The following is a 57671-nucleotide window of genomic DNA, read 5'->3' as shown; positions in this document are numbered from 1 at the left end:
TTGGGCGGGTATGACGCATGCCAGGGTGACAGTGGGGGGCCGCTGGTGGCCGATGGGCGGCTCATCGGGCTGGTGTCCTGGGGGAACGGCTGCGCCCAGGCCGGGAGCCCCGGGGTGTACACGCGGATCTCCGCTGCGATCGACTGGATGCCGGGCGGTAGCTGAACGGAATCAACGCGTAGGCGCGAGAACGGGCGGCTCCCCATTCGGGGAGCCGCCCGTCGTCAGGTGCGGGACCTGACCCTGGCTCGTCGTGGATGCGAGGTGTCAGTGTTGTTCCTCTTCGGCGGCTTGGGCCTGCGCGGCCGTCAGCCGGTCCGTCTCATCCTGTATTTCCGCGGCGATCTTCTTGAGTTCCGGCTCGAACTTGCGCCCATGGTGGGCGCAGAAGAGCAGTTCACCGCCGCTGATCAGGACGACGCGCAGATATGCCTGGGCGCCGCAACGGTCGCAGCGGTCTGCTGCGGTCAGCGGGCTCGCGGGGGTCAGAACAGTAGTCACGTCGCCTCTTCTCTAGCTCGACGAGCTGTCGTACCAGGGTCAACATCCAACCAGGCCGAAAACGTTCCCGCTCGTGGCTTTTCTTCGAAACTTCTTCTCAAGATGGCTGTCTGTTGCCGGTTGGCGGCGAATGTGCCGTATTGCGTAGCGCTACGGTTTCGCGTTGCTTGTCTTGGTGGATCCTCCCGGCCGGCTTGCCGGTTTGTTCATGAGGACGTGCCCGGAGCCTAAATGGTTCATGCCTGGAAGGGAACGTGATGTGTACGTCACTCCTACGAGGGATCGAACGTGTATGCGAGATTGGACTAGTGTGAGGGTTCTCGGAGGGTGGCGTGACAACCGCTCTACCAGGCCTCGGTACCCTCTCAGCGGCGACCGAAGCCGAGCCCGTTACCCACTGGGCCCCAAATGAAATTCAGCGAGGAGCGAACCGCGTGACCGCCGATACGTCCGTGCCGTCCACTGCGCTGCTGACCGGAGCAGACCGAGACGGTTCCAACTACACCGCGCGGCACCTGCTCGTACTCGAGGGGCTCGAAGCGGTTCGCAAGCGCCCCGGGATGTACATCGGGTCCACCGACAGCCGCGGTCTCATGCACTGCCTCTGGGAGATCATCGACAACTCCGTCGACGAGGCTCTCGGTGGTTACTGCGACCGCATCGAGGTCATCCTCCACGACGACAATTCCGTGGAGGTCCGGGACAACGGGCGCGGCATCCCGGTCGACGTCGAACCCAAGACGGGCCTGTCCGGCGTAGAAGTCGTGATGACCAAGCTGCATGCCGGCGGAAAGTTCGGCGGCGGTTCGTACGCCGCGTCGGGCGGCCTGCACGGCGTGGGCGCCTCCGTGGTCAACGCGCTCTCCGCCCGGCTCGACGTCGAGGTCGACCGCGGCAGCGCGACCCACTCGATCAGCTTCCGGCGCGGTGTTCCGGGGATCTTCACTGAGCAGGGACCGGACAGCCCGTTCGATCCGGCCAACGGCCTGCGCAAAGGCAAGCGGGTACCGAAGGCGCGCACCGGCACCAGGGTGCGGTACTGGGCGGACCGGCAGATCTTCCTCAAGGACGCCAAGCTCAACCTGGAAACGCTCCACCAGCGCGCGCGGCAGACGGCCTTCCTCGTCCCCGGTCTCACGATCGTCGTCCGCGACGAACGCGGTCTCGACGGCGAAGGCAAGACCGAGGAGATCTTCCGCTTCGACGGCGGGATCAGTGAATTCTGCGAGTATCTCGCCCAGGACAAGGCGGTCTGCGACGTCCTGCGCCTGACCGGTCAGGGCACTTTCAAGGAGACCGTGCCGGTCCTGGATGACCGCGGTCACATGACGGCGACCGAGGTCACCCGTGAACTCGCCGTCGACATCGCCCTGCGCTGGGGCACCGGATACGACACCAACCTCAAGTCCTTCGTCAACATCATCGCCACCCCCAAGGGCGGCACGCATGTGACCGGATTCGAACGCTCTGTGACCAAGACGGTCAACGAGGCGCTGCGCTCCGCCAAGCTGCTCCGCGTGGCCGAGGACGACATCGTCAAGGACGACGCACTGGAAGGCCTCACCGCCGTCGTCACCGTGCGGCTGGCAGAGCCGCAGTTCGAGGGCCAGACCAAGGAGGTGCTCGGCACCTCGGCGGCCAACCGGATCGTTGCCAACGTCGTGGCCAAGGAACTCAAGGCGTTCCTGACCTCGACGAAGCGCGATGCCAAGGCCCAGGCCAGGGCGGTCCTGGACAAGGCCGTGGCGGCCGCGCGCACCCGCATCGCGGCCCGCCAGCACAAGGACGCACAGCGCCGCAAGACAGCGCTGGAGTCCTCCTCGCTACCGGCGAAGCTCGCAGACTGCCGCAGCGACGACGTGGACCGCAGCGAGCTCTTCATCGTCGAGGGCGACTCCGCGCTCGGCACGGCCAAGCTCGCCCGGAACAGCGAGTTCCAGGCACTGCTGCCGATCCGAGGCAAGATCCTCAACGTCCAGAAGGCGTCCGTCTCGGACATGCTGAAGAACGCTGAGTGCGGTGCGATCATCCAGGTCATAGGAGCCGGGTCGGGGCGGACCTTCGACATTGACGCCGCTCGCTACGGGAAGATCGTCCTGCTGGTGGACGCCGATGTCGACGGCGCGCACATCCGCATTCTGCTGCTGACGCTGTTCCAGCGCTACATGCGACCCATGGTCGAGGCAGGCCGGGTCTTCGCCGCCGTGCCCCCGCTGCACCGGATCGAGCTTGTCCAGCCCAAGAAGGGCCAGGACAAGTACATCTACACGTACTCCGACAGCGAGCTGCGCCAGCGGCTGATGGAGCTGCAGCGGAAGAACGTCCGGTACAAGGACTCCATCCAGCGCTACAAGGGTCTGGGCGAGATGGACGCCGACCAGCTGGCGGAGACCACCATGGACCCCCGTCACCGCACTCTGCGCCGGATCAACATCGGCGACCTGGAATCGTCCGAGCAGGTCTTCGATCTGCTGATGGGCAATGAGGTGGCACCGCGCAAGGAGTTCATCACCAACTCGGCCGCCACCCTGGACCGCTCGCGCATCGACGCCTGAGCGACGCCGTCTCCGCCCGTGGGTGGAGACGGCGACTCCACCCACGATCAATTCCTGAGCCGATCCCTGATTGGGTCGTTTCTGTGGCGTCGAAGGCGTTCAACCTTCCCGCGTCTCGGTGGCAGTCAGGTCCGGGCTCGTCAATGTCCTGGTGAACATCGCCGTCATCGCTGTTGTCGTGGTCCGCGCTTGACACAGCGGATCTCCGACGACAAGCGCCGGTGGATCCTGCCGGGCATTCTCCTCGTCACGTCGCTGCGCCAGTCCGGGCTGGTGGATCCGCGTCACGAGGCGCTGTCCTGGCGGTCCTCGGCGCAGAGGTGGCAGTGGCGCCGGCTGGGGCTGGACTACCCGGCTGTGTGCGAGGCCGACAATTCGCTGTGGAGCAAGGGCACCCAGGCCACCGTCTTCGTCTGGACGGGGGGACTGGCGCTGCGGGCGGTGCTCTACGGGGCTGCCGCCCTGATGGGCATACATCAGGGCAGTGCAGCCCTGTGCGTACGTTCGGGGGCCTCGCACAGCCGCCCGGGTCAACCTTCACCTGAAGAGGTGAAGACGGGCGAATGAAGTGCCCGGGATCTTCCCGATCTGCCCATTCTTGGGTACGCGGCCGAAGTGGTCCGTGGACAAGGGGAGTTGTTCGGTGGAGAAGGAAGCAGGGCGTGAGACCGCAACGATGCGACTCGACGACCCGTGGTACGACGCGCTGGCCTCCGGATGGGGCGAGCTGGACGGTACGGGGAGCTTCGCTCCCGCCGGACCACCCGGGCCTGCGGGCCCGCAGTGCGCCCACAGCGCGGCCGACATCTATCTGGAGGTGCAGCGCAGTGACGCCTTCCAGGAAGTGCGCCGCCGGTACCGGCGGTTCGTCATCCCCGCCACCCTCGCCTTCCTCGTCTGGTACCTCGCCTACGTCGTCACCGCGATCACCGCGCCTGGGCTGATGGCCCGTCCGGTGGCCGGAGCGGTCAATTTCGCGATGGTCGCCGGTCTCGGGCAGTTCCTCACGACCTTCCTGCTCACCGGGGCGTACGCGCGTCACGCACGGCTCCGCAGGGATCGGGCCGCGCTCGATCTGCGCTGGGAGACTCAGGAGATGACGCGGGGGATCGGGCGTTGAACAGCAACCATCAGACTCTTGCCCTCCTGCTGTTCAGCGCCTTCGTCGCACTGACGCTCGCCATCACCACCTGGGTGAGCCGCAACCGGCACGGCTCGACGGAGGAGTTCTATGCGGGCGGCCGGCTGTTCTCCCCCATGGAGAACGGTTTCGCCATCGCCGGCGACTACATGTCGGCCGCGTCCTTCCTCGGCATCTCCGGCCTGATCGCCCTCTTCGGCTACGACGGCATGCTCTACTCAGTAGGTTTCCTCGTCGCCTGGCTCGTCGTCCTGCTGCTGGTCGCCGAACTGGTACGCAATTGCGGCCGGTTCACACTGGCCGACGTGGTGGCGGCGCGGATGGCGGAGCGGCCGGTCCGGATCGCCGCGGGCACCTCGTCCGTCACCGTCTCCGTGCTCTATCTGGTGGCACAGATGGTGGGCGCGGGCAGCCTGGTGGCTCTCCTTCTCGGCGGCACCAGCGGTGCCGCCCGCTCCTGGACCGTCATCGGTGTCGGGGCGCTCATGGTGATCTATGTGTCGCTCGGCGGGATGCGCGCCACCACCTGGATCCAGATCGTCAAGGCCGTTCTGCTGATGGCGGGAGCGGTCGTGCTCACCGTGCTCGTCCTGGTCCACTTCCACGGCAACTTCAACGCCCTGCTCAACTCTGCCGCCGACCGGAGCGGGCACGGCAGCCGGTTCCTCTCGCCCGGTCTTCGGTACGGCGGAACCTGGACGGCACGTGTCGACTTCATCAGCCTGGGACTGGCTCTGGTCCTCGGTACGGCGGGGCTGCCGCACATCCTGTCCCGCTTCTACACCGTGCCCACCGCCCGTGCGGCCCGCCGTTCAGTCGTCTGGTCCATCGGGCTCATCGGCAGCTTCTACCTGATGACCATCGTGCTCGGATTCGGGGCGGCGGCTCTGGTCGGCTCCGCCGAGGTACGGGAGTCGAATCCCGCGGGAAACACAGCGGTTCCGCTGCTGGCCCTGGTGCTCGGCGGTGGCGAAGGATCCACCGGGGGAACGATTCTGTTCGCCGTCGTAGCTGCCGTCGCCTTCGCGACCATTCTTGCCGTCGTCGCGGGGATCACCCTCGCCTCGTCCGCCTCCGTGGCCCATGACCTCTATGCCTCGCTCAGACGTCCGGACTCCAAGCAGTACAGCGAGGTCGCCGTGGCCCGGGTCGCCGCGGCCGGGATCGGGGTGGCCGCCATCGGGCTCGGCCTGGTCGCCCAGGGCCTGAATGTGGCGTTCCTGGTGGGGCTCGCCTTCGCCGTCGCCGCTTCGGCCAACCTCCCGGTGCTGCTGTACTCCCTGTTCTGGCGGAACTTCACCACCCGGGGAGCAGTCTGGTCGGTCTATGGCGGGCTGATTCCCGCCGTGCTGCTCGTGCTGGTCTCTCCGGTCGTCTCCGGCAGCCCGACCGCGCTCTTCCCCGGCGCCGACTTCCAGCTCTTTCCCCTCGAGAACCCCGGCCTGGTCTCCATCCCGCTGGGCTTCCTGGCCGGCTGGGTCGGAACGGTCACCTCCACTGAGCCGCCCGATGCCGCCAAGCACGCGGAGACCGAGGTCCGTGCGCTGACCGGGGCAGGGGCGGTGTAGCCGCGCGTTTGCACCGTATGGACGGGACCTCTCAGGCCTGCCCGCCGGTGGACCAGGTGTAGCGGTGTTCCGGGCAGCCCGTCTCGCCGTACCGCAGCGTCAGCCGCGCCCGGCTGGAGCGCCAATATCCTGGAGCAGGCGGACGACGCGAAGATCATCCGCCCGGCGGCCCGTTACGTCGGTACGCCCCCGCCGCAGCCGGTCCCGGCGCCCTGACGTCCCCGAGGAAGGTCTCCGTTGAACCCGTCGTCCCCGCTCCGCAAGCAGCAGATCCCGGTTGTCGTCCTTGCGGGGTTCCTGGGATCCGGCAAGACGACACTGCTCAACCACCTCCTCCGCAATCGTGCGGGAAACCGGATCGGCGTGATCGTCAACGATTTCGGCTCCATCGAGATCGACGCCATGACGGTCTCGGGGCAGGTCGGCTCGACGGTCTCGTTGGGCAATGGATGTCTGTGCTGCGCGGTCGACGCGAGCGAACTCGACACCTTCCTGGAGACGCTGACCCGGCCTGCCGCCCGCCTCGACGTGATCGTCATCGAGGCCAGCGGACTGGCGGAGCCGCAGGAGCTCGTGCGCATGCTCCTGGCCAGCGACAATCCGTACATCGTGTACGGGGGACTGGTGGAGGTCGTCGATGCCGCCGAGTTCGACGCCACCCGTCGGCGCCACCCGGAGATCGACCGCCATCTCGCCGTCGCCGATCTTGTCGTGCTGAACAAGACCGACCGGGTCGGGAGCGAGGAGCAGGCACGTATTCGCGATGTCATCGCCGCGACGGGTGTCCCGGCCCCCGACGGAGGACCCGGTAGCAGCACGGCCGCCGTCATCTGTGCCACGTACGGACGCATCGACCCCGAACTGCTCTTCGACCCGGCGCTGCGGCCGGACGGTGAGGAGAAGGCGCGCCAGCTCACCTTCGAGGATCTGCTCCTGGCGGAGCGGGCCGAGGACGAGGCCGACGCCGGGCACGAGCGCCATCTGCATGCCGCGTACGAGAGCGTGTCCTTCACCGCGGACGTACCCATGAACCCCCGCCGACTGATGGAGTTTCTCGACTCCAGGCCGCAAGGGCTCTACCGGATCAAGGGGTTCGTCGACTTCGGCGTGGGCGACCGCGGCAACAAGTACGTCCTGCACGCGGTCGGCAGGTTCCTGCGGTTCGACCCGCAGCCGTGGACGCGCGACGAACCGCGCCTCACCCAACTGGTGCTGATCGGCTCAGGCATCGACCCTGAGGCCCTGCACAAGGAGCTGGACGGCTGCCGGGAGAGCGCCGCGTCGGCAGGTGGCACGACGCAGGACGCCGCACATGAGCGAAGCATGTGGGGCGTCCTGCGGTACGTGCAGCGGGCGACGACGACTCGTAGCGGTACGCCACCCGTCGCCCGGCCGAGTGCCTCAGAGCCTGTCGGGTGACCTCCGACCGGGCGGCCACGCCCTGGCACGCATGCTTCCCGCGTTGTCGTCAGTCACCAACTTCCCCGTAGGCCTTGAAGGCATGGGGGGACCCCTTCGCGTTGACTCCCTCCTCCGCCTTGGAATCGCACGCACCGGACCGCGTCCGCTATCCGATCGGAGGTCACCCGACAGGCTCTAAACCGGTCCCGCGATCACCGCGACCGGCTTGACCAGCGGCGTCCCCGAACCGTCGCGCCGCGGGTCGGGCTCCGGCAGCTCGGTCGGCATGCCGTTCCTCTGCGCGGCCCGGGCAGGCGTCGCACCCGCCCAGCCGAACACCAGAACGTCCTCGCCCTTGAGGAACCGCTGACAGCGCACCCCACCGGTGGCCCGGCCCTTGCGCGGATACTGGTCGAACGGGGTGAGCTTGCATGTCAGCACCGAGTCGTCCAGCGTGCCGTGCGAACCCGCCACCGTGAACACCACCGCGTCCGCCGCCGGATCCACCGCGGTGAATGAGATCACCGCGGTGTCCGCCGCGAGCTTGATCCCCGCCATACCTCCCGCGGGTCGGCCTTGCGGCCGCACCTGCGCCGCCGGGTAGCGCAGCAGCTGGGCGTCGGACGTGATGAAGACCAGGTCCTCCTCGCCCGTACGCAGTTCGGCGGCGCCGACGATCCGGTCACCCTCCTTGAGGGCGATGACCTCCAACTCGTCCTTGTTGGCCGGGTAGTCCGGCACCACCCGCTTGACGACCCCCTGAAGGGTACCGATCGCCAGGCCGGGGGAGGCCTCGTCGAGCGTGGTGAGGCAGATGACCTCCTCGTCGCTCTCCAGCGCGAGGAACTCCGCAACCATCGCACCGCCCGACAGGTTGGGCGCCGCATGGGTGTCCGGCAGCTGAGGCAGATCGATCACCGCGAGTCGCAGCAGCCGCCCCGTGGACGTCACCACGCCCACATCGCCACGGGCCGTCGCCGGCACGGCCGAAACGATCGCATCGTGCTTGGCGCGCTTGGCGTCCTCGACGAAGACGATCGGATCGTCATTGGCGGTACGGGCCAGCAGGCCGGTCGATGACAGCAGCACCCGGCACGGGTCGTCCGCGACCTCCAGCGGCACCGAGGCGACCTGCGAACCGGCCGACTCCAGCAGCACCGTACGCCGGTCGGTGCCGAACTTCTTGGCGACCGCGGCCAGTTCGGAGGAGACGAGCTTGCGCAGCTCGGTGTCCGATTCGAGGATGGTGGTCAGCTCGTCGATTTCGGCGTTGAGCCGGTCCCGCTCGCTCTCCAGCTCGATCCGGTCGAACCGGGTCAGCCGGCGCAGTGGGGTGTCCAGGATGTACTGCGTCTGGACCTCGCTCAGCGAGAAGCGCTCGATGAGTCGCTCCTTCGCCTGCACCGAGTTGTCACTGGACCGGATGAGCCGGATGACCTCGTCGATGTCGATCAGCGCGACGAGCAGGCCCTCGACCAGATGCAGTCGGTCGCGGCGCTTGCCCCGGCGGAACTCGCTGCGCCGTCGCACCACGTCGAAGCGGTGGTCGAGATAGACCTCAAGGAGCTCCTTGAGGCCCAGAGTGAGCGGCTGTCCGTCGACCAACGCCACATTGTTGATGCCGAAGGACTCCTCCATCGGCGTCAGCTTGTAGAGCTGCTCCAGCACGGCCTCCGGCACGAAGCCGTTCTTCACCTCGATGACCAGGCGCAGGCCGTGCTCGCGGTCGGTGAGGTCCTTCACGTCCGCGATGCCCTGGAGCTTCTTCGCCGAGACCAGATCCTTGATCTTGGAGATCACCTTCTCCGGGCCGACGGCGAAGGGCAGCTCGGTGACGACCAGACCCTTGCGGCGCGCCGTCACATTCTCCACGGCGACCATCGCACGGATCTTGAACGTGCCGCGCCCGCGGTCGTAAGCGTCCTTGATACCGCCCAGCCCCACGATCCGGCCACCCGTCGGCAGATCGGGACCGGGGACGAACCGCATCAGGGTCTCCAGGTCGGCACCCGGATGCTTGATCAGATGACGCGCGGCGGCGATGACCTCGCCCAGGTTGTGCGGCGGCATATTGGTCGCCATGCCGACAGCGATCCCGGACGCCCCGTTGACCAGGAGGTTCGGGTACGCGGCCGGGAGAACGGTCGGCTCCTGCTCCTGGCCGTCGTAATTCGACTGGAAATCGACGGTGTCCTCGTCGATCGACTCCGTCATCAGTGACGTCGCGTCGGCCATCCGGCACTCGGTGTACCGCATGGCGGCCGGCGGGTCGTCGTTTCCGAGCGAGCCGAAGTTGCCGTGGCCGTCCACCAGGGGGAGCCGCATGGAGAACGGCTGCGCCAGACGGACCAGCGCGTCGTAGATGGACGCATCGCCGTGCGGGTGCAACTTGCCCATGACCTCGCCGACGACACGGGCGCACTTCACATAGCCGCGGTCGGGGCGCAGGCCCATCTCGTTCATCTGGTACACGATGCGGCGGTGCACCGGCTTCATGCCGTCACGGGCGTCCGGCAGGGCCCGGGAGTAGATCACCGAGTATGCGTACTCAAGGAAGGAGCCCTGCATTTCGTCGACGACGTCGATGTCGAGGATCTTCTCCTCGAAGTCGTCCGGCGGCGGGGTCTTCGTGCTGCGGCGGGCCATCGCTGCTGCGACTCCTTCACGGATTCTGTTCGGGCAACCTCAGGTTCTGACGCCGACCATTGTGGACCGCCGCGCTGACATCGCCGACCTCGACCCGTCCCAAGAGCTGATCCCGACCGCTGCCGAGGTGGTTTCACGGCCCCTCCCGCGGGGGATGCGCCCCTCTTTCACGCGAACTTCCGCGGTATGGGAACTTCGGCAGGTGTCTGTGCGCTTGCTTAAAGTGGCAGGTCTCGCAGGAAATCCAGTATCGCGATCGAAGGGACGTACATGCCCATGGGTCACACGGCCACAGCCCAGGCCGGCTCCGGCGGCTTGACAGCGACCGAGTACCGTCTGGCCAATGGCCTGCGCGTGGTGCTCTCCGAGGACCATCTGACCCCGGTCGCCGCGGTCTGCCTCTGGTACGACGTCGGCTCGCGCCATGAGGTCAAGGGACGCACCGGTCTGGCTCACCTCTTCGAGCACCTGATGTTCCAGGGCTCCGGCCAGGTCAAGGGGAACGGACACTTCGAGCTGGTGCAGGGGGCCGGTGGTTCGCTCAACGGGACCACCAGCTTCGAGCGCACCAACTACTTCGAGACCATGCCCACGCACCAGCTGGAGCTGGCCCTCTGGCTCGAGGCGGACCGGATGGGCTCGCTGCTCGCCGCGCTCGACGAGGAGTCCATGGAGAATCAGCGCGACGTCGTCAAGAACGAGCGTCGCCAGCGCTACGACAACGTCCCCTACGGCACGGCGTTCGAGAAACTGACGGCACTGGCCTACCCCGAGGGCCACCCGTACCACCACACACCGATCGGTTCGATGGCCGACCTGGACGCCGCGACCCTCGAGGACGCGCGCAGCTTCTTCCGTACGTACTACGCTCCCAACAACGCGGTGCTCTCGGTCGTCGGTGACATCGACCCCGAGCAGACGCTCGCCTGGATCGAGAAGTACTTCGGCTCCATCCCGTCCCACGACGGCAAGCAGCCGCCGCGCGACGGCACGCTCCCCGAGATCATCGGCGAGCAGCTGCGCGAAGAGGTGCACGAGGAGGTCCCGGCGCGGGCGCTGATGGCCGCCTACCGGCTGCCGCACGACGGCACCCGTGAGTGCGACGCGGCAGACCTCGCGCTGACCGTGCTCGGCGGCGGCGAGTCGTCGCGGCTGCACAACCGGCTGGTCCGCCGTGACCGGACGGCTGTGGCGGCCGGGTTCGGGCTGCTGCGGCTGGCCGGTGCGCCCTCGCTCGGCTGGCTGGACGTCAAGACGTCCGGCGGCGTCGAGGTGCCGCAGATCGAGGCCGCGGTCGATGAGGAGCTCGCCCGGTTCGCCGCCGAGGGCCCCACGCCCGAGGAAATGGAGCGTGCGCAGGCCCAGTTGGAGCGCGAATGGCTGGACCGGCTCGGTACGGTCGCGGGCCGCGCCGACGAACTCTGCCGGTTCACCGTGCTGTTCGGCGACCCGCAGCTCGCCCTGACCGCCGTGCAGCGGGTGCTCGATGTCACCGCGGAAGAGGTCCAGGCGGTCGCCAAGGCCCAGCTGCGCCCCGACAACCGGGCGGTGCTGGTCTACGAGCCGGTCGAATCGGCCGAGCCCGCGGACGCAGCGGACACCGATGAGACCGACGCCGAAGAGACCGACGCGCACGAAGGAGCGGACAAGTGACCGACGCTGCCGCGACTGGAGTTTCCATGCAGTACCACCCGCAGCCGGCCCCCGGCGTCGCCCGCCCCTGGGCCTTTCCCGCGCCGGAGCGTGGCGCCCTGCCCAACGGCCTCACGGTGCTGCGCTGTCACCGCCCCGGCCAGCAGGTGGTGGCGGTCGAGATCTTCCTCGACGCCCCGCTGGACGCAGAGCCCGAGGGGCTCGACGGTGTGGCCACGATCATGTCGCGGGCGCTGTCCGAGGGCACCGACAAGCACACCGCCGAGGAGTTTGCCGCCGAGCTGGAGCGCTGCGGCGCCACCCTCGACGCGCACGCCGACCACCCCGGCGTCCGGGTCTCCCTGGAGGTCCCGGCCTCCCGGCTGGCGAAGGCACTCGCACTGGTCGCCGAGGCCCTGCGGGCGCCCGCCTTCGCCGACAGCGAGATCGAACGGCTGGTACGCAACCGGCTCGACGAGATTCCGCACGAGCAGGCCAACCCGGCCCGGCGCGCCGCCAAGCAGCTCTCCAAGGAGCTCTTCCCGGCCACGGCGCGGATGTCGCGCCCACGCCAGGGCACCGAGGAGACGGTGGAGCGGATCGACTCGGCAGCCGTGCGCGCCTTCTTCGATGCCCACATCCGGCCGTCCACGGCGACCGCCGTGGTCGTCGGTGACCTCACCGGCATCGACCTGGACGCCCTGCTCGCCGACACCATCGGCGACTGGTCCGGGGACACCACCGAGCCCCGCCCCGCCCCGCCGATCACCGCGGACGACACCGGCCGCGTGGTGATCGTCGATCGTCAGGGCGCGGTGCAGACGCAGTTGCTGATCGGCCGGATCGGCGCCGACCGTCACGACAGCGTGTGGCCGGCCCAGGTGCTCGGCACCTACTGCCTGGGCGGCACGCTCACCTCCCGGCTGGACCGTGTGCTGCGCGAGGAGAAGGGCTACACCTACGGCGTACGGGCCTTCGCCCAGGTGCTGCGGTCGTCGGCCCCGGATTCCGCCTCGGGGGCGACCGGTGCCGCAATGCTCGCCATCAGCGGATCGGTGGACACGGAGTCCACCGGACCGGCGCTGAAGGACCTGTGGACTGTCCTTCGGACCCTCGCGGCCGAGGGGCTGACCGATGAAGAGCGCGAGACGGCCGTGCAGAACCTCGTGGGTGTCGCACCGCTGAAGTTCGAGACGGCGGCCTCCGTCGCGGGCACCCTCGCCGACCAGGTCGAGCAGCACCTCCCGGACGACTACCAGGCACAGCTGTACGCCCGGCTCGCGGAGACCGGCACGGTCGAGGCGACCGCAGCGGTGGTCAACGCCTTCCCGGACGACCGGCTGGTCACGGTCCTCGTCGGTGACGCGGCACAGATCGAGGAGCCGGTCCGGGCGCTGGGCATCGGAGAGGTGTCGGTGGTCGCCGGCTGACGGGCGCACCCGTCGTGGACGACGGACGACCGTCCGGCCCGACGCGGGCGACGGCGGACCGACCGACTCGACGCGGGCGACGGCGGACCTGTCCCGTGTGACAGTGCACAGGTCGACTGGCACGGTCGACCGAGCGCCCCCGCCGACCGGTCCATTGGCCCGTCATATGCCCGCATAACGGGACAAAAGGGAAAACCCTTGTGAGCTAGATCTCGCAGGGGTCTTCCCTTTTGTCCGTTTTAGAGGGGAGGTTGCCTGTCTGCCCTGTGGGATGCGCTACAAAACGGCCTGTCCGTTTGGTGAATGAATGTGCTCCCGCTTAGCGTCGGCTCGGCTGCCTGTCACTCGTATGCCGCAACCGCGACGTACCGGGCAGCCATCGCCGAGTCCCCGTCAGGCGCGAGCCTGGGGAGCCGGGGACCCACGCAGTCCCTGGGGTGAATCGGATGTCTGAGCCTCGATGAGGCCGGGGTGTCCGTAGGAGACCTTCCTGCTCCGAACCCGTCAGCTAACCCGGTAGGCGAGAAGGAAGGAAAGGACCAGCCACTTCATGGCGTTCACCCGTGCCACCGGGAAGCATCGTGCCGCGAGCCGACTGACGCGCAGGAGCGCGAAGATCGCCGGCGTCGCGGCTCTGGCCACCACCGGCGTCATCGGCGGCATGGCCTCACCGGCCCTCGCCGCGGGCGCCGAGGCCCCCTCTGTCGTCGAGACCGGTCTGAGTCAGGTCATGGCTATCGACGGTGCGCTCGCCGACCAGATCGCCGCCCAGGCCGACGACCAGAAGCACCAGGCCGATGTCGCGGCGAAGGCGAAGGCGAAGGCGGAGGCCAAGAAGAAGGCCGAAGCCAAGAAGAAGGCAGAGGCCAAGGCCGAAGCGGAGCGCGCGGCCGAAGCGCGCGCCGAGGAGGCACGTGCGGAGAAGGCGCGTGCCGCCCGGTCCGCCGAGCGCGCCCGCCTGAACTCCTTCCAGCTCCCGGTCGCCGGTTCGTACGTCACCACCGGCTACAAGTCCGGCGGCTCGCTCTGGTCCTCCGGCAGCCACTCGGGCGTCGACTTCCAGGCCGCGTCCGGCAGCTCCGTCGTCGCCGTCGGCGCCGGTACGGTCGTGGAGGCCGGCTGGGGCGGCGCGTACGGCAACAACATCGTGCTCCGGATGGCGGACGGCACGTACACGCAGTACGGCCACCTCTCCTCGATCGGCGTCTCCGTCGGGCAGAGCGTCGGTGCGGGCCAGCAGATCGGCCTCTCCGGCTCCACCGGCAACTCCACCGGGCCGCACCTCCACTTCGAGGCCCGGACCACGCCGTCGTACGGCTCCGACATGGACCCCGTCGCGTACCTGCGCGCCCACGGCGTCAGTGTCTGATCGACGCTCCACCCGCAGTACCGCTTCGAAGGCCCCGGCACACGCCGGGGCCTTCGCCGTGTCCGGCCTCCGTGTCCGCCCGGCGTCCCACCCGCAGTACCTGCCCGCCGAACCGCCTTGCGGCCAAAAGATATTCATGAATTTCCACCCGTCCCGGATGGGGAAAGCGAAAGAGCCGCGGCCCCGAATCAGGGTGCCGCGGCTCTTTCGCAGAAAATGGTTCAGACGGTCTCCGGAAGCTCGTCGAGCCCTTCGGCGACCAGCTTTGCCAGACGGTCCAGGGCGGCTTCGGAGTCGTCGGCCTCGGATGCGAGGACAATCTCCTCGCCACCGTGCGCGCCGAGACCGAGCACCGCGAGCATGGAGGCGGCGTTCACCGGGTTGCCATCGGCCTTGGAGATCGTCACGGGGACGCCGGAAGCCGTGGCGGCACGGACGAAGATGGAAGCGGGGCGGGCGTGCAGGCCCTCGGCCCAACCGACCTTGACGCGGCGCTCAGCCATGGTTCTGCCCTTCACGAATCAATGGTTGTCTAGACCAGTCTCTCATGCAGTGCGCGATGCTCCGGCCGACCCGCGAGACGGCCCGCAACCCGTGCTGTACCGCCGATCGGCCCCCTCAGACTGACCCGGCCCCAAGACCTACGCGACCGCTGGCGGAGTCGTAGTCTTTGCCCATGCAGTCCTCGCCGGAGCAGAGTCCGCATCACGCGTACCCCGACCACTGGGAAGCGGACGTGGTTCTCCGTGACGGAGGAACCGCGCGGATCAGGCCCATCACCACGGACGACGCCGAACGACTGGTCAGCTTCTACGAGCAGGTCTCCGACGAGTCGAAGTACTACCGCTTCTTCGCGCCGTACCCGCGTCTGTCCGACAGGGACGTGCACCGCTTCACCCATCACGACTACGTCGACCGGGTGGGGCTCGCGGTCACCATCGGCGGCGAGTTCATCGCGACCGTCCGCTACGACCGGATCGACGAGCGGGGCAGGCCCGCCTCCGCGCCCGCCGACGAGGCCGAAGTCGCCTTCCTCGTGCAGGACGCGCATCAGGGCCGGGGCGTGGCCTCGGCACTCCTCGAACACATCGCGGCCGTCGCCCGCGAACGCGGCATCCGCCGCTTCGCGGCAGAGGTGCTGCCCGCCAACCACAAGATGATCAAGGTGTTCCGGGACGCCGGGTACACCCAGCAGCGCAGCTTCGAGGACGGCTCCGTCCACCTCACCCTGGACCTCGAACCGACCGCCGAGTCCCTGGCCGTCCAGCGCGGCCGTGAGCAGCGGGCCGAGGCGCGCTCCGTGCAACGGCTGCTCGCCCCCGGATCCGTCGCCGTCATCGGGGCGGGCCGCACCCCCGGAGGGGTCGGCCGCACGGTTCTGCGCAACCTCCTCGGCGCCGGCTTCACCGGTCGTACGTATGCCGTGAACCGTGCCTTCGCCGCCAACCAGGGCACGATCGACGGTGTCCCCGCCCACCGTTCCATCGGCGAGATCGGAGAACCGGTCGACCTCGCGGTCGTCGCCGTTCCCGCCGACCGGGTTCCGGAGGCCGTCGCCGACTGCGGAGAGCACGGTGTCCAGGGCCTGGTCGTCCTCTCCGCCGGATACGCCGAGTGGGGCGCCGAGGGCAGGGAACGGCAGCGTGAACTGGTTCGCCAGGCCCGCGCGTACGGGATGCGGATCATCGGCCCGAACGCCTTCGGCCTCATCAACAACGCCGAAGCCGTGCGGCTGAACGCCTCCCTCGCCCCCGAGCCGCCCGCCCCCGGACGCATCGGCCTGTTCACCCAGTCCGGAGCGATCGGCATCGCGCTGCTCTCCGGGCTCTACCGGCGCGGCGCCGGCCTCTCCACCTTCATCTCCGCGGGCAACCGCGCCGACATCTCGGGCAACGACTTCCTGCAGTACTGGTACGAGGACCCGGACACCGATGTCGCCCTGCTGTACCTCGAATCGCTCGGCAACCCGCGCAAGTTCACCCGTCTCGCACGGCGCACCGCGGCCGTGAAGCCGGTGGTCGTGGTGAAGGGCGCCCGGCACAGCGGCTCCACCCCGCCCGGCCACGCGGTGCCGGTCAGCCGGATCCCGGACGCGACGGTCTCCGCGCTCATGCGGCAGGCGGGTGTGATCCGTGTCGACACGGTGACGGAGATGGTCGACGCGGGTCTCCTCCTCGCCGACCAGCCCCTCCCGGCGGGCCCGCGGGTCGCGATCCTCGGCAACTCCGAGTCGCTCGGCCTGCTCACGTACGACGCCTGCCTGACCGAGGGGCTGCGCCCGCGCCCGCCCCGCGACCTGACCACCGCCGCCACCCCGCAGGACTTCCGGGACGCCCTGGCCGAGGCCCTCGCCGACGAGGGCTGCGACTCGGTCGTCGTGACGGCGATCCCGTGGGTGGGCGAGAACGGCGAGGCGGAACCGGGTGACGGAGAGGTGCTGGCCACCGCGCTGCACGCGGCTGCGGCCGCCGGTCCCGCCAAGCCGGTGGCGGTCGTTCATGTGGAGATCGGCGGGCTGGCGGAGGCCCTCGCCGCGGCCACCAGCACGATCGCGCAGTCGCGCCCTTCGACGCAGCCCCCCGGACCCACGACGTCCCCGCGCACCGGAGCCGCGGCCACTACCGGCCCCGACCCGACGCCCGCCTCCTCGGCATCCGCCACCGCCCCCGCACCCGGCACCGCCCCGCGAACCGACAGTCGCGCAGGCACCGCCGCCACGGGCGCGAGCAGCAACGATGCCGCCGCCCCCGGCGCGGACAGCAAGGACGGCCCTCGCCCCAGCACCCGCATCGGCCGGATCCCCGCCTACCCCGCTGCCGAGCGGGCCGTGCGCGCCCTGGCCGAAGCGGTGAGATACGCACAGTGGCGCCGACAGGCCGCCGTGCCCGGCAAGGTGCCCGAGTTCCTCGACGACACCATCGACGAGCCGGGCGCCGCCGAGCTGATCGACGCCCTCCTCGGCCCCGACCCCGACCCGCGGGGCAGGCCGCTCGCGCACGACGAGGCGCGCGAACTCCTGGGCCGCTACGGCATCACCGTACGACCGACGCTTCCCGCCCCTGACCTGGAAGCCGCTGTCGCCGCGGCGGCGCGGCTCGGCTACCCAGTAGCGCTCAAGACCACCGCGCCCCATCTGCGCCACCGCGCCGATCTCGGCGGTGTCCGGCTGGACCTCGCCAACGAGAGCGCGTTGCGCCGGGCGTACGGCGAACTGACCGACCTGCTCGGCAAGCCCGCCGAACTCCAGCCCGTCGTCCAGGCCATGGCGCCGCGCGGCGTCGACACCGTCGTACGGGCCACGATCGACCCGGCGGCGGGCGCCGTCCTCTCCTTCGGTCTCGCGGGTGCGCCCTCCGAACTCCTCGGCGACACCGCCCACCGCCTCGTTCCGGCCACCGACCGCGACGCGGCCGAGCTGATCCGGTCCATCCGGGCGGCCCCGGTACTCTTCGGCTGGCGCGGCGCGGCGCCTGTGGACACCGCGGCACTCGAAGAGCTGCTGCTGCGGGTGTCCCGGCTGGTCGACGACCATCCCGAAGTGGTCTCCGTCGCCCTGGAACCGGTTGTGGTCGCCACTCAGGGGCTGACCGTTCTCGGCGCGAGCGTCCGGCTCTCGCCGCCCCCGGCCCGTACCGACCTCGGCCCCCGCCGCCTCCCCAACTACTGACCGGAACGGCCCCGCTCCGTCCCCGGCCGCCGGACGGGCGCGAAAGCGTGTCCCTTCACATCCGGGCCCGGTCCGCCCTGCCGCACAACGTCCTCGGCAGTCATTGGTCCCCCGTAGGATGGTGCTCATGGCTAAGACCGGTACGACGACCCAGGGGCTGCGCACGGCGATCGAGCGCAGCGGCTACTACCCGGCCCTCGTGGCCGAGGCGGTGGAGGCCGCCGTGGGCGGTGAGCCGGTCGCTTCGTACCTGGTGCACCAGGAGACCACCTTCGACTCCAACGAGGTGCGCCGTCACGTCACGGTCCTGGTCCTGACGGACAACCGCTTCATCGTCAGCCACACCGACGAGCAGAACGCGGACACCAGCTCTCCGACGCCGTATGCCACCACCTCCACGGAGTCGGTCAAGCTCGACCGGATCTCGTCGGTCGTGGTCAGCCGCGTGGTGGCCAACCCCGAGAAGTATGTACCGGGCACGCTGCCCCGCGAGGTCGTCCTCACCATCGGCTGGGGCGCAGTCTCCCGCATCGACCTGGAGCCGGCCGCCTGTGGCGACCCCAACTGCGAGGCCGACCATGGCTACACCGGCAGCTCCACCGCCGACGACCTGAGCCTCAGGGTCAGCGAGGCCGGTGACGGCCCGGACACCGTGCGCCAGACGCTCGCCTTCGCCCAGTCGCTCTCCGAGGCCACGGCCGCGACCGCGGCGACCGGCCGCTGATGGCCCAGCCGGCCTGGCAGGACCCCGTTCTGCTCCCCGTCGACACCGCCCCCGTCCCGGAGTACGGCAGCGGCTCGCTCGCCGATCTGCTGCCCACGCTCGTCGCGGGACAGGGTGTACCCGGCTTCACCGCGGGGATCCCCGAACTCACCCCCGCCGACCGGAACTGCGTGTTCCTGATCGACGGCCTCGGCTGGGAGCAGATCAAGGCCCACCCGGACGAGGCACCGTTTCTGTACTCCTTGCTCCCCACCTCGCGCGGCGGCACCGGCCGTCCGATCACGGCGGGCTTCCCGGCCACCACCGCGACCTCACTGGCCTCGGTCGGTACCGGACTTCCGCCGGGGGAGCACGGCCTTCCCGGCTACACCGCGCGCAACCCGGAGACCGGCGAGCTGATGAACCAGCTCCGCTGGCAGCCCTGGACCTCTCCCAAGGCCTGGCAGCCGTACCCCACCGTCTTCGAGCTTGCCGACGCCGCGGGTGTGCGTACCGCCCAGGTGTCCGCACCCGCCTTCGAGCAGACCCCGCTCACCAAGATCGCGCTCAGCGGGGGTTCGTTCCTCGGCCGGTTGTCCGGCGAGGAGCGGATGGACGTCGCCGCCGAACGGCTCGCCGCGGGTGACCGGTCGCTCGTCTACACGTACTACAGCGAGGTCGACAGCAAAGGACACCGCTTCGGCGTCGACTCCGATGCCTGGCGCGGACAGCTGATGTACGTGGACGGCCTGGCCCGGCGCCTGGCCGAACAGCTCCCGCCCCGCTCGGCGCTGTACATCACCGCCGACCACGGCATGATCGACATCCCCTTCGACGAGCAGTCCCGGATCGACTTCGACGAGGACTGGGAGCTGCGCGCAGGCGTCGCCATGCTCGGTGGCGAGGGCCGGGCTCGACATGTGTACGCCGTCCCGGGGGCCGAGAACGATGTGCTGACCGTCTGGCGGGAAGTGCTCGGCGAACAGTTCTGGGTGGCGAGCCGGGACGAGGCGGTCGCGGCCGGCTGGTTCGGCCCGAAGATCGACGAACGCGTCCACGGCAGGATCGGCGACGTCGTCGCGGCAGCCCACGACGACGTGGTGATCACCGCTTCGGTCAATGAGCCGCACGAGTCCGCGATGGTCGGCATGCATGGCTCGATGACCCCCGTCGAGCAGCTCGTCCCGCTGCTCGAAGTACGCTCGTAACCGCTCTTTCCCCACCGTCCTGCCCCGCTTCGCCCCGCCCGAAAGGTGCTCAGCCCCTCATGCCCGAGCTTGTGTTCTTCTCCGGAACGATGGACTGCGGAAAGAGCACGCTGGCGCTGCAGATCGGCCACAACCGTTCGGCACGTGGCCTGCAAGGGGTGATCTTCACCCGCGACGACCGGGCGGGGGAGGGCAAGCTCTCCTCACGTCTGGGGCTGGTCACCGAGGCCGTGGAAGCCGATGAGGGCATGGATCTGTACGCGCACCTCGTCGACCGCATAAGCCGGGGCGGCCGGGCGGACTACGTGATCGTGGATGAGGCGCAGTTCCTGGCCCCCGTACAGATCGACCAGCTCGCCCGTATTGTCGACGACCTCGGCATGGACGTCTTCGCGTTCGGCATCACCACCGACTTCCGGACCAAGCTGTTCCCCGGATCCCAGCGGCTGATCGAGCTGGCCGACCGGGTGGAGACCCTCCAGGTCGAAGCGCTCTGCTGGTGCGGTGCACGGGCCACGCACAACGCCCGTACGGTCGGCGGCGAGATGGTCGTCGAAGGCGCCCAGGTGGTCGTGGGAGACGTCAACCAACAGGCGGGCGAGGTCGGTTACGAGGTGCTGTGCCGGCGGCACCACCAGCGCAGGACGACCGGCGCGAGCGCCCGCGCGGGCTCGCTCTCGCCGGACGTGCTGCCCGTAACCTCTGCCTGAACCGGCCCGGTTCGGCGTCCCGCGCGGATGCTTAGGATGACGCTGTGAACACGGTGAGCGGAGAAGAGGCCGAGTCCGAATCGGGCCCGCTGGGCAAAGTGCAGCCGCGGCAGCTGATCGTGACGGTCTACGGGCTGTACGCACGCGACACCGGCGGCTGGATGTCCGTGGCCTCGCTGATCCAACTGCTCGCCGACCTCGGCGTCGAAGGGCCGACCGTACGGTCCTCGGTCTCCCGGCTGAAGCGCGCCGGGCTGCTCGAAGCCCAAACGGTGTCGGGGGCGGCCGGATACCGGATCTCACCCGAGACCGAACGGATTCTGCGCGACGGCGATCCGCGCATCTTCGCGGCCCGGAGGGCCACCGTGGAGGAGGGCTGGGTGCTGGTCGTCTTCTCCGTGCCCGAGTCCGAACGCGCCAAGCGGCACACCCTGCGCACCCAGCTGACCCGGCTCGGTTTCGGTTCCGTGTCCGCCGGGGTGTGGATCGCACCGGGACATGTGCACGACGAGGCGGAGGACATGCTGGCCCGGCACGGGCTGCGCTCGTACGCCGACCTCTTCCGGGCCGACTATCTGTCGGTGGGCGAAGGCGAGGGCGGGGGCGGGGATCTTCCCGCGAAGGTGCGCTCCTGGTGGGACACCGTCGGGCTGCAGCAGCTGTACGTCGAGTTCCTCGCGGTGCACCGTCCGGTGGCCGAGCGCATCGCGAGCGGAAGTCCGGTGACGGACCGCGAGGCGTTCACGACGTACATCAGGGTCCTCACCGACTGGCGCCGGCTCGTCTATCTCGACCCCGGTGTCGCGCGTGAGCTGCTGCCGGTCGAATGGAGCGGAACCGAGGCGTCCGAGCTCTTCGACGAGATGCACGCCCGGCTGGCCGACCCCGCCCATCGGCATGTCGACCGGGTCCGGGCCGGCTGATCCCCCCGCAGCCCAACGGATCAGGGAGCGGCCGACCGTACGATCGTGAACACCGCGCCCTCCGGGTCCGCCACGGTTGCCACCCGGCCGCTCGACCCCTCCCGGGGCGGCTGCAGAATGTATCCGCCGAGCTCCACCACGCGCCGGGCGGCCTCATCGGCGTCGGTGACCTCGAAGTACGTCATCCAGTGCGGGCCCCGGTCGCGCGGCAGGGCATGGCCGACGCCGTGCAGCGAGGCCACCGGACGGCCGTGCAGATGCAGGGTCTGGTAGTCGAAGTCGGCCGAGACGACCGCCTCCGCCTCGTAGCCGAAGACCGTCTGGTAGAACTTGCAGACCGTCGAGGTCTCGCGGGTCAACAGCTCGTTCCAGACCGGGGTGCCGTGGGCTCCCGCGAGCGCCGTACCGATGTGCGCGGCGGCCTGCCAGATTCCGAAGACCGCGCCGCTGGGGTCGGAGGCGATGGCCATCCGGCCCGCCTCGCCCGCGTCGAGCGGTCCGACGGCGACCGTGCCGCCGCAGGAGCGGATCACCTCCGCCGTGACATCGGCGTTGTCGGTGGCCAGATAGGTCGTCCAGGCGACCGGCAGATGGCGGTCGGGCGGCAGCTGTCCGAGGCCTGCGACCACTTTCCCGTCGATCAGCGCGCGGACGTACGGACCCAACTGGTCCGGGCCCGGCACGAACTCCCAGCCGAACAGATCGGCGTAGAAGTCCTCGGTCGCGCTCAGGTCGTGCACAATCAGACTCACCCAGCAAGGTGTTCCGGGTGTGCGCCGGGCGGCAGCCTCGGTCATCGTCACTCTCTCCTCGGACCATCGTGGTGGCCGTACGGGGGAACGGGGCCGGTGTGCCGTCACGCGGTACAGGATGTGTACGCCCCGTGCAGATGCTTGCACCACCCGGCACCCGATGCGCCTCGGCCGCGCCGCATTTTCCGGGATCTCGACAGAGGGTGACCGAATTTATGTGGTACGTCCGTTTCGAAGGTGTTCCGGGTGGGGCGGCTCCTGCGCGAGGATGGCACCCATGAAGCCCATCATCACCGCATCCAATTACATGAGCGAGTCGGCGGGGCCACGTCCGCCGGTGCTCCTGGACGTACGTTGGCAGCTGGGTGGCCCGCACGGCCGCCCCGACTACGACGCCGGGCACATCCCCGGTGCGGTCTTTGTCGATCTGGATGCGGAACTCGCCGGTCCGGCAGGCAGCGGCGGCCGTCATCCGCTGCCCGATCCGGAGGAATTCGGTGCGGTGATGCGCCGTGCCGGGGTCTCCCGGGACACTCCCGTGGTCGTCTACGACGGCGGCCAGGGCTGGGCGGCGGCGCGCGCCTGGTGGCTGCTGCGCTGGACGGGGCACCAGGACGTCCGGGTCCTGGACGGCGGTCTCGCGGCCTGGGTGGGCGAGCTCCGGACGGAGACCCCGACCCCTGCCGAGGGCGACTTCCGGCCCGTTCCCGGCGCACTGCCGCTGCTGGATGCGGACGGTGCGGCGGCACTGGCCCGCTCGGGTCTGCTGCTCGACGCGCGGGCCGCTGAGCGTTACCGGGGTGATGTGGAGCCGATCGACCGGGTGGGCGGCCATATCCCGGGTGCCGTCTCGGCCCCGACCTCGGAGAACGCGGGGGACGACGGCCGGTTCCTGCCCGCGGAATCGCTGGCGGCCCGTTTCAAGGAGCTCGGCGCCGACCAGGCGCCGGAGGTCGGCGTCTACTGCGGCTCCGGGGTCTCCGGCGCCCATGAGGTGCTGGCCCTGGCCGTAGCCGGGATTCCCGCGGCGCTGTACGCGGGCTCCTGGTCCGAGTGGTCCGGTGACGAGTCCCGTCCGGTCGCCACGGGTCCCGACCCCCAGTGACGGAGCCGGTGCAGGCCCGGGCAGCCGGAACCGCCGTGCCGGAGGGTTCCGTAACCAGCCGGCCATAGGGACGCACACGGCGCGAGGGCCCGTACGCAACGGCGTACGGGCCCTCGTCATGCTGCAGTCACCCCGGCTCAGTCCTGCTTCTTGCGGCGCGTACCGAAGACGATCTCGTCCCAGCTCGGCACCGCCGCCCGGCGGCCCGGTCGGACGCCGTCCGCCTCTGCCTGGCGATCCGTCGTCCCGGTCAGCCGGTCGCGATGACCGGCGACCGCTCGCGGCATCAGCACATCCGCATAGGCGGAACCGGCGCCGGCGGAGGCTGTCGCGGCCGGTGGCTCGTCGGCCTCCGGCTCCTGCGCGGCGGGCTCGATGGCGGGCGGCTCGGGCGGTGCGGACCGCTCCGGCACCACCATGTCGCCGCGGAAGCTCGGCACCGCCTCCAGCAGGCTGGTCAGCGAATCGCGCTCACCGGCCGAGATTCCCCCGATGTGCTCCTCCGGCTCGGGCGCGGGGGCCGGGGCCGAGGGGCGCTCCATCTGGCGGTCCAGGGCACGGTCCAGCGGCCGGTCGCGCGGCAGCCGGGCGATCCGCGGCACGAACGGGAAGCTCGGCTCGGGCGCGGCGACGTCATCGGTCTCGCCGATCAGCGAACGCGCCTCGTCGTCCACGGCCTGGACCAGCCGGCGTGGCGGGTCGTACGTCCAGCTCGCCGAGTGCGGCTCACCCGCGACCCGGTAGACCAGCAGGACCTCCCAGGTGCCGTCGTCACGGCGCCAGGAGTCCCACTGGACGGTCTCCTTGTCAGCGCCGCGCAGCAGTAGCCGCTCCTGCACCGCCTCGCCGAGCTGGGGGCCGGTGTTCTCGCCGGGACGGCGCACCGGAGTCTTCCGGGCGCGCTCGGCCATGAAGGCGCGCTCCGCGAGCACGGGGCCCTCGAAGCGGCGGACACGGTCGACGGGAATCCCGGCGAATTGGGCGACCTCCTCCGCGGAGGCACCGGCCCGTATCCGGGCCTGGATGTCGCGGGGGCGGAGATGGCTCTCCACCTCGATCTCGATCTGGCCGAGCCGCGCGCGGTCGTTGCGCACGGCGGCTCGCAGCCGCTCGTCGATCGGAAGCGTGTATTCCGTGCTGTCCGCAGCCTTGAGCACCAGTCGTGTGCCGTCGTTGGAGACGGCCACGACACGCAGTTCGGGCATGGGGACCTCCCGGGTGGTGCCTGCCGACGTCACGTGCGTCGCTGCTTCCGCTAGTCGAGTGTGGCCTGCCCGGGTGCAGCCTGCCACAACATTGCCGTGTTGCCCGGCGTGTCGGGCGTGAACCCTTGATCGCCGGTATGACACGGTGACCCATTGTGCTACATGAAGCGATCGATGGTCACTTCGTGTAGCCAGTCCCCGTGCGATGCCGTGGCGCCGCCGGATCGAGTGCCTCCTTCGGCCCCCTCCCGAAGATCCTGGACACCCACGTGGGAGTCCGGCCCCAGGGCTCGCCACAGTACTCCATTCGGGCCATGCGGGTGGACCGCCGCGCCGCCGAAGTTCTCGTGAAGTGCGGGAGTTGAGCCACCCAGCCGGGTGCGGGATGCCCCTCACACGTGTCCCTCTTCACAGAATCACCCGAAGTGGAACTATTCACTTCGCTTAATTGTCCCTTCCTGTTGCATGGTGGGAGAGGTGTCAATCAAGGGCTGGGAATGGTGCAGAAGCCAGAAAACGACAGAGAACCCGAAGAAAGGCGTATAGATCTGAGCGTGCCGCAGGTGGCGGGCAGCGCCGTGGCATCAGTCGCAGCAGCGGTGGCGGCCTCCCAACTGGGCGTGTACGGAACGATCCTCGGCGCCGGAGTGATGAGCGTCGTCGCCACGTGCGGCGGTTCGGTCTTCCAGCACTTCTTCCGCCGTACGGGGGAACAGATCCGCGAGGTCACGGTCCAGGTGAAGAACCCGGGCCGGGACGCGACCGCGCCTACGCGTGGGGCGGGCGATGCGGGCGCGACGCAGGGGGAGCGACGACCACCCGCCGGAACCCCTGACGGAGCCACGGACGGAGCCACGGACGCCACCACGGCGATGCCCGCCGTGGACGCCACGACCGTGCTGCGCAGGACGGACGATGCCACGACCGTGCTGCGCGACGTGGCGGACGATCGGGACCGTACGCAACTGCTGCGGCAGCTCGACGGGACCCAGCCGCTCACCACGGGCGGCCCGGACGCGGACGAGGAGTTCTCCGACGCCACCACCCACGGCACTCGTATCCGCGGCTGGAAGCGGTCGGCGCTGGGAGCGGTCGTGGTCTTTGTCGTCGCGATGGGCGGGATCACCGTGTTCGAGCTGATCTCCGGCAACGACCTGAGCGGTGGCCAGGGAACGACCGTCGGCTCCGTCGTGCGCGGCGGGGAGCCGGACTCCGGGTCGAACGACCCGGCACCGTCGACCAGCACCGACCCCGACCAGGGCCAAACCCCGGACCAGGAGAGCGGTGCGACGCCCGGTACGGACTCGCAGGGTGGGCAGAGCCCGAACCCGGACTCCGGTCAGGGCGACCGTTCCTCGGCCGACCCGATTCCCAGCCCCACGGCGCCCGACAACACCGGTGGACAGACGACTCCGTCTCCGCCCGCGTCCTCCCCGGCTGTGCCCGGCGACGGCGGCACCGCCGACCCGAACCCCCCCACGGGTGAGGGCGACACCGGGGTACAGGGCGACAGCACCACCACAGGCTCGGACACCGGGCAGTGACCGGACGCGCCGCTCAGTCGCCCAGCACCCGGCGCAGATAGTCGTTGCCGAAGAGCCGGTCCGGGTCCAGCCGGTTTCGGACGGCGGTGAACTCGCCGAACCGCGGGTACACCCCGGCGAGGTACTCGGCGTCGCGGGTGTTGACCTTTCCCCAGTGCGGGCGGCCGGCGTGGGCGGTCATGATCCGCTCGACCGCCGTGAAGTACGCCTGGTAGGGCGTGCCCTTGTACAGGTGGACGGCGATGTACGCGCTCTCCCGGCCCGAGGCCGTGGAGAGCGCGATGTCGTCCGCGGGGGCGGTACGGACCTCCACCGGGAAGCTGATCCGGAGCGGCGAACGCTCGACCATCGCCCTGACTTCGCGCAGCGCCTCCACGGCGGCCTCACGCGGCAGCGCGTACTCCATCTCCACGAAGCGGACCCGGCGCGGGCTGGTGAAGACCTCGTACGGGATGTCGGTGTACGTACGGGCAGACAGGGCGCGACTGGATAGCTTGGCGATCGACGGAATGGCGGCGGGGACCGCCCGGCCGAGCGAACAGGCCACCTGGAAGATCCCGTTGGAGAGGAGTTCGTCCTCGATCCAGCCGCTGACCTTTCCGGGCGGGGCGGCGGGGCCCGCGCTGCGGTTGTTGCGCTTGGTGTTGCAGTTGCCGGTGTGCGGGAACCAGTAGAACTCGAAGTGCTCGTTCTCGGCCACCAGCTCGTCGAAGTCGGCCGTGACCCGGTCGAAGCTCATCGGCTCCTCACGGGCCGTCAGCAGGAAGACAGGTTCCACGGCGAAGGTGATCGCCGTGACGACGCCCAGGGCGCCGAGCCCGATCCGGGCGACGGCGAAGATGTCGGCGTTCTCCTTCTCCGAACAGGTCAGCACCGTCCCGTCGGCCGTGACCAGTTCGAGGGCGCGGATCTGTGCGGATATGGACGCCGAGTCCCGGCCGGTGCCATGGGTGCCGGTCGAGGTGGCGCCGGCGACCGTCTGCTCCATGATGTCGCCCATGTTGGTGAGCGACAGGCCTTCCCGTGCCAGGGCGGTGTTCAGCCGCTTCAGCGGGGTGCCGGCCTCGACGGTCACCGTCATCGCCCTGCGGTCGATCTTCCGGATGCCGGTGAGCAGATCCGGACGGATCAGCACGCCGTCGGTGGCCGCCGTCGCCGTGAAGGAATGCCCGGTGCCGACCGGCTTCACCCTCAGCCCGTCCTCGGACGCCAGTCGCAGCACCTCGGCGAGCTCCGCCACGGAGGCGGGGGACACGGCCCGTACCGGATGGGCGCTGACGTTCCCCGCCCAGTTACGCCACGCACTCGTCGTCGTCCGTGCGTCGGTGTCGGTCATCCCCGCGCCCTTCCGTAGGAACCGGCCCGCCAAGCCGGCGATATCCCAGGAGCGCCACCGCGGCCGCGAGCGCTCCCGCGACGGCGGGCACCGCGTACCCCGCCTCGGCTCCCGACGCGTCGACCATCCAGCCGGCGGCCGACGAGCCGAGCGCCACACCGACGGCGAGCCCGGTGCTGGTCCAGGTCATGCCCTCGGTCAGTTCTGTGCGCGGTACGTGCTGTTCGACGAGGGCCATGGTGGTGACCATCGTCGGTGCGATGGCGAGGCCTGCGACAAAGAGCGCCACGGCCAGAGACGGAAGGTTCCCGGCCAGTTGGAGGGGGATCATACTCACGGCCATCGCGCACACACCCACCAGCCACCGGGTGGACGGGCTGCCCTTGAGGTGCAGCAGGCCGAAGACCGCACCGGCCAGGCAGGACCCCAGCGCGTACACGGCCAGCACGAGGCTTGCCGCGGCCTTGTGGCCCTGCTCCTCGGCGAAGGCCACCGTCACCACGTCGACCGCCCCGAAGATCGCACCGGTCGCCACGAACGTCACCACGAGTACCTGGAGGCCCCGGGAGCGCAGCGCGGAGCCGCCGGTGTGCTGCTCGCGCGGATGGGGCACCGGCTCGGTGGCGCGCTGCGCGGTCAGCCAGAAGACACCGACGAGGAGGAACCCGGCCGCGAGGAGCGGCCCGGCCTCCGGGAACCAGGCGGTGGACAGACCGATCGAGATGATCGGCCCGAAGATGAAGCACACCTCGTCGACGATCGACTCCCACGAGTACGCGGTGTGCAGCTGCTGCGGCGAACCGCGGTAGATCTCCGCCCAGCGGGCCCGGGTCATCGAACCCACGCTGGGGACGCAGCCGGCGCCCGCAGCGAAGACGAACAGCGTCCAGTCCGGCAGCCGCTGCTGCGCGCAGATCAGGAGACCGGCCACCGCCGCCAGTGCGACGAGGGTGACCGGCCGCAGGACGCGGCGCTGCCCGTGCCGGTCGACGAGCCGGGAGATCTGCGGCCCGAGCACCGCCGCCGACATCGCCAGCGTCGCGGAGAGCGCGCCCGCGAGCCCGTAACGGCCCGTGAGCTGGGAAACCATCGTCACCACACCGATGCCCATCATGGACAGCGGCATCCGGCCGAGGAATCCGGCCGACGAAAACCCCTTGGTGCCGGGGGCGGCGAATATCGCGCGGTAGGGACTGGGCAAGGAAGGCTCCGGAACAGCGTGATCGCACGCGCCTGTAATGCGTGAAGGTGGCCGATACAGCTTACGGTCGGGGTGGTCCGCCCGACACGGGGGTGGCCGGGGAGCCGATGTCGGTGGGAGCGCTGTCGGAGGCGGGTGGCAGGATCGATGCCATGTCCGATCTGCGCGATCCCGCTCCCTATGACGCCCTGCTGCTGCTCTCCTTCGGTGGCCCCGAAGGCCCGGACGACGTGGTCCCGTTCCTGGCGAACGTGACCCGTGGCCGTGGCATCCCCGAGGAGCGGCTGAAGGAAGTCGGCAAGCACTACTTCCTGTTCGGCGGCGTCAGCCCGATCAACGCCCAGAACAGAGCCCTGCTGGACGCCTTGCGCAAGGACTTCGCGGAGCACGGACTCGATCTTCCGGTGTACTGGGGCAACCGCAACTGGGCGCCGTACCTCACCGACACCCTGCGGGAGATGACCGCGGACGGACACCGCCGCATCGCCGTCCTCGCCACCAGCGCCTACGCCTCCTACTCCGGCTGTCGGCAGTACCGCGAGAACCTTGCCGCGTCACTGGCCGCCCTGGAGGCCGAGGGGCTGCCGGTGCCGCGTGTGGACAAGCTCCGGCACTACTTCAACCATCCCGGGTTCGTACGGCCCATGGTGGACGGCGTCCTCGCCTCCCTGGCCGACCTTCCCGAGGACGTACGGGCCGGGGCGCACCTCGCCTTCACCACGCACTCCATCCCCACCTCCGCCGCCGACACCTCCGGCCCCGTGGAGGCGCACGGCGACGGCGGCGCCTATGTCGCCGAGCACCTGGACGTCGCCCGGCTGATCGTGGAGGCGGTGCGTGAGGAGACCGGCGTCGAGTACCCCTGGCAGCTCGTCTACCAGTCGCGCAGCGGCGCCCCGCACATCCCGTGGCTGGAGCCCGATGTCTGCGACCACTTGGAGACGCTGCACGGCGAGGGCGTCCCCGCCGTGGTGATGGCCCCCATCGGCTTCGTCTCGGACCACATGGAAGTGCTGTACGACCTCGACACGGAGGCCACCGCGAAGGCCGCCGAGCTCGGACTTCCGGTGCGCAGGTCCGCGACGGTGGGCGCCGACCCGCGGTTCGCCGCGGCCGTGCGCGAACTGGTGCTGGAGCGCGGCGCCACCGAGCGGGGGCGTGGCGCGCAGCGGTGCGCACTGGGCGCGCTCGGTCCGAGCCATGACCTCTGCCCGGTCGGTTGCTGCCCGGCCCGGACCCTCAAGCCCGCCGCCGCGGGCGCCGACAGCCCGTACGCGTAAGAGCCCCTGTCCACGCCTGGAGTCCCTGGAGCGCCGTGACCGACCCGAACCTGTCCGAACTGCTCGACCTCGCCCTGGAGGCCGCCCGCCGCGCCGGTGCGCTGCTGCGCGACGGCCGCCCGGCCGAGCTGGGAGTGGCCGCGACCAAGTCCAGCCCGATCGATGTCGTCACCGAGATGGACATCGCCGCCGAGAAACTGATCACCGGCTTCCTCACCGAACGCCGCCCCCAGGACGGCTTCCTCGGCGAGGAAGGGGCCAGCGCGGAGGGCAGCAGCGGTATCCGCTGGGTCATCGACCCGCTCGACGGGACAGTGAACTACCTGTACGGACTGCCGACGTGGGCCGTCTCCATCGCCGCCGAACGGGACGGCGAGCGGGTCGTGGGCGTGGTGGAGGCCCCGATGCGCGGTGAGACGTACCGGGCGGTGCTCGGCGGCGGCGCGTACGCGGAGGGCGGTGCGTACGGCGAAGGCACCGCGCTGCGCTGCCGGCCCGCGCCGCCGCTCGACCAGGCGCTCGTCTCGACCGGCTTCAACTACGTCAGCCACGTCCGCACGCACCAGGCGGACGTGGCACAGAGGCTGATTCCGCGCCTGCGCGACATCCGACGCAGCGGCTCCGCCGCCGTGGACCTGTGCGATGTGGCGTCCGGCCGCCTCGACGGCTACTACGAGCGCGGGCTCCACCCGTGGGACCTGGCGGCCGGTGACCTCATCGCCCGCGAGGCCGGGGCGTACACCGGAGGCCGCCCCGGGCTGCCCGCCGACGGTGACCTGACCGTCGCCGCGACGCCGGGTGTCTTCGAGCCGCTGCAGGCCCTCCTGGAGGAGCTCGGGGCCTGGCACGACTGAGGAACGGTCGACCGGGGCCCTCGGCATGCGAGAAGGGCCCCTGACGCCGGTTACGGACGGCGTCGGGGCCCTTCCCGATGTCGGCTCAGACGCTGGTGGCGCCGATTTCAACGCCGTGCTCGGCGGCGAGACGGTGCAGGTCGTCCAGCTCGCCCTGCTCGACATCCGCGAGGAAGTCGTCGCCCGTCTCCCGAGCTTTCGTGAGGTCGGACTCGGTGGTCTTGATTCGCTGCAGCAGACCTGCGGTGAAAGCGTCCATAGTGCGCCCCCTCATCGTGGGTCGGTGGCACGGGGGTGTGCCCGGGTTTCCCTCCGCACGGAGGCGGTAGGGCGGGTGATCACGCGCTCTCCGGGGACGGAGGGGCCTGTGGCACGCCACATTCAAGGCGTGATCGCGGGTGTGAATGCGTCCTCCCCGGACCAAGGCTCGGAGAAACCTCAACTGGCCCGGAAATCCGGTGAATTCCCCGGAGCCCCAGGTAGGCCAGCGCCGTCTTACCGCCGGTTTATGCGCGTTACGGGCAGGATGGAGCCGCACAGACCAGTCCGATGAGCGGCCCGGATCACGGATCGCGGGCACAGCGGACGTTCTGAAGTTTCCGACATACTAGAAGTTTCTAAGGAAGGACAGCGCCGTGCGCGTACTCGTCGTGGAGGACGAGCAGCTGCTCGCCGATGCGGTGGCCACCGGATTGCGCCGCGAGGCCATGGCCATCGATGTCGTGTACGACGGTGCGGCGGCCCTGGAGCGCATCGAGGTCAACGACTACGACGTCGTGGTGCTGGACCGGGACCTCCCCCTGGTGCACGGCGACGACGTCTGTCGGCGGATCGTCGAGCTGGGCATGCCCACCAGGGTCCTCATGCTCACCGCGTCCGGGGACGTCAGCGACCGCGTGGAGGGGCTGGAACTGGGCGCCGACGACTATCTGCCCAAGCCGTTCGCCTTCAGCGAGCTCACCGCCCGGGTACGGGCGCTGGGCAGGCGTACGACGGTGGCCCTGCCGCCCGTCCTGGAGCGCGCCGGCATCAAGCTCGACCCCAACCGCCGCGAGGTCTTCCGGAACGAGGTCGAGATCCAGCTCGCGCCGAAGGAGTTCGCCGTGCTGGAGGTCCTGATGCGCAGCGAGGGCGCGGTCGTCTCGGCCGAGCAGCTGCTGGAGAAGGCCTGGGACGAGAACACCGACCCGTTCACCAATGTCGTCCGGGTGACCGTCATGACCCTGCGCCGCAAGCTCGGCGAGCCGCCGGTGATTGTCACCGTGCCCGGCTCCGGCTACCGGATCTGACGGCCGATGCCCAGCGTCCCGGCGCCGCCGATGGTGCCCCCGAAGCCCACCTGGGCGCCCAAACAGCAGGAGCCGCCCTACTGGCTGCGCCCGACCATCCGGATACGGCTCACGCTGCTCTACGGCGGCATGTTCCTGATTGCCGGCATCCTGCTGCTGTCGATCATCTACATGCTGGCCGCGCAGGCCCTGGACGTGGGCAGTGAGCTGCCGTTCAAGATCGTCAACGGCCAGGTGACCAGTGAGGTCTGCAACCTGCCCGAGAAGGCGTCACCGGACGCCTTCAACGCGGAGATGAACATCTGTGTCAACCATCAGCGCCAGCAGGCGCTGGACACACTGCTGAACCGGTCGCTGCTGGCCCTGGTCGGCCTCAGCGTCATCGCCTTCGCCTTCGGCTACGCCATGGCGGGCCGGGTGCTCTCCCCGCTGGGCCGGATCACCCGCACCGCACGCCGGGTGGCCGGAACGGATCTGTCCAGCCGGATCGAGCTGGACGGCCCGGACGACGAGCTGAAGGAGCTCGCCGACACCTTCGACGACATGCTCGACCGCCTGGAGCGGGCCTTCACCGCCCAGCAGCGGTTCGTCGGGAACGCGTCGCACGAGTTGCGCACCCCGCTCGCGATCAACCGCACACTGCTGGAGGTTCATCTCTCCGATCCCCAGGCCCCGCCGGAACTGAAGCAGCTCGGCAAGACCCTGCTGGCCACCAACGAGCGCAGTGAGCAACTGGTCGAGGGCCTGTTGCTGCTCGCCCGCAGCGACAACCAGATCGTCGAGCGCAAACCGGTCGACCTCGCCGAGGTGGCCTCGCGCGCGATCGACCAGACGCGCGGCGAGGCCGAGGAGCGCGGCGTGGAGATCCGGGGCGAGCGTGCCCCGGCCGTCGTCCAGGGCAACGGCGTCCTGCTGGAGCGGATCGCGCTGAACCTCGTACAGAACGCCGTGCGCTACAACGTCCCGGAGCGGGGCTGGGTGGAGATCACCACCGAGCTGCGGTCCGGCCAGGCCGTGCTGGTGGTGTCGAACACAGGACCTGTGGTGCCTGCGTACGAGATCGACAACATCTTCGAGCCCTTCAGACGGCTGCGTACGGAGCGAACAGGCAGCGACAAGGGGGTGGGCCTCGGCCTGTCGATCGCGCGGTCCGTGGCGCGTGCTCACGGCGGCCGTATCGTCGCGGAACCCCGCGAGGGGGGTGGTCTCGTGATGCGCGTCTCACTGCCGGTCTGAGAGGCTGGGCGGAGCGATCCGCACAAGAATTAATTTGTTCGCTTTGAGCGGAATTTGCTGGGCCTGCGCCCGGAACAGCCGTGTGTGATCGATCACAGGAGCGAATTTCGGGATGTCAACGCTCCGTGATCAGGGCCTTCACCGGAAAACCCGCAAAAGTCGGGGTTTTCGGGGCCTGATATCACGGGAAGTACACGGGGTGGCGCCCGTGAAGCGCGACACCGGGACCGTGTACGGTCCCCATCGCCACCCAAGTCGATCGCTCCCGAGCGGTCCTTTTGGGTGTCGATTGAGTAACAGACCTTGATGTGAGGCAAAATCTCCGCCTCGGGTCGGGCACAAGTCCGGCCTCTCACGCGTTACGAGCGCTGAGACACCGCAGACACCCAGAGGGGGAGAGCGACATGGCAACGGATTACGACACCCCACGCAAGACCGATGACGACGTCGACCAGGACAGCCTTGAAGAGCTCAAGGCTCGCCGGAGCGACAAGACGGCGTCCGCCGTCGACGTCGACGAGTTCGACGCGGCCGAAGGACTGGAGCTGCCCGGCGCAGACCTGTCCAACGAAGAACTGGCCGTAAGGGTCCTGCCCAAGCAAGCCGACGAGTTCACATGCATGAGCTGCTTCCTCGTGCACCACAGGAGCCAGCTGGCACGCGAGAAGAACGGCCAGCCGATCTGCCGCGACTGCGACTAGGCGGAGCCGACCGTGGCAGGCGACACACCGTTCCGGAAGCGACGCTTGCGGCGTAAGGGGTCGTCGGAGGCGAATCAGGGCGGCACAGGCCCGGCAGAAGGCGTAGCAGCGCCTTCCGAACGGTCCGCCCTGCCACCCTCCCCGGGTGAGCGGGATGACGAGCGGGGCCGGTCGGCCTCGCTCGAAGCAGCCGCGGCAGTCGAAGGAGTCGACACGGCCTATGGGGCCGGACAGGTCGACAGGACGGAGTCCGTGACCGGGGCAGGCCGTCTGAGTTCAGTGAAACGGGGAGTGAGCAAGGGCGGGGAGAGCGCCAAGGCAGCGATCGGTCATATCGCAGACCTGATCATCGAGAACGCTCCCCGCGTCCCTGTGCGCGATCTCGCCACTCTGCGCAAGCAGTTCCCGGGCCTCGGGCCCGAGGAGCTCGCAGACAAGCTCATCGCGGGCGCGACCAGGGGCACCGCCACCGTCGGAGCCGGCATCGGCGCGGCGGCCATGCTGCCCGTACCGCCCGCCATGCTCGCCGAGCTGGCGGCGGAGATCACCGGTGTGGCCGCGATCGAGATGAAGCTCGTCGCCGAGCTGCACGAGGTCTACGGACTGCGCCCGCCGGGCGGGCTCACCCAGCGGTCCACCGCCTACCTCACGTCCTGGACGGAGGAGCGCGGTATCGATGTCACCCACCCCGCGACGGTCAACGCGGCGCTGGGCGGCCAGATGAGACGTGAGCTGCGCCAGCAGATCACGAAGCGCATGGTGCGCAATCTGCCGAATCTGTTCCCGTTCATGGTCGGCGCAGCCGTCGGCGCGATGATGAACCGGCGCGACACCGGAAAGCTTGCCGAGCGGGTCAGGAAGGACCTGCGCAAGCGCCAGATCGCCTGGGACCGGCTGCCGGAGTTGCCTCCGCTGGAGCGGTCGGCGGACCTGCGACGCAAGGATCTGCCGGGCAAGCCGGAGGCATAGGGCATCCCCTGGGGCAATCCACCGCTCAACAGGGCCTGCGGGGCCTGGAGAGGCCCTTGGAGTCCTGCGAGGAGTCCTCCGGACAGGGGCCCGAAGTCAGCCGCGTACCGCGCTGAGTGCCGCAACCAGGGCCTGCGGCTCGCGGGTCGACAGATAGATGTACGGAGTCGGGTCCTGCGGGTCGGTGACCTCCACCCGGACCGCCGTCGGGATGTAGCTGCGCAGCAGCATGAACGCGCGGGTGTCCGCCTTGTACGAACGCCACGCGCGTGCCTCCTCCGCGTCCAGCACCTCGGCCTCGCCGAGCGCCGTCACCGGTATCCGCGCGTCCCCGGCCACCAGGGCGCCCGCGACCACCCGGATCCTGGCCGATCCGTACGAGCTCACCGCGACCGCCGAGAGGGCGGTGCCGCCCGCCAGGCCGGCCAGCAGGGGCAGAATGCCGAGCGGCAGCAGCATCAGGGCGCAGGCGATGCCGATCAGGAAGGCGATGAGCCACCAGGAACGGGGCGCGGTCAGTCGTTCGTCGAAAGGCGGGGCGGAAGGCTGCATGAAGCCAAGCTTGGCACGGCGCGACCTGCGGATGGCTGCGCGGGTAAGGTCTGCGCCTGTGAGTGGAACATCTGCGGCTCTGAAGCCCCCAGCCGACGCGGTGAAACCGGTCCGGCACCCCGAAGCCCCGCCCCCCGGCGAACTTCTTGGCGCGCACTACGAACACTGTTTCGGCTGCGGCGAAGGACAGCCGCACGGGCTGCACCTCCAGGCGCGGGCCGGTGAGGGGCTCAGCGTCACCGCCGAGTTCACCGTGAAGGCCGCCCACCAGGGCGCCCCGGGCCTGGCGCACGGCGGCCTTCTGACCACCGCGCTCGACGAGACGCTCGGCTCGCTGAACTGGCTGCTGCGGGTGATCGCGGTGACTGGGCGGCTGGAGGCCGACTTCGTGCGTCCGGTGCCGGTGGACACCGTGCTGCACCTCGACGCCGAGATCACCGCGGTGCACGGCCGGAAGATCTACTCCCGGGCGACAGGCCGGATCGGCGGCCCGGACGGACCCGTGGCGGTCCGCGCCGAGGCTCTCTTCATCGAGGTCAAGGTCGACCACTTCATCGAGAACGGCCGCCCGGCCGAGATCCAGGCCGCGATGGCCGACCCGGACCAGGTCAAGCGCGCTCGTGCGTTCGAGGTGAACCCCTGATGCGTCACCCCGTGGACGTACTGATCCGCCGAGTCGATCCGGACGTGCCGATTCCGGCCTATGGGCACCCGGGCGACGCCGGGGTCGATCTGGTGACCACCGAGGCTGCCGAACTTGCCCCGGGCGAGCGGGCGGTGCTGCCCACCGGGGTGTCGATCGCGCTGCCCCACGGATACGCCGCGTTCGTGCACCCGCGGTCCGGCCTTGCCGCACGCTGCGGAGTCGCTCTCGTGAATGCGCCGGGGACGGTTGATGCCGGGTACCGTGGAGAGATCAAGGTAATCGTCATCAATCTCGACCCGCGCGAGCCCGTGCGGTTCGAGCGGTTCGACCGGATTGCCCAACTGGTCGTACAGCAGGTCGAGAAGGTGCGCTTCCACGAAGTGGCGGAGCTTCCCGGCTCGGCCCGCGGCGAGGGAGGCTTCGGATCGACCGGAGGTCATGCTTCCGGTGATGTTGATGGCGTCAGGGGCGGGATTACCCAGGGCGGGAACAGCTACGCTTCGGTCGTACCCGACCGGGAAGGACAGTGACGTGTTCGGACGTCGCAAGAAGAGTGGTTCCGCCGAGGACGTGGCGGACGAAGCGCGCGAGGCCGAGCAGGTCGCCGACGAGCTCGATGACGCCGATGGAGCCGACAGCGGCTCGCGTCGGGTGAATCTCCCGCCGGCGCCACGGCCGGACGGACCGTGGGACATCACCGAGGCCTCCAAGCCCGGCGAGGGCCGGGTCGACCTGGGCGGCATCTTCGTGCCCGGCGTCGAAGGGATGGAGCTGCGCGTCGAGGTGGCCGGTGACGCGATCGTCGCCGCGACCGTGGTGCTGCGCGACAGTGCCATCCAGTTGCAGGCCTTCGCCGCCCCCAAGAAGGAGGGCATCTGGGGCGAGGTCCGCGAGGAGATCGCCTCCGGCATCACCCAGCAGGGCGGGATCATCGACGAGGTCGAGGGTCCGCTGGGCTGGGAGCTGCGTGCCCAGGTCCCCGTACAGCTCCCGGACGGGACGAACGGTGTGCAGCTGGTGCGCTTCGTCGGCGTCGACGGGCCGCGCTGGTTCCTGCGCGGAGTGATCTCCGGCCAGGGTGCCGTGCAGCCGGAGGCCGCGGGTCTGCTGGAGACGATCTTCCGAGACACCGTGGTCGTCCGTGGCGAGGGCCCGATGGCGCCGCGCGACCCGATCGTCCTCAAGCTCCCCAACGACGCCCAGATGGTGCCCGAGGGCGTCCAGCAGGAGAGCCAGGAGGGCTCGAGGTTCTCCGGCGGCATGGGCCAGCTCCAGCGCGGACCCGAGATCACCGAGGTGCGCTGAGCGGATACGGGCAGCCGCCCGGCACAGCTGAAGGCCGGTGGGCCGTACCCCTTCCCAGGGGGTGCGGCCCACCGGCCCTTCTGCGTCCCGGCCCTTCTGCGTCCCGGCCCTTCTGCGTCCCGGCCCTTCTGCGTCCCGGCCCTTCTGTACGGGGCCCTGCGTCCGGGCGCAGGAAAGGAGCGCGTATGGGGCGCGTATGGGGCACGTATGTGCGCCGTCAAGGGCCCGACCTTCCCCGTAAGGAAGCCATCAACGCAGGCCAGGACGGCTGTGACGCGAGGTTTGCTCATGAGGTCCAAGAATCCGTACCTCATCTAGGAGCACACGATGGCCGATGTGGCCTTCGTCGTCACCACGATCGCGGTGTTCGCGCTGGTGGCTCTCATTGCCAAGGGGGTGGCGAAGCTGTGACTGCCGAGAGCGTTGTCGGTCTGGTCGTGGCCGTTGCCCTGTTGGGCTATCTCGTCCTCGCCCTTCTGTATCCGGAGAGGTTCTGAGCCCGATATGAGCCCCGTCCTCGCTGGTGTGCTCCAGGTCCTCGCGCTCGTTGCGGCGCTGGGGCTGGCGTACCGTCCGCTCGGTGACTACATGGCCGGTGTCTACTCCTCGAAGAAGCACCTTCGTGTCGAGAAGTGGATTTACAAGGCCATCGGTGCCAATCCGAACACGGAGATGCGCTGGCCCGCGTATCTGCGTGGTGTGCTCGCCTTTTCCGCGGTGAGTGTTCTCTTCCTCTATCTGCTGCAGCGGCTCCAGGGCATTCTGCCCGGCTCGCTCGGCTTCGCCTCGATCGACCCGGACCAGGCGTTCAACACGGCGGCGTCGTTCGTCGCGAACACCAACTGGCAGTCGTACTACGGCGAGCAGGCCATGGGCCACGTCGTGCAGACCGGTGGCCTGGCGGTGCAGAATTTCGTGTCGGCCGCCGTCGGTATCGCCGTCGCGATGACGCTGGTACGGGGCTTCGCCCGCTCCCGTACGGGTGAGCTGGGCAACTTCTGGTCCGACCTGGTGCGCGGCACCGTGCGGATCCTGCTGCCGATCTCCGTGGTCGGCGCGCTGGTGCTGGTCGCGTGCGGTGTCATCCAGAACTTCTCCGGCATCCATGAGGTCGGGCAGTTCATGGGCGGTTCGCAGGAGTGGAACGGTGGCGCGGTGGCCTCGCAGGAGGTCATCAAGGAGCTGGGCACGAACGGCGGCGGATATTTCAACGCCAACTCGTCTCACCCGTTCGAGAACCCCAACGGGCTGTCGAACCTGTTCGAGATCTTCCTGATCCTGGTCATTCCGTTCGCGCTGACCCGCACGTTCGGCCGGATGGTCGGCTCGCTGAAGCAGGGTTACGCGATCCTGGCGACGATGGGTGTCATCTGGCTGGGCTTCACCACGCTGATGATGTGGACCGAGTTCGCCCACCACGGGCCCGCGTTCGACATCGCGGGCGGGGCGATGGAGGGCAAGGAGACCCGGTTCGGGATCGCCGGCTCGTCGATGTTCGCCGTGGCCACCACGCTCACCTCCACGGGTGCGGTGAACTCCTTCCACTCCTCGTACACGGGCTTCGGCGGCGGGCTCACGATGCTGGGCATGCAGCTCGGCGAGATCGCGCCCGGTGGTGTCGGGTCGGGCCTGTACGGCATGCTGATCATGGCGGTCATCGCGGTGTTCATCGCGGGCCTGATGGTCGGCCGTACGCCCGAGTACCTCGGTAAGAAGATCGGCACCCGTGAGATCAAGTTCGCGGCCTGCTACATCCTGATCACCCCGACGCTGGTGCTGTGCTTCACCGCGGCGGCGATGGCGCTGCCCACGCCGCCGAACTCCATGACCAACAGCGGTGCGCACGGATTCTCCGAGGTGCTGTACGCCTACACCTCGGGTGCGAACAACAACGGCTCCGCGTTCGCCGGGCTGAACGCGGACACGCAGTGGTTCAACACGACGATCGGGCTGGCGATGCTGCTGGGCCGGTTCCTGCCGATGGTGTTCGTCCTCGCGCTGGCCGGCTCGCTCGCCGAGCAGAAGCCCGTACCGGCGACCGTGGGAACCCTGGGCACGCACAAACCGCTCTTCAGCGGGCTGCTGGTCGGCACCATCCTGATCATCACCGGGCTGACCTACTTCCCGGCCCTGGCGCTGGGGCCGCTGGCCGAGGGGCTGGCGTCATGACCACTCGTCTGAAGCAAGAGGACTCGATGTCCACTGTCACTCCCACCCGGGCACCGCAACAGGACGCGCCCACCGATCACCAGAGCGAAGGACGCGTCGGCGGGGGCCTGTTCGACCCCAAGCAGCTCCTCAAGTCCTTCCCCGAGGCGGTCCGCAAGCTCGATCCCCGGGTGATGGTCAAGTCCCCGGTGATGTTCGTGGTGCTGATCGGCTCGGTGCTCACCACCGTGCTCGCGGTACTGGATCCGACCGACTGGTTCGGCTGGGCGATCGCCGTCTGGCTGTGGCTGACCACGATCTTCGCGAACCTGGCGGAGGCGGTCGCCGAGGGGCGCGGCAAGGCACAGGCCGACACCCTGCGCAAGGCCAAGACGGACACCGTCGCCCGGCGGCTGATCGGCAGGAACGAGGAGCGGGTGCCGGGCACCGAGCTGTGCGTCGGGGATCTGGTGATGTGCGAGGCCGGCGACATCATCCCCGGTGACGGGGACGTCGTCGAGGGCGTCGCATCGGTGGACGAGTCCGCGATCACGGGCGAGTCCGCGCCGGTGATCCGGGAGTCCGGCGGCGACCGCAGCGCGGTGACCGGGGGCACGAAGGTGCTCTCGGACCGGATCGTCGTGAAGATCACGACGAAGCCCGGAGAGACGTTCATCGACCGGATGATCGCCCTGGTCGAGGGCGCGGCGCGGCAGAAGACGCCCAACGAGATCGCGCTGAACATCCTCCTGGCGTCCCTCACCATCGTCTTCCTCCTCGCCGTCGTCACCCTGCAGCCGTTCGCGATCTACGCGGGCGAGAAGCAGTCGATGATCGTGCTGACCGCCCTGCTGGTCTGCCTCATCCCGACGACGATCGGCGCGCTGCTCTCCGCTATCGGTATCGCGGGTATGGACCGCCTGGTCCAGCGCAATGTTCTCGCGATGTCGGGGCGTGCGGTCGAGGCCGCCGGTGACGTCTCGACGCTGCTGCTCGACAAGACCGGCACGATCACGCTCGGCAACCGGCAGGCCGCCGAGGTTCTCCCGGTCAAGGGCACGACCGAGGCCGAGCTGGCGGACGCCGCCCAGCTGTCCTCGCTGGCAGACGAGACACCCGAGGGCCGCTCCATCGTCGTCCTCGCCAAGGAGAAGTACGGGCTGCGCGAGCGGCACCAGGGCGAACTGTCCGGTGCCGAGTGGGTCGCCTTCACCGCCCAGACCCGCATGTCGGGCGTGGACGTCGACGGACGCAAGGTCCGCAAGGGCGCGACCGGTTCCGTCGTCGCCTGGGTCACCGAGCGCGGCGGCAGCGTCTCGCCGGACGCGCAGGCACTCACCGACAGGATCTCCCAGGCCGGCGGCACACCGCTCCTGGTAGCCGTCCACGATGACCGGGGCGCCCGGGTCCTGGGCGTCATCCACCTCAAGGACGTAGTCAAGGAGGGCATGCGGGAGCGGTTCGACGAACTGCGCCGGATGGGCATCAAGACGGTCATGATCACGGGTGACAATCCGTTGACCGCGAAGGCCATCGCCCAGGAGGCAGGGGTCGACGACTTCCTCGCCGAGGCCACGCCCGAGGACAAGATGGCCCTCATCAAGCGGGAACAGGCCGGTGGAAGACTCGTCGCGATGACCGGCGACGGCACCAACGACGCCCCGGCCCTGGCCCAGGCGGATGTCGGTGTGGCGATGAACACCGGCACCTCGGCCGCGAAGGAGGCCGGGAACATGGTGGACCTGGACTCCAACCCCACCAAACTCATCGAGATCGTCGAGATCGGCAAGCAACTCCTCATCACCCGGGGCGCGCTCACGACGTTCTCGATCGCCAACGACGTCGCGAAGTACTTCGCGATCATCCCCGCGATGTTCGCGGTCGCCTACCCGGGCCTGGACAAGCTCAACATCATGCAGCTGTCCTCGCCCCAGTCCGCGATCCTGTCCGCGGTCGTCTTCAACGCGCTGATCATCATCGCGCTGGTCCCGCTCGCCCTGAAGGGCGTGCGCTACCGGCCCAGCAGCGCCGACTCGATGCTCCGGCGCAACCTCGGGATCTACGGACTCGGCGGCCTGGTCGCCCCGTTCATCGGCATCAAGATCATCGACCTGATCATCTCCCTCATCCCCGGAATCGGCTGACCTGCCATGAACAACTCCGTAGGAAACACCGCCCGGCTGCTCTGGGCCGGGCTGCGCGCCCTGCTCGTCCTCACCGTCGTCTGCGGCGTCATCTACCCGCTCGCCGTCACCGCTGTCGCCCAGGGCATCTTCCCCGACAAGGCCAACGGCTCCGAGATCACCGCGAACGGCGAGGTCGTCGGCTCCGAACTCATCGGCCAGCGCTACGACCTGCCACTGAAGAAGGGACAGGAAACCCCGGCCCCGGACCTCAAGTGGTTTCAGCCGCGCCCCTCCAACGGTCTGGGCACCAACAGCGTCAACCCCCAGTACGAACTGATCCTCTCCGGCGCGACCAACCGCTCCGGCGACAACGAGGAACTCATCGACTGGGTCACCGCCGCCAAGGCCGCCGTCATCAAGGACAACTCCGTCCCCGGCCACCCCATCAGCCCCGCCGACGTGCCCGCCGACGCCGTCACCTCCTCCGCCTCCGGCCTCGACCCCGCCATCTCCCCCGCCTACGCACAACTCCAGATACGCCGCGTGGCCGAACGCAACGACCTCGACGTCAGCCAGGTCCAGAAACTCGTCGACCAGCACACCGAAGGCCGGATCCTCGGCTTCATCGGAGAACCCACGGTCAACGTCCTCCAACTCAACATCGCCCTCAAGGAACTGGTGAACGAAGCCTGAGAGCCCGAGGACTTGCGGATTCGAGAGCTTGAGAGCGTGAAAGCACTGAGGCCGGCCGTTACGGCCGGCCTCAGGCCGTTGACGGACGGGGGAGGGCCCTGTGGCACGCCGGTCCAGCCGGCCCAAGTGCCCACCATTCCCAGGATTCCCGAACAGAGGTACTTCTCCGGCGGGATGACCGTTTCGCCGGCCCACGCCCCGAAGACCCCGGACCGGCCGGGGGCTCCGCGATCTGGCTGAGCGTCAAATCGGGTACGGGTCAAGGAGTTCGGCGGACTCAACTGCCTGGGGCGGCTCCAGCCGCCCGATGACTGCCTGCGACGGTATGGGATCCCCATCGGGTGCGGCTCACCACGAGGGCGACCAAATCGGCGTCAGGCCGGATGCCTCGCCATTGGCCTCCGGCCATTGCCCAGCCCCGTGCGCCATGCACATACTGGCGGCCGACGGAGACCGAGCACGCACGGGGGAGAGACATGACCGACAACACCGGCCGGACGAGCACCGGCGGGCAGAGCGGCGCTGCGGTCGCCGAGGACCCGGCCCGCGAGCCCATGGTCCGGGTGGAGGACCTGCGCCGCGCGTACGGCACCGGCGCCGGAGCCGTGCACGCGCTGCGCGGAGTTTCCTTCGAAGTGCCGCGCGGCGAACTCGTCGCGCTCAAGGGACGCTCAGGTTCCGGCAAGACGACACTCCTCAACCTGGTCGGCGGCCTCGACAACCCCGACGGCGGCCGGATCACCGTCGACGGCACGGACCTCGCCGAACTCGGCGAGAACGGGCTCCTGGAGCTGCGCCGGGACCGGATCGGCTTCATCTTCCAGTCGTTCGGCCTGATCCCGATCCTGACCGCCGCGGAGAACGTCGGCGTACCCATGCGGCTGCGCAAGGCGGACCCGCGCGAGCGCGAGGACCGGGTAGCTCTGCTGCTCTCCATGGTCGGCCTCGCCGACCATGCCGCTCAGCGCCCCGGCGAACTCTCCGGCGGCCAGCAGCAGCGCGTCGCGATCGCCCGCGCACTCGCCAACCGGCCCGCGCTGCTGATCGCGGACGAGCCGACCGGGCAGCTCGACGCGGAGACCGGGCTCGCGGTGATGGAGCTGCTGCGGGCGGTCGTACGGAGCGAGGGGGTCACCGCGCTGGTGGCGACGCATGATGCACAGCTGCTGGGGCTGGCGGACCGGGTGCTGGAGCTGAGCGACGGGCACATCGTCGAGCACGAGTAGGGAGGACCGGGCGGGGGAGGGCCGAGGCTCGCCCGGCTGACCGTTCTGTCGTCCATTCCGTCCTCACATCCCCGGACGGCTCGATCTGCCGGCTCGGCCTGCCCGCCCGCCTTGATTCCGGCGTCAGAATCCTGTCAATTCGGCCCCCCGCCCCACCCCCCGTCCCATTTGTCGAGAATCCTCGGGGTAGCTTCGAACCGGCTGCCGCATCGGCCGCAGCCGGTTTCTGAAAGACAATGGGGCCATGGCACGCGGCAAGCTACGGATCTACCTGGGTGCGGCGCCCGGCGTCGGAAAGACGTACGCGATGCTCTCCGAGGCCCATCGCCGTGTGGAGCGGGGCACCGACTGCGTCGTCGCCTTCGTGGAACACCACGACCGGCCGCGCACCGAGGTCATGCTGCACGGCCTGGAACAGATCCGGCGCCGTGAGATCGAGTACCGCTCCGCCGTCTTCACCGAGATGGACGTCGACGCGGTCCTGGAATGCGCCCCGGCCGTCGCCCTGGTGGACGAACTGGCACACACCAATGTGCCGGGCTCCCGCAACGCCAAGCGATGGCAGGACGTCGAAGAGCTCCTCCAGGCCGGCATTGACGTGATCTCCACCGTCAACATCCAGCACCTGGAATCGCTCGGTGACGTCGTCGAGGCCATAACGGGCGTGCGGCAGCGTGAGACCGTCCCCGACGAGGTGGTCCGCAGGGCCGACCAGCTCGAACTCGTCGACATGTCGCCCCAGGCGCTGCGCCGCCGGATGGCCCACGGCAACATCTACAAGCCGGACCGGATCGACGCGTCCCTGTCCAACTACTTCCGCCCGGGCAACCTGACCGCCCTGCGCGAGCTGGCCCTCCTCTGGGTCGCCGACCGGGTCGACGAATACCTTCAGCAGTACCGCGGCGAGCACAACATCCGCACCACCTGGCAGGCCCGCGAACGCATCGTCGTCGGACTCACCGGCGGACCCGAGGGCCGTACGCTCATCCGCCGTGCGTCCCGGATGGCGGCCAAGGGCTCCGGCAGCGAGATCCTCGCCGTCTACATCGCCCGCAGTGACGGACTGACCTCCGCCTCGCCCAAGGAACTCGCTGTCCAGCGCACTCTCGTGGAGGACCTCGGCGGCACGTTCCACCATGTCATCGGCGACGACATACCGTCGGCCCTCCTCGAATTCGCCCGTGGGGTGAACGCCACGCAGATCGTCCTCGGCTCAAGCCGCCGCAAGGCCTGGCAGTACATCTACGGACCGGGCGTGGGCGCCACCGTGGCCCGCGAGTCCGGACCCGACCTCGACGTCCACATCGTCACCCACGAAGAGGTCGCCAAGGGCCGCGGTCTGCCCATCGCCCGCGGCGCCCGGCTGGGCCGGGGCCGGATCATCTGGGGCTGGCTGGTCGGGGTGGGCGGCCCGGCCCTCCTCACGCTGCTCCTGACCAGCCTGGACAGCGGCCCCGGCCTCGCCAACGACGTCCTGCTCTTCCTCTTCCTGACCGTCACCGCGGCCCTGGTCGGCGGGCTGCTGCCCGCCCTCGCATCGGCCGCCGCCGGATCGCTGCTGCTGAACTACTGGTTCACCCCGCCCACCCACACCCTGACCGTGCAGGACCCGGAGAACTTCGTCGCCATCGTGATCTTCTTCGCGGTGGCGGTCTCGGTCGCCTCGGTCGTCGATCTGGCGGCCCGCCGCACCCATCAGGCGGCCCGGCTGCGCGCCGAGTCGGAGGTCCTCTCCTTCCTGGCCGGCAGTGTGCTGCGCGGCGAGACGACGCTGGACGCACTCCTGGAACGGGTCCGCGAGACCTTCGCCATGGAGTCCGTCGCCCTGCTGGAGCGACGGAGCGACGTCGATCCGTGGACCTGTGCCGGGAGCGTCGGACCGAGCCCGGTGACCCGCCCGGAGGACGCCGATGTGGACATGCCCGTCGGCGACCACATGGCGCTGGCGCTCTCCGGCCGGGTGCTGCCCGCCGAGGACCGCCGGGTGCTCGGCGCGTTCGCCGCCCAGGCCGCCGTCGTACTGGACCGGCAGCGCCTGGTGGACGAGGCGGAGGAGGCCCGGCGGCTCGCCGAGGGCAACCGGATCAGGACGGCGCTGCTCGCTGCCGTCAGCCACGATCTGCGCACCCCGCTCGCCGCCATCAAGGCCGCCGTCAGCTCCCTGCGCTCCGACGACGTCGCCTGGTCCGACGAGGACCAGGCCGAGCTCCTGGAGGGCATCGAGAACGGTGCCGACCGCCTCGACCACCTCGTGGGCAACCTCCTCGACATGTCCAGGCTGCAGACCGGCACCGTCACCCCGTTGATCCGCGAGATCGACCTCGACGAGGTGGTCCCGATGGCGCTCGGAGGCGTCCCCGAGGGCAGCGTGGACCTGGACATCCCCGAGACCCTGCCGATGGTCGACGTGGACCCCGGGCTGCTGGAGAGGGCTGTCGCCAACATCGTCGAGAACGCCGTCAAGTACAGCCCCTTCGGAGAACGCGTCAACGTGGCGGCCAGCGTGCTCGGCGCGCGGGTCGAGCTACGGGTGGCCGACCGCGGCCCCGGCGTCCCCGACGACGCCAAGGAGCGCATCTTCGAGCCCTTCCAGCGCTACGGTGACGCCCCGCGCGGCGCGGGTGTCGGACTGGGCCTCGCCGTCGCCCGCGGCTTCGTGGAGTCCATGGGCGGCACGCTGGACGCCGAGGACACCCCCGGCGGCGGCCTCACCATGGTGCTGACGCTCAAGGCGGCATCGGAATACGTTCCCGTCAGCCCCGACCTGCCCGCGCGGGTCACCTCATGACCCTCGCAGGTCACCTCATGATCTCCGCAATGTCCCAGGAGATAGCCGTACAGCAGAAAGGCAGGGCCCCCATGACCCGGGTGCTTGTGGTCGACGACGAGCCGCAGATCGTACGCGCCCTCGTGATCAACCTGAAGGCGCGCAAGTACGAGGTGGACGCCGCGCCCGACGGCACGACCGCCCTCCAGCTCGCCGCCGCCCGACACCCCGATGTCGTCGTCCTCGACCTCGGACTGCCCGACATGGACGGCGTCGAGGTGATCAAGGGGCTGCGCGGCTGGACCAGGGTGCCGATCCTGGTGCTCTCCGCCCGTCACACCTCCGACGAGAAGGTCGAGGCCCTGGACGCCGGCGCCGACGACTATGTCACCAAGCCCTTCGGCATGGACGAGCTGCTGGCCCGGCTGCGCGCCTCCGTCCGCCGCGCCGAACCCGTCGGCCAGCACGGCTCCGACGACGTCGTGATCGTCGAGACCGAGGGGTTCACGGTCGACCTGGCGGCGAAGAAGGTGCACCGCGAGGGACGCGACGTACGCCTCACCCCCACCGAGTGGCATCTGCTGGAGGTCCTGGTCCGCAACAGCGGCCGGCTGGTCAGCCAGAAGCAGCTGCTCCAGGAGGTCTGGGGACCCTCGTACGGCACCGAGACCAACTATCTGCGGGTGTACATGGCGCAGCTGAGGCGCAAACTGGAGGCCGACCCTTCGCACCCCCGGCACTTCGTCACCGAGCCGGGGATGGGCTACCGCTTCGAGCGACACTGAACGAAACGCCAGGTCCTGTCCCGTAACCCTGGCTCCTGTCCCGTAACCCTGGTGAGTGACCCGTTCGAGTGAGACCCGGGACAGCCGCTCGGAGCACAGGAGACCGGTACGCTTCGGATATGAGTGCTGTTCCTCGATTCGAGAAGCCCGGCAAGGCGGAGAAACCGTCCAGCCGCTTCCGGCGGATGCTCGACCGGCTGTCCAGTTCCCAGGAGGACCTGGAGTCCGAGGAGCTGCAGGAGGACTCGCAGGCTTCGGGGTGCACGCGGATCTCCGAATGCACCGACCGCCAGATCGTGAAGGTGACTGGTACCTTGCGGACCGTCACCCTGCGGCCGCGCGCCGGAGTCCCCGCCCTGGAGGCGGAGCTCTTCGACGGCACCGCGCCGCTGGACGTGGTCTGGCTGGGCAGGCGCTCCATAGCGGGCATAGAGCCGGGCCGCAAGCTCATCGCCTCGGGCAGGATCGCGATGAGCCACGGGCGCCGGGTGCTGTTCAACCCCAAATACGAACTCCGACCGCTCGGCAAGGAGTAGCCGGTGACGTCTCTCGACAAGCCGACGTCCGACAAGGACCGCACCACCCCCACCGACCAGCAGGAGGCCGACACGAAGGCGGTCACCGAGGCAGCGCTCTTCGAGGCGTTCGGCGGTGCCCGGGGCATGGTGGAGACAGTCCTTCCCGGGCTGCTCTTCGTTACGATCTTCACGGTCAAAAAGGATCTGCACAGCTCGGCCATCGCGGCCCTGGCGGTGTCCCTGGTCCTCGTCGCCGTACGGCTGCTCCGCAGGGACACCGTCAAGCACGCCTTCAGCGGTGTCTTCGGCGTGGCCTTCGGTGTGGTCTTCGCGATGATGACCGGCAATGCCAAGGACTTCTACCTGCCGGGCATGCTCTACACGCTCGGCCTGGCATTCGCCTACCTGATCACCACCCTTGCCGGGGTGCCGCTGATCGGCCTGATGCTGGGCCCGGTGTTCAAGGAGAACCTCTCCTGGCGCACCAGGAACCCCGGCCGCAAGAAGGCGTACGCCAGGGCCAGCTACGCCTGGGGACTGATCCTGCTCGCCAAGTGCGCGATCCTCTTCCCGCTGTACTGGTGGGCCGACACCACCGAGTTGGGCTGGGTCCTGGTCGCTCTGAAGATTCCCCCGTTCCTGCTCGCTGTCTATCTGACCTGGGTTTTCCTCGCCAAGGCGCCGCCGCCCATCGATGTCTTCGCCGAGATGGAGGCGCAGGAGCAGGCCGAGAAGGCCCGCAAGGCGGAAGCGGCTGCCGCCGCGAACCGCCACCAGGAGTTCTGAACCGGCCACGACGAACGAAGCAGTGCGTCGGACGGAACAGTGCGTCCGACGGAGATGGAAGGAACGGAACAGGAACGGAACAGACGGAGGGGCCCGGGGCCGTGTGAAACGGCTCCGGGCCCCTCCGTCTGTCGTGTGTCAGTCGTCCGAGCCGCCCCGGCGCACCGACAGCAGGTCCTCCAGCTGCTCCTCGCGCGCCTGCGCAGCCACGAACAGCAGCTCGTCACCGGCCTCCAGCGTCTCGTCGGTGCCCGGCGTCAGAACGCGCTGCCCGCGGATGATGGTGACCAGCGAGGTGTCCTCGGGCCAGGCCACGTCGCCGACCTGGATACCGGCCAGTGCCGATTCCGGGGGCAACGTCAGCTCGACCAGGTTGGCGTCGCCGTGACTGAAGCGCAGCAGCCGGACCAGATCGCCGACGCTCACCGCCTCCTCGACCAGGGCCGACATCAGACGCGGCGTGGAGACCGCCACATCGACGCCCCAGGCCTCGTTGAACAGCCACTCGTTCTTCGGGTTGTTGACCCGGGCGACGACCCTCGGCACGCCGTACTCGGTCTTGGCGAGCAGCGAGACGACCAGATTCACCTTGTCGTCGCCGGTCGCGGCGATTACGACACTGCAGCGTTGAAGTGCCGCCTCGTCGAGCGAGGTGATCTCGCAGGCGTCCGCCAGCAGCCACTCGGCCATCGGCACCCGCTCCACCGAAATGGCCGTCGGGGCCTTGTCGACGAGCAGCACTTCGTGCCCGTTCTCCAGCAGTTCGCCCGCGATGGAACGGCCCACCGCGCCGGCCCCGGCAATCGCGACACGCATCAGTGACCGCCCTCCTCAGGACCCTCGGCGAAGGCCGCCTCGACCTTCGCGATCTCGTCCGTACGCATCATCACGTGGACCAGGTCGCCCTCCTGCAGCACCGTCTGCGAGCTGGGCAGTATGGCTTCACCCAGCCGGGTGAGGAACGCCACGCGGACGCCCGTCTCCTCCTGCAGCGTGCTGATCTTGTGGCCGATCCAGGACGGTGTGGTGTGCACCTCCGCGAGCTGCACACCGCCGCTCGGATCCCGCCACAGCGGCTCGGCGCCCGAGGGCAGCAGCCGCCGCAGCATCTGGTCCGCCGTCCAGCGCACAGTCGCGACCGTGGGGATACCGAGACGCTGATAGACCTCGGCGCGCCGGGGGTCGTAGATCCGCGCCGCGACATTCTCGATGCCGAACATCTCGCGGGCCACCCGGGCGGCGATGATGTTCGAGTTGTCGCCGCTGCTCACCGCGGCGAACGCACCGGCCTCCTCGATCCCAGCCTCACGGAGGGTGTCCTGGTCGAAACCGACACCGGTGACGCGCCGCCCACCGAACCCGGACCCGAGGCGCCGGAACGCCGTGGGGTCCTGATCGATGACGGCGACCGTGTGCCCCTGCTGCTCCAGGGTCTGCGCGAGAGCGGCTCCTACTCGCCCGCAGCCCATGATGACGATGTGCACCTTGCGCCTACCTCGCAGTCCTGGTCGTCCGGCTGACCTGCGAAAACACCCTGCTCACACTTCTTTCTCGGCTTGCCGGGCAAACAACGGGGCAACGGTTCGTCCCGTTGCCCAGGATGAGCTTATGCGGCCGGGAGTGCGAAGCCTCATCCGAGTGCGCTTTCGCCGCGCCCCGGGACGAGGACGGGGAGGGCAGCCGACCGCAGCTGCTGCGGTACGGACCCTTGAGCGCGATAAGCACAGACATCTCCCGTGCACCGCCTGGACCGGCTCACCGACCACCTCGGCGGCGCCGCCGTCTGGGCCAAGCGGGAGGACTGCAACTCCGGCATCGCCTACGGCGGCAACAAGACCCGCAAGCTCGAATACCTCGTCGCCGACGCCCTGGCGACAGGCTGCGACACCCTCGTCTCCATCGGCGGCATCCAGTCCAACCACACCCGCCAGGTCGCGGCGGTCGCCGCCCGCGCCGGCCTCAAGTGCGTGCTCATCCAGGAGAGCTGGGTCGAGTGGCCCGACGCGGTCTACGACAAGGTCGGCAACATCCTGATCAGCCGCCTGGCCGGCGCCGATGTCCGCCTGGTACGCGCCGGGTTCGGCATCGGTGTCAAGGAGAGCTGGGAGCAGACGCTGCGCGAGGTCGAGGAGGGCGGCGGCAGGCCGTACGCCATCCCCGCCGGCGCGTCCGACCATCCTCTCGACGGGCCCGGTTTCGCCAACTGGGCGTACGAGGTCGCCGAGCAGGAACGTTCACTCGGCGTGTTCTTCGACACCGTGGTCGTCTGCTCGGTGACCGGGTCCACCCAGGCCGGCATGGTCGCCGGCTTCGCCGCGCTCGAAGAGGCGGGCGGACGTCCGCGACGCGTGCTGGGCATCGACGCCTCCGCCGAACCCGCTCGTACCCGTGAGCAGATCGCCAGGATCGCCGCCGGCACCGCACGGCTCATCGGGGTGCGCCGCGAACTCACTGTGGACGACATCGAGCTGGACGAGCGTTACCACGCGGGCACGTACGGCATCCCCGACGACACCACCCTTGACGCGATGCGGCTCGCCGCCCGTACCGAAGGCATGATCACCGACCCCGTGTACGAGGGGAAGTCGATGGCCGGGACGGTCGACCTCGTCTCGCGCGGCGAGATCGACCGCGATTCCACCGTCCTGTACGCCCATCTCGGCGGCCAGCCCGCGCTCAACGGCTACAGCGCCCTGTTCGCGGACGCCTGAGTGCAAGGATTTCGTTAAGGATTTTGTGCCTTTTTCGGCCGAGCGCAGGAGATTGCAGGGCCACGGGGGTGGTGGGTCTGCGGCTTCCATGCGAAACGCTTACGATCCTCTGCGTGTCCAAACTGACCGACCTGCCCAAACGGATTCTGATCGGACGGGCGCTGCGCAGCGACAAGCTGGGAGAGACGCTCCTCCCCAAGCGCATCGCACTTCCCGTCTTCGCATCCGACCCGCTGTCCTCGGTGGCGTACGCACCCGGAGAAGTTCTCCTGGTGCTCTCCGTCGCGGGCGTGTCGGCCTACAGCTTCAGCCCCTGGATCGCGCTCGCCGTCGTGGTCCTGATGTTCACGGTCGTCGCCTCGTACCGGCAGAACGTGCATGCCTACCCGAGCGGTGGTGGTGACTACGAGGTCGCCACCACCAACCTCGGGCCCAAGGCCGGGCTCACCGTGGCCAGCGCGCTGCTGGTCGACTACGTGCTCACGGTCGCCGTGTCGATCTCCTCCGGGGTGGAGAACCTCGGGTCCGCGATCCCGTTCGTCGTCGAGCACAAGACGGCGTGCGCCATCGTGGCCATCATCCTGCTGACGCTGATGAATCTGCGCGGCGTCAAGGAGTCCGGCAAGCTCTTCGCCATCCCCACGTACCTCTTCGTGGCCGGCGTCTTCATAATGATCATCTGGGGAGCGTTCCGGGGGCTGGTCCTCGGCGACACCATGCACGCCCCGACCTCGGGCTACGAGATCAAGGCCGAGGAAGAAGGTCTGGGCGGCTTCGCGCTGGTCTTCCTGCTGCTGCGGGCGTTCTCCTCCGGCTGTGCCGCCCTCACCGGCGTCGAGGCGATCAGCAACGGTGTGCCCGCCTTCCGCAAGCCGAAGAGCAAGAACGCCGCGACCACGCTCGCGATGATGGGCCTGCTGGCCGTCACCATGTTCTGCGGCATCATCGGCCTGGCCATGGCCACCGGTGTGAAGATGGCGGAGAACCCGGCCGAGGACCTGCTCAACAATGGTGTCCCGGTCGGCCCCGACTACGTCCAGGACCCGGTGATCTCGCAGGTCGCGGCCGCCGTTTTCGGCGAGGATTCGTTCTTCTTCATCGTCCTCGCGGCGGCCACCGCACTCGTTCTCTTCCTGGCCGCCAACACCGCGTACAACGGCTTCCCGCTGCTCGGCTCGATCCTCGCCCAGGACCGCTACCTGCCGCGCCAGCTCCACACCCGCGGTGACCGGCTCGCCTTCTCCAACGGCATCGTGCTGCTGGCGGGCGCGGCGATCCTGCTGACCTGGGTCTACGGAGCGGACTCGACCCGGCTCATCCAGCTCTACATCGTCGGCGTCTTCGTCTCCTTCACCCTCAGCCAGACCGGCATGGTCAGGCACTGGAACCGCCACCTGGCGACGGAGAAGGACCCCGCCAAGCGCCGTCGCATGATCCGCTCCCGCGCGATCAACACCTTCGGCGCCTTCTTCACCGGCCTGGTGCTCGTCGTGGTGCTCGCCACCAAGTTCACCCACGGCGCCTGGGTCGCGCTGCTCGGCATGGTGATCTTCTACGGGACGATGACCGCGATCCGCAGGCACTACGACCGGGTCGCCGAGGAGATCGCCGCGGAGGAGACCCCGGTCGACGAGACGATGCGGCCCTCCAGGGTCCATTCGATCGTCCTGGTCTCCAAGCTCCACCGGCCCACGCTGCGCGCCCTCGCCTACGCCAAGCTGATCCGCTCCGACCGCCTGGAGGCGCTCTCCATCAGCGTCGACCCGGTCGAGACCAAGACGCTCAGGGAGGACTGGGAGCGGCGCGGCATCGACATCCCGCTGAAGATCCTCGACTCCCCGTACCGCGAGGTGACCCGCCCGGTCATCGACTACGTGAAGAACCTGCGCCGGGAGAGCCCGCGTGATGTGGTGAGCGTGTACATCCCGGAGTACGTGGTCGGCCACTGGTACGAGCATCTCCTCCACAACCAGAGCGCCCTGCGCCTCAAGGGCCGACTGCTGTTCACCCCGGGTGTGATGGTGACCTCCGTGCCGTACCAGCTGGAGTCCTCCGAGGTGGCGAAGCAGCGCGCCAGGAAGCGCGCCGAGTGGAACGCGCCGGGCTCGGTGCGCCGCGGAATCGTGGATCGCAGGCCCAAGGAACCCGCCAACAAGGGCTGACCGCGCCCGCCCGCTCGTGGTAAACGGCCGGACGACACCCACGTAGACTCGTGGGTTGTTGTCCGGCCGTTTTTCCCTTGATCTCTGGAGCCACCCCCTCATGCAGAACGAACCCACGTCGTCGCTGGTCGGGGAGGAGTACGAGGTCGAGGTCGGGCCCGTCGCACACGGCGGCCACTGCATCGCCCGCACCTCGGAGGGCCAGGTCCTCTTCGTACGGCACACGCTTCCCGGCGAGAAGGTCATCGCCAAGGTCACCGAGGGCGAGAGCGACTCCCGCTTCCTGCGCGCCGACGCGGTACGGATCATCGAGGCGTCCAAGGACCGCGTCGAGGCGCCCTGCCCGTACGCGGGTCCCGGCAAGTGCGGCGGCTGCGACTGGCAGCACGCAAAGCCCGGCGCCCAGCGCAGGCTCAAGGGCGAAGTGATCGCCGAACAGCTCCAGCGCCTCGCGGGCCTCACTCCCGAGGAGGCAGGCTGGGACGGCACCGTCATGCCGGCCGAGGGTGACAAGCTTCCGGCGGGCGAGGTGCCGGCCTGGCGCACCCGGGTTCAGTACGCGATCGACGAGGACGGCCGTGTCGGCCTGCGCAAGCACCGCTCGCACGACGTGGAGCCCATCGAACGCTGCCTGATCGCGGCCCCCGGTGTCACCGAGCTCGGCATCGAGAAGCGGCAATGGCCCGGCATGGCCTCGGTGGAGGCCATCGCCGCCACCGGCTCACACGACCGCCAGGTCATCCTCACCCCGAGGCCCGGCGGCCGGCTGCCCCTCGTCGAGCTCGACAAGCCCGTCTCGGTGATGCGCGTCGACGAGCGCGACGGCGGCGTCCACCGCGTGCACGGCCGGGCCTTCGTCCGCGAGCGCGCCGACGACCGCACCTACCGGGTCGGCTCGGGCGGCTTCTGGCAGGTCCACCCGCAAGCCGCCAACACCCTCGTCCGCGCCGTCATGCAGGGCCTGCTGCCCCGCAAGGGCGACACCGCCCTCGACCTCTACTGCGGTGTCGGCCTGTTCGCGGGCGCCATCGGCCAGCGCATCGGCGAGAAGGGCGCGGTCCTCGGCATCGAGTCCGGCAAGCGCGCCGTCGAGGACGCCCGGCACAACCTGAAGGACCTGGAGCGGGTCCGCATCGAGCACGGCAAGGTCGACCAGGTCCTGCCGCGCACCGGCATCACCGAGACCGACCTGATCGTCCTCGACCCCCCGCGCGCAGGCGCCGGCAAGCAGACGGTCAAGCACCTGACCGGCCTCGGCGCCCGCCGCATCGCCTACGTCGCCTGCGACCCGGCGGCCCTCGCCCGCGACCTGGCGTACTTCCGCGACGGCGGCTACCGGGTGCGGACGCTGCGCGCGTTCGATCTGTTTCCGATGACGCATCATGTGGAGTGCGTCGCGATTCTGGAGCCGGTGAAGAAGGACGACTGACCTGCGGGTTTATGACTGGTTCAGTGCGCTCGACCTGTTTCCCTTCGTGTAACGGGTCGAGCGGGCAAACCGACCGCCGCAGCTGGCTCGACCTGCGGTTTCATGGCTGATGTGCCGTAGCGGCGACGATGGTCGAGGCCTGGTTCGAAGAATCTTGACGCCCGGATGACGCTCGCTTCTGGACTCTGTCCCGGGCGCATGGCTCAGGTCCCTCGGGAGGTTATGGGGCGGCTCGGAATGACGATCTACCAGGAAACTCAGCGGTTCGACCTCGGGATGCTTGCGTCTCGCAACCGGCGGGGACGTCGCAGAGTCGCCTCGATCACCGACTGGCAGACGGCGGCCCGCGACTTCGACAGCAGCGCCACGTTCTTCCGGTCGATCGGCGCTTCGTCCCTGGACACGGCCCTGATCGAGGACGCGGCCCACGACTATCCGGCCCCCGAGACCGACCAGCCCTTCCCCGACCCCGGGGACCTGGACATCTTCGGCCTCGGCGCTGTCGCCTACCTGATCCTTACCGGCAAGCGCCCGGCCCCCAGCGCAGTGTCCTCAAGGAGCGCCGCCGCCGCAACCAGTGGGCGGCCGCCCTACGAGGCAGCGTCACCGCAGCCGTGACACCTGGAGTCAACGCCGCTTCCACGGTCACGGCCGACGGCCCGAAGGCCGGTCTCACCGGCATCCTGTCGATCGATGACATGGCGGCCCTGCTCACCCCGTCCCCGGCCGAAAGGGCTCACACCGCGCCGACGTCGTACGACTGACGCTCGGCCTGCCACCGGAGGACGGCGGGCTCTCTCCCTTGGGTCAGTGGCCAGTCCAGGCCCGGATCTCGGAGCACCTCAAGATCAAGCAGCCGCCCGTCTCGCGCCACCATCGCGCCGAGATCAAACGCTGGGCCGAGGCCGACTGGCTCCAGCGAAGCCGCCTCTTTCCGCATCGAGCTTCTTGTACTGCACGAGTACAAGACTGTGACGCGAGACGTTGTAGAAAATGATGTCGCACCCGAGGAGGCTCTCCGCCGCAGTGCGGTTGGCGTTGGCCACCAGCAAGGTGCGGCCGTGCTCACGGAATTCACCTGCCGAGGCGGGTGATCTCGAGGCGCCCGTCAGGCACCGGCGCTCTTCGAGTTGCTGGCGGCCCGCACAACCCGCGACGGTTGGAGCTCCGAGCGGATCGTTCCGTTGCTCGCCGGCCTGCATGAGGTCAAGCAGTGGCACGGCGAGTACGACGATGAGTGGGGCGATGTCCCGGCCGATGAGCTGGAGGCGGAGTACGAGAACCAGCTCCGCAAACACCAGGTCGGTGTGGACGAGCTGAAGGCCTGGTCGGGTGTTTCGGCGAGGTACATGTGCCCGTCGCCGCCGCAGTGATCTTCCTGCCGAGAGGCATGATCTGGATCTCGACGTTGCGCAGCCTGCCAACGGACAACAGGTGATCGATGATGGCCCGTGTGACTTCGTCGCCGCCCAAGCTCCTTTCCAGGACAGCCGGTTCGATGACGAAGCTGAACGCCGTGTGGGGCTTCTGCTGGATGATCTGCTGCCGGTCGAGTCGGGCGGTGACCTCCCGCTCCAACTGCTCCTCCGTGACCGGCGGCAGCCTGCGCTCGAAGATCGCCCTGATGTACGCCTCCGGCTGCAGCAGCCCTGGAATCGCCCGGCGCTCATACGCGCACAGCGTGATCGCTTCCTCCTCGATCCCCGCCCACTGCCGGAACCACGACGCCAGCCCCACCTTCCGCGTAAGACTCCTCGCCGCCACCAGCACTCGTGCCGCTGTCGCCCCCAGTACCTCCTCCGAGCGGTCCAGCAAGTCCCTCCGCGGGAACCGCTTTCCCTGTTCGATCTTGGCGATGTACGCCGCCGAGTACTGCACCAGCGGCGCGAACTGCTCCTGAGTGAGCCGGGGGCGTCCCGGCAGACCCCGGATCGGCGGGACCGTGTCCAGCAGTGGCAGGAGCTGGGTGACATCGGTGCCGGTTGCCGCCGGTGAGCGTGACGGCGAGCGGGGTCCCGTGCCGGTCGACGATCAGATGATGCTTGGAGCCGGGGCGGGCCCGGTCGACGGGCGAGGGACCGACGTGATCCCCCCTTTGAGGGCCCGGACGTGCGATCCGTCAACGGCGCAGTCGTCCGGGTCCAGCAGACCGGCGCGGCGCAACTCGCTGAGCAGGACGGCGTGCAGGCGTGGCCATACACCGGCCTCGGTCCAGTCCCGCAGCCGGCGCCAGGCCGTCACCCCGGAGCAGCCCACGGTCTCCGCGGGAACGTCCCGCCAGGCGACACCGGTCCGCAGCACATACATGACACCGGCGAGTGCCGTCCGGTCGGGAACACGCAACCGCCCCGGATGCCGGTGGCGCCGCTCGGGAGCGCGCGGCAAGAGCGGAGCCACCCGCTCCCACAGGTCTTCAGGAACAAGATCAGAACGCACCCCGGACAGCCTGCCGACCAAGATCAGCAAGCACAAGACCCGCAGCCAACTCGTTCTGAGACGATCAGTAAGAGGTCGCGCGCACAGGTGGGGTGGCGTCGCGTGCCGATGGGCGGCGCCTGGCGGCGTCGTCGGTCGACGACTCCCCCATAGCCCTGAAGGCATGGGGGGGGACCCCCTTCGCGTCGCCTCCCTCCTCCGCCTTGCCAGGCCTGCCCCTCGCCCCGCTCCCTCCTCCACCCCACCTATGTGCGCGACCTCTAGAGTGATCGCCAGTCGCAGGGGATGAGGGGGGCTGTAGACATGACACGGGCATCCGGCGCTGGGCAGCCGACGATTGTGTCGATCGCGAAGCGTGCTGGGGTTTCCATTGCGTCGGTGTCGCGGGTTCTCAATGGTCTGGGTGCGCGTCGGGAGACGGTCGAGCGGGTGGAGCGGGCTGCGTCGGAGTTGGG

General features: G+C 69.3%; 52 protein-coding genes, 3 pseudogenes and 1 riboswitch (1 of these 56 running past the window's edge). Of the genes and pseudogenes, 42 read left to right on the top strand and 13 right to left on the bottom strand.

All coding sequences use genetic code 11. From position 1 onward, the window contains the following. Positions 1-165, top strand: partial view of a S1 family peptidase gene (locus ACZ3IC_RS22355; protein WP_467418455.1) — the final stretch only. 666 nt of this gene lie to the left of the window's left edge; the window shows 165 of its 831 coding nt (coding positions 667-831); the start codon falls outside the window, past its left edge; it ends in the stop codon at positions 163-165. Between the two features lie 102 nt (positions 166-267). Here the strand turns inward: ACZ3IC_RS22355 and ACZ3IC_RS22350 are convergent, their stop codons facing one another. Then, the gene (locus ACZ3IC_RS22350; RefSeq protein WP_399330430.1) at positions 268-501 is read right to left on the bottom strand and encodes a DUF7455 domain-containing protein; all 234 of its coding nucleotides are present in this window, start codon (positions 499-501) and stop codon (positions 268-270) included. A 434-nt stretch (positions 502-935) separates the two neighbouring features. Between ACZ3IC_RS22350 and ACZ3IC_RS22345 the strand changes: the two genes are divergently transcribed. From ACZ3IC_RS22345 to ACZ3IC_RS22320, 6 genes and pseudogenes are all read left to right on the top strand, one after another. Further along, a complete protein-coding gene (locus ACZ3IC_RS22345) occupies positions 936-3056 on the top strand; it encodes a DNA gyrase/topoisomerase IV subunit B (RefSeq protein WP_467418452.1) in 2121 nt (706 codons plus the stop codon). Between the two features lie 189 nt (positions 3057-3245). After that, positions 3246-3623 carry a hypothetical protein gene (locus tag ACZ3IC_RS22340; protein ID WP_467418451.1) on the top strand — a complete coding sequence of 126 codons (378 nt, stop codon included), beginning with the start codon at positions 3246-3248 and terminating at the stop codon, positions 3621-3623. Between the two features lie 109 nt (positions 3624-3732). After that, positions 3733-4176: a DUF485 domain-containing protein gene (locus ACZ3IC_RS22335; protein ID WP_467418571.1), complete on the top strand. Its 444-nt coding sequence runs from the start codon at positions 3733-3735 to the stop codon at positions 4174-4176. Further along, positions 4173-5765: a solute symporter family protein gene (locus tag ACZ3IC_RS22330; protein WP_467418449.1), complete on the top strand. Its 1593-nt coding sequence runs from the start codon at positions 4173-4175 to the stop codon at positions 5763-5765. Before ACZ3IC_RS22335 ends, ACZ3IC_RS22330 begins: the two co-directional genes overlap by 4 nt. Positions 5766-5861: 96 nt before the next feature. After that, positions 5862-5981: pseudogene (locus tag ACZ3IC_RS22325) on the top strand (citrate synthase/methylcitrate synthase); the annotation flags it as partial. Positions 5982-6002: 21 nt separating this feature from the next. Further along, positions 6003-7184, top strand: a complete 1182-nt coding sequence (locus ACZ3IC_RS22320) for a CobW family GTP-binding protein (protein WP_467418447.1) — start codon at positions 6003-6005, stop codon at positions 7182-7184. A 177-nt stretch (positions 7185-7361) separates the two neighbouring features. On the opposite strand, the gene ACZ3IC_RS22315 is transcribed toward ACZ3IC_RS22320, so the two are convergent. Next, complete coding sequence (locus ACZ3IC_RS22315; RefSeq protein ID WP_467418445.1) at positions 7362-9812, bottom strand: DNA gyrase/topoisomerase IV subunit A; 2451 nt, start codon at positions 9810-9812, stop codon at positions 7362-7364. A gap of 270 nt (positions 9813-10082) precedes the next feature. On the opposite strand from ACZ3IC_RS22315, the gene ACZ3IC_RS22310 reads away from it, so the two are divergent. The 3 genes from ACZ3IC_RS22310 (at position 10083) to ACZ3IC_RS22300 (ending at position 14243) form a co-directional block, all read left to right on the top strand. Beyond that, positions 10083-11465, top strand: coding sequence for a M16 family metallopeptidase (locus tag ACZ3IC_RS22310; RefSeq protein ID WP_467418444.1), 1383 nt, complete (start codon positions 10083-10085; stop codon positions 11463-11465). A 26-nt stretch (positions 11466-11491) separates the two neighbouring features. Further along, the gene (locus ACZ3IC_RS22305; protein WP_467418569.1) at positions 11492-12874 is read left to right on the top strand and encodes a M16 family metallopeptidase; all 1383 of its coding nucleotides are present in this window, start codon (positions 11492-11494) and stop codon (positions 12872-12874) included. Positions 12875-13244: 370 nt separating this feature from the next. Beyond that, positions 13245-13411, top strand: a riboswitch (cyclic di-AMP (ydaO/yuaA leader). Positions 13412-13424: 13 nt separating this feature from the next. Continuing rightward, entirely contained in the window at positions 13425-14243 is an 819-nt protein-coding gene (locus tag ACZ3IC_RS22300) for a M23 family metallopeptidase (RefSeq protein WP_467418443.1), read from the top strand. Between the two features lie 221 nt (positions 14244-14464). Here ACZ3IC_RS22300 and ACZ3IC_RS22295 read toward each other — a convergent pair whose 3' ends face one another. After that, positions 14465-14746 (bottom strand): HPr family phosphocarrier protein, encoded by a 282-nt coding sequence (locus ACZ3IC_RS22295; RefSeq protein ID WP_467418441.1) that lies wholly within the window; start codon positions 14744-14746, stop codon positions 14465-14467. Between the two features lie 173 nt (positions 14747-14919). On the opposite strand from ACZ3IC_RS22295, the gene ACZ3IC_RS22290 reads away from it, so the two are divergent. The 5 genes from ACZ3IC_RS22290 (at position 14920) to ACZ3IC_RS22270 (ending at position 21454) form a co-directional block, all read left to right on the top strand. Further along, positions 14920-17910, top strand: coding sequence for a bifunctional acetate--CoA ligase family protein/GNAT family N-acetyltransferase (locus ACZ3IC_RS22290; protein WP_467418440.1), 2991 nt, complete (start codon positions 14920-14922; stop codon positions 17908-17910). Between the two features lie 127 nt (positions 17911-18037). Then, a complete protein-coding gene (locus tag ACZ3IC_RS22285) occupies positions 18038-18634 on the top strand; it encodes a DUF5998 family protein (RefSeq protein WP_361448202.1) in 597 nt (198 codons plus the stop codon). Beyond that, the gene (locus ACZ3IC_RS22280) at positions 18634-19821 is read left to right on the top strand and encodes an alkaline phosphatase family protein (RefSeq protein ID WP_467418437.1); all 1188 of its coding nucleotides are present in this window, start codon (positions 18634-18636) and stop codon (positions 19819-19821) included. Before ACZ3IC_RS22285 ends, ACZ3IC_RS22280 begins: the two co-directional genes overlap by 1 nt. A gap of 59 nt (positions 19822-19880) precedes the next feature. After that, the gene (locus ACZ3IC_RS22275) at positions 19881-20531 is read left to right on the top strand and encodes a thymidine kinase (protein ID WP_467418436.1); all 651 of its coding nucleotides are present in this window, start codon (positions 19881-19883) and stop codon (positions 20529-20531) included. A 44-nt stretch (positions 20532-20575) separates the two neighbouring features. Beyond that, on the top strand, positions 20576-21454 hold the full coding sequence (locus ACZ3IC_RS22270; RefSeq protein WP_467418434.1) for a PaaX family transcriptional regulator: 879 nt from the start codon (positions 20576-20578) through the stop codon (positions 21452-21454). Between the two features lie 20 nt (positions 21455-21474). Here ACZ3IC_RS22270 and ACZ3IC_RS22265 read toward each other — a convergent pair whose 3' ends face one another. After that, on the bottom strand, positions 21475-22251 hold the full coding sequence (locus ACZ3IC_RS22265) for a VOC family protein (protein ID WP_467418433.1): 777 nt from the start codon (positions 22249-22251) through the stop codon (positions 21475-21477). Between the two features lie 232 nt (positions 22252-22483). Here ACZ3IC_RS22265 and ACZ3IC_RS22260 point away from each other — a divergent pair, with 232 nt between their 5' ends. Continuing rightward, complete coding sequence (locus ACZ3IC_RS22260) at positions 22484-23311, top strand: sulfurtransferase (RefSeq protein WP_467418432.1); 828 nt, start codon at positions 22484-22486, stop codon at positions 23309-23311. A 137-nt stretch (positions 23312-23448) separates the two neighbouring features. Here the strand turns inward: ACZ3IC_RS22260 and sepH are convergent, their stop codons facing one another. Beyond that, complete coding sequence (sepH, locus tag ACZ3IC_RS22255; RefSeq protein ID WP_467418430.1) at positions 23449-24516, bottom strand: septation protein SepH; 1068 nt, start codon at positions 24514-24516, stop codon at positions 23449-23451. Positions 24517-25013: 497 nt separating this feature from the next. Here sepH and ACZ3IC_RS22250 point away from each other — a divergent pair, with 497 nt between their 5' ends. After that, positions 25014-26060 (top strand): hypothetical protein, encoded by a 1047-nt coding sequence (locus ACZ3IC_RS22250; protein WP_467418428.1) that lies wholly within the window; start codon positions 25014-25016, stop codon positions 26058-26060. A gap of 13 nt (positions 26061-26073) precedes the next feature. On the opposite strand, the gene ACZ3IC_RS22245 is transcribed toward ACZ3IC_RS22250, so the two are convergent. Both ACZ3IC_RS22245 and ACZ3IC_RS22240 read right to left on the bottom strand, forming a co-directional pair. Beyond that, a complete protein-coding gene (locus ACZ3IC_RS22245) occupies positions 26074-27396 on the bottom strand; it encodes a D-arabinono-1,4-lactone oxidase (protein ID WP_467418426.1) in 1323 nt (440 codons plus the stop codon). Then, entirely contained in the window at positions 27353-28597 is a 1245-nt protein-coding gene (locus tag ACZ3IC_RS22240) for an MFS transporter (protein WP_467418424.1), read from the bottom strand. The genes ACZ3IC_RS22245 and ACZ3IC_RS22240 overlap by 44 nt, the downstream gene beginning before the upstream one ends. A 152-nt stretch (positions 28598-28749) precedes the next feature. Here ACZ3IC_RS22240 and ACZ3IC_RS22235 point away from each other — a divergent pair, with 152 nt between their 5' ends. After that, complete coding sequence (locus ACZ3IC_RS22235) at positions 28750-29877, top strand: ferrochelatase (RefSeq protein ID WP_467418567.1); 1128 nt, start codon at positions 28750-28752, stop codon at positions 29875-29877. Positions 29878-29912: 35 nt separating this feature from the next. Then, a complete protein-coding gene (locus ACZ3IC_RS22230) occupies positions 29913-30731 on the top strand; it encodes an inositol monophosphatase family protein (protein ID WP_467418423.1) in 819 nt (272 codons plus the stop codon). An 85-nt stretch (positions 30732-30816) separates the two neighbouring features. On the opposite strand, the gene fliE is transcribed toward ACZ3IC_RS22230, so the two are convergent. Further along, positions 30817-30990 (bottom strand): flagellar hook-basal body complex protein FliE, encoded by a 174-nt coding sequence (gene fliE, locus ACZ3IC_RS22225; RefSeq protein ID WP_176740391.1) that lies wholly within the window; start codon positions 30988-30990, stop codon positions 30817-30819. A 376-nt stretch (positions 30991-31366) separates the two neighbouring features. On the opposite strand from fliE, the gene ACZ3IC_RS22220 reads away from it, so the two are divergent. The 4 genes from ACZ3IC_RS22220 to ACZ3IC_RS22205 all read left to right on the top strand — a co-directional run bounded on the left by ACZ3IC_RS22220 (position 31367) and on the right by ACZ3IC_RS22205 (position 34926). Next, a complete protein-coding gene (locus ACZ3IC_RS22220) occupies positions 31367-32020 on the top strand; it encodes a response regulator transcription factor (RefSeq protein WP_467418421.1) in 654 nt (217 codons plus the stop codon). A 6-nt stretch (positions 32021-32026) separates the two neighbouring features. Further along, a complete protein-coding gene (locus ACZ3IC_RS22215; RefSeq protein ID WP_467418419.1) occupies positions 32027-33256 on the top strand; it encodes a sensor histidine kinase in 1230 nt (409 codons plus the stop codon). Positions 33257-33660: 404 nt separating this feature from the next. After that, on the top strand, positions 33661-33957 hold the full coding sequence (locus ACZ3IC_RS22210) for a DUF4193 domain-containing protein (protein WP_003965732.1): 297 nt from the start codon (positions 33661-33663) through the stop codon (positions 33955-33957). Positions 33958-33969: 12 nt separating this feature from the next. Beyond that, positions 33970-34926, top strand: a complete 957-nt coding sequence (locus ACZ3IC_RS22205; protein ID WP_467418417.1) for a hypothetical protein — start codon at positions 33970-33972, stop codon at positions 34924-34926. Positions 34927-35022: 96 nt separating this feature from the next. Here ACZ3IC_RS22205 and ACZ3IC_RS22200 read toward each other — a convergent pair whose 3' ends face one another. Next, positions 35023-35478: a DUF3093 domain-containing protein gene (locus ACZ3IC_RS22200; RefSeq protein WP_467418416.1), complete on the bottom strand. Its 456-nt coding sequence runs from the start codon at positions 35476-35478 to the stop codon at positions 35023-35025. Positions 35479-35536: 58 nt separating this feature from the next. Between ACZ3IC_RS22200 and ACZ3IC_RS22195 the strand changes: the two genes are divergently transcribed. From ACZ3IC_RS22195 to ACZ3IC_RS22140, 12 genes are all read left to right on the top strand, one after another. Continuing rightward, complete coding sequence (locus ACZ3IC_RS22195; protein WP_467418415.1) at positions 35537-36121, top strand: PaaI family thioesterase; 585 nt, start codon at positions 35537-35539, stop codon at positions 36119-36121. Then, positions 36121-36654 (top strand): dUTP diphosphatase, encoded by a 534-nt coding sequence (dut, locus tag ACZ3IC_RS22190; RefSeq protein ID WP_467418413.1) that lies wholly within the window; start codon positions 36121-36123, stop codon positions 36652-36654. The genes ACZ3IC_RS22195 and dut overlap by 1 nt, the downstream gene beginning before the upstream one ends. Position 36655: 1 nt before the next feature. Next, complete coding sequence (locus ACZ3IC_RS22185; RefSeq protein ID WP_467418411.1) at positions 36656-37429, top strand: DUF3710 domain-containing protein; 774 nt, start codon at positions 36656-36658, stop codon at positions 37427-37429. Between the two features lie 407 nt (positions 37430-37836). Next, positions 37837-37926, top strand: coding sequence for a K(+)-transporting ATPase subunit F (gene kdpF / locus ACZ3IC_RS22180; protein ID WP_467418409.1), 90 nt, complete (start codon positions 37837-37839; stop codon positions 37924-37926). A gap of 7 nt (positions 37927-37933) precedes the next feature. Then, positions 37934-39598: a potassium-transporting ATPase subunit KdpA gene (gene kdpA, locus ACZ3IC_RS22175; RefSeq protein ID WP_467418408.1), complete on the top strand. Its 1665-nt coding sequence runs from the start codon at positions 37934-37936 to the stop codon at positions 39596-39598. Beyond that, positions 39595-41721 carry a potassium-transporting ATPase subunit KdpB gene (gene kdpB, locus ACZ3IC_RS22170; protein WP_467418407.1) on the top strand — a complete coding sequence of 709 codons (2127 nt, stop codon included), beginning with the start codon at positions 39595-39597 and terminating at the stop codon, positions 41719-41721. The genes kdpA and kdpB overlap by 4 nt, the downstream gene beginning before the upstream one ends. 6 nt (positions 41722-41727) lie before the next feature. After that, entirely contained in the window at positions 41728-42396 is a 669-nt protein-coding gene (locus tag ACZ3IC_RS22165; protein WP_467418406.1) for a potassium-transporting ATPase subunit C, read from the top strand. A gap of 476 nt (positions 42397-42872) precedes the next feature. Then, positions 42873-43622: an ABC transporter ATP-binding protein gene (locus ACZ3IC_RS22160; protein ID WP_467418404.1), complete on the top strand. Its 750-nt coding sequence runs from the start codon at positions 42873-42875 to the stop codon at positions 43620-43622. A gap of 244 nt (positions 43623-43866) precedes the next feature. Further along, positions 43867-46410, top strand: coding sequence for a DUF4118 domain-containing protein (locus tag ACZ3IC_RS22155; protein WP_467418403.1), 2544 nt, complete (start codon positions 43867-43869; stop codon positions 46408-46410). Between the two features lie 71 nt (positions 46411-46481). Further along, positions 46482-47174: a response regulator gene (locus ACZ3IC_RS22150; RefSeq protein ID WP_467418565.1), complete on the top strand. Its 693-nt coding sequence runs from the start codon at positions 46482-46484 to the stop codon at positions 47172-47174. A 119-nt stretch (positions 47175-47293) separates the two neighbouring features. Continuing rightward, on the top strand, positions 47294-47710 hold the full coding sequence (locus ACZ3IC_RS22145) for an OB-fold nucleic acid binding domain-containing protein (RefSeq protein WP_467418402.1): 417 nt from the start codon (positions 47294-47296) through the stop codon (positions 47708-47710). 3 nt (positions 47711-47713) lie between these two features. Then, positions 47714-48478, top strand: a complete 765-nt coding sequence (locus ACZ3IC_RS22140) for a DUF3159 domain-containing protein (protein WP_467418400.1) — start codon at positions 47714-47716, stop codon at positions 48476-48478. A gap of 138 nt (positions 48479-48616) precedes the next feature. Here ACZ3IC_RS22140 and ACZ3IC_RS22135 read toward each other — a convergent pair whose 3' ends face one another. Then, positions 48617-49294: a potassium channel family protein gene (locus ACZ3IC_RS22135; protein WP_467418398.1), complete on the bottom strand. Its 678-nt coding sequence runs from the start codon at positions 49292-49294 to the stop codon at positions 48617-48619. After that, positions 49294-49962: a potassium channel family protein gene (locus tag ACZ3IC_RS22130; RefSeq protein WP_026242838.1), complete on the bottom strand. Its 669-nt coding sequence runs from the start codon at positions 49960-49962 to the stop codon at positions 49294-49296. Before ACZ3IC_RS22130 ends, ACZ3IC_RS22135 begins: the two co-directional genes overlap by 1 nt. A gap of 252 nt (positions 49963-50214) precedes the next feature. On the opposite strand from ACZ3IC_RS22130, the gene ACZ3IC_RS22125 reads away from it, so the two are divergent. The 6 genes and pseudogenes from ACZ3IC_RS22125 to ACZ3IC_RS22100 form a co-directional block, all read left to right on the top strand. Next, positions 50215-51189, top strand: coding sequence for a 1-aminocyclopropane-1-carboxylate deaminase (locus ACZ3IC_RS22125; protein WP_467418396.1), 975 nt, complete (start codon positions 50215-50217; stop codon positions 51187-51189). A gap of 113 nt (positions 51190-51302) precedes the next feature. Beyond that, on the top strand, positions 51303-53351 hold the full coding sequence (locus ACZ3IC_RS22120) for an APC family permease (RefSeq protein WP_467418394.1): 2049 nt from the start codon (positions 51303-51305) through the stop codon (positions 53349-53351). A gap of 100 nt (positions 53352-53451) precedes the next feature. Then, entirely contained in the window at positions 53452-54780 is a 1329-nt protein-coding gene (locus ACZ3IC_RS22115; protein WP_467418393.1) for a class I SAM-dependent RNA methyltransferase, read from the top strand. 237 nt (positions 54781-55017) lie between these two features. After that, positions 55018-55398 (top strand): hypothetical protein, encoded by a 381-nt coding sequence (locus ACZ3IC_RS22110; protein ID WP_467418391.1) that lies wholly within the window; start codon positions 55018-55020, stop codon positions 55396-55398. Beyond that, positions 55395-55544: a hypothetical protein gene (locus ACZ3IC_RS22105; RefSeq protein WP_467418389.1), complete on the top strand. Its 150-nt coding sequence runs from the start codon at positions 55395-55397 to the stop codon at positions 55542-55544. The genes ACZ3IC_RS22110 and ACZ3IC_RS22105 overlap by 4 nt, the downstream gene beginning before the upstream one ends. Positions 55545-55910: 366 nt before the next feature. Then, positions 55911-56057, top strand: a pseudogene (locus ACZ3IC_RS22100) (hypothetical protein); the annotation flags it as partial. Here ACZ3IC_RS22100 and ACZ3IC_RS22095 read toward each other — a convergent pair. After that, a complete protein-coding gene (locus tag ACZ3IC_RS22095; RefSeq protein WP_467418563.1) occupies positions 55987-56658 on the bottom strand; it encodes a DUF5753 domain-containing protein in 672 nt (223 codons plus the stop codon). The pseudogene ACZ3IC_RS22100 and the gene ACZ3IC_RS22095 sit on opposite strands and share 71 nt — an antisense overlap. A 27-nt stretch (positions 56659-56685) precedes the next feature. After that, positions 56686-57216: pseudogene (locus ACZ3IC_RS22090) on the bottom strand (IS5 family transposase); the annotation flags it as partial. A 285-nt stretch (positions 57217-57501) separates the two neighbouring features. Between ACZ3IC_RS22090 and ACZ3IC_RS22085 the strand changes: the two are divergent. Next, on the top strand, positions 57502-57671 hold a 170-nt coding region (locus tag ACZ3IC_RS22085), incomplete at its 3' end, for a LacI family DNA-binding transcriptional regulator (protein ID WP_467418562.1).

Source organism: Streptomyces sp. NPDC002958, assembly GCF_055563255.1.
This window is presented reverse-complemented; position numbering and strand designations above follow the sequence as displayed.

Excerpts from the sequence above, each read along its gene's own strand:
- ACZ3IC_RS22300 (WP_467418443.1), top strand. The coding sequence starts at position 13,425 with ATGGCGTTCACCCGTGCCACCGGGAAGCATCGTGCCGCGAGCCGACTG.
- ACZ3IC_RS22160 (WP_467418404.1), top strand. The coding sequence starts at position 42,873 with ATGACCGACAACACCGGCCGGACGAGCACCGGCGGGCAGAGCGGCGCT.
- ACZ3IC_RS22155 (WP_467418403.1), top strand. The coding sequence starts at position 43,867 with ATGGCACGCGGCAAGCTACGGATCTACCTGGGTGCGGCGCCCGGCGTC.
- ACZ3IC_RS22110 (WP_467418391.1), top strand. The coding sequence starts at position 55,018 with ATGACGATCTACCAGGAAACTCAGCGGTTCGACCTCGGGATGCTTGCG.
- ACZ3IC_RS22335 (WP_467418571.1), top strand. The coding sequence starts at position 3,733 with ATGCGACTCGACGACCCGTGGTACGACGCGCTGGCCTCCGGATGGGGC.
- ACZ3IC_RS22145 (WP_467418402.1), top strand. The coding sequence starts at position 47,294 with ATGAGTGCTGTTCCTCGATTCGAGAAGCCCGGCAAGGCGGAGAAACCG.
- ACZ3IC_RS22295 (WP_467418441.1), bottom strand. The coding sequence starts at position 14,746 with ATGGCTGAGCGCCGCGTCAAGGTCGGTTGGGCCGAGGGCCTGCACGCC.
- ACZ3IC_RS22250 (WP_467418428.1), top strand. The coding sequence starts at position 25,014 with ATGGTGCAGAAGCCAGAAAACGACAGAGAACCCGAAGAAAGGCGTATA.
- kdpB (WP_467418407.1), top strand. The coding sequence starts at position 39,595 with ATGACCACTCGTCTGAAGCAAGAGGACTCGATGTCCACTGTCACTCCC.
- ACZ3IC_RS22115 (WP_467418393.1), top strand. The coding sequence starts at position 53,452 with ATGCAGAACGAACCCACGTCGTCGCTGGTCGGGGAGGAGTACGAGGTC.
- fliE (WP_176740391.1), bottom strand. The coding sequence starts at position 30,990 with ATGGACGCTTTCACCGCAGGTCTGCTGCAGCGAATCAAGACCACCGAG.
- ACZ3IC_RS22285 (WP_361448202.1), top strand. The coding sequence starts at position 18,038 with ATGGCTAAGACCGGTACGACGACCCAGGGGCTGCGCACGGCGATCGAG.
- ACZ3IC_RS22315 (WP_467418445.1), bottom strand. The coding sequence starts at position 9,812 with ATGGCCCGCCGCAGCACGAAGACCCCGCCGCCGGACGACTTCGAGGAG.
- dut (WP_467418413.1), top strand. The coding sequence starts at position 36,121 with ATGCGTCACCCCGTGGACGTACTGATCCGCCGAGTCGATCCGGACGTG.
- ACZ3IC_RS22150 (WP_467418565.1), top strand. The coding sequence starts at position 46,482 with ATGACCCGGGTGCTTGTGGTCGACGACGAGCCGCAGATCGTACGCGCC.
- ACZ3IC_RS22215 (WP_467418419.1), top strand. The coding sequence starts at position 32,027 with ATGCCCAGCGTCCCGGCGCCGCCGATGGTGCCCCCGAAGCCCACCTGG.
- ACZ3IC_RS22135 (WP_467418398.1), bottom strand. The coding sequence starts at position 49,294 with ATGCGTGTCGCGATTGCCGGGGCCGGCGCGGTGGGCCGTTCCATCGCG.
- ACZ3IC_RS22210 (WP_003965732.1), top strand. The coding sequence starts at position 33,661 with ATGGCAACGGATTACGACACCCCACGCAAGACCGATGACGACGTCGAC.
- ACZ3IC_RS22275 (WP_467418436.1), top strand. The coding sequence starts at position 19,881 with ATGCCCGAGCTTGTGTTCTTCTCCGGAACGATGGACTGCGGAAAGAGC.
- ACZ3IC_RS22305 (WP_467418569.1), top strand. The coding sequence starts at position 11,492 with ATGCAGTACCACCCGCAGCCGGCCCCCGGCGTCGCCCGCCCCTGGGCC.
- ACZ3IC_RS22245 (WP_467418426.1), bottom strand. The coding sequence starts at position 27,396 with ATGACCGACACCGACGCACGGACGACGACGAGTGCGTGGCGTAACTGG.
- ACZ3IC_RS22260 (WP_467418432.1), top strand. The coding sequence starts at position 22,484 with ATGAAGCCCATCATCACCGCATCCAATTACATGAGCGAGTCGGCGGGG.
- ACZ3IC_RS22290 (WP_467418440.1), top strand. The coding sequence starts at position 14,920 with ATGCAGTCCTCGCCGGAGCAGAGTCCGCATCACGCGTACCCCGACCAC.
- sepH (WP_467418430.1), bottom strand. The coding sequence starts at position 24,516 with ATGCCCGAACTGCGTGTCGTGGCCGTCTCCAACGACGGCACACGACTG.
- ACZ3IC_RS22265 (WP_467418433.1), bottom strand. The coding sequence starts at position 22,251 with ATGACCGAGGCTGCCGCCCGGCGCACACCCGGAACACCTTGCTGGGTG.
- ACZ3IC_RS22280 (WP_467418437.1), top strand. The coding sequence starts at position 18,634 with ATGGCCCAGCCGGCCTGGCAGGACCCCGTTCTGCTCCCCGTCGACACC.
- ACZ3IC_RS22235 (WP_467418567.1), top strand. The coding sequence starts at position 28,750 with ATGTCCGATCTGCGCGATCCCGCTCCCTATGACGCCCTGCTGCTGCTC.
- kdpA (WP_467418408.1), top strand. The coding sequence starts at position 37,934 with ATGAGCCCCGTCCTCGCTGGTGTGCTCCAGGTCCTCGCGCTCGTTGCG.
- ACZ3IC_RS22165 (WP_467418406.1), top strand. The coding sequence starts at position 41,728 with ATGAACAACTCCGTAGGAAACACCGCCCGGCTGCTCTGGGCCGGGCTG.
- ACZ3IC_RS22310 (WP_467418444.1), top strand. The coding sequence starts at position 10,083 with ATGCCCATGGGTCACACGGCCACAGCCCAGGCCGGCTCCGGCGGCTTG.
- ACZ3IC_RS22200 (WP_467418416.1), bottom strand. The coding sequence starts at position 35,478 with ATGCAGCCTTCCGCCCCGCCTTTCGACGAACGACTGACCGCGCCCCGT.